Annotated in this window: 51 protein-coding genes and 1 pseudogene (2 of these 52 only partly in view); 38 read left to right on the forward strand and 14 right to left on the reverse strand. The window is 70.2% G+C overall.

Annotation, left to right across the window (positions count from 1 at the left end; all coding sequences use genetic code 11):
• The 3 genes from mutL to IPG72_08340 form a co-directional block, all read left to right on the forward strand.
• Positions 1-497, forward strand: the 3' end of a protein-coding gene (gene mutL, locus IPG72_08330) for a DNA mismatch repair endonuclease MutL (protein MBK6769001.1). It extends 1447 nt beyond the left edge of the window; only the last 497 of its 1944 coding nucleotides appear in the window; its start codon lies off the left edge, out of view; the stop codon is at positions 495-497.
• Positions 498-926: 429 nt separating this feature from the next.
• A complete protein-coding gene (locus IPG72_08335; GenBank protein ID MBK6769002.1) occupies positions 927-1121 on the forward strand; it encodes a Trm112 family protein in 195 nt (64 codons plus the stop codon).
• Between the two features lie 97 nt (positions 1122-1218).
• Positions 1219-2424: an inositol-3-phosphate synthase gene (locus IPG72_08340; GenBank protein MBK6769003.1), complete on the forward strand. Its 1206-nt coding sequence runs from the start codon at positions 1219-1221 to the stop codon at positions 2422-2424.
• 161 nt (positions 2425-2585) lie between these two features.
• Here IPG72_08340 and IPG72_08345 read toward each other — a convergent pair whose 3' ends face one another.
• The 5 genes from IPG72_08345 to msrP all read right to left on the reverse strand — a co-directional run bounded on the left by IPG72_08345 (position 2586) and on the right by msrP (position 7794).
• Positions 2586-3230, reverse strand: a complete 645-nt coding sequence (locus IPG72_08345) for a hypothetical protein (protein ID MBK6769004.1) — start codon at positions 3228-3230, stop codon at positions 2586-2588.
• A gap of 29 nt (positions 3231-3259) precedes the next feature.
• Positions 3260-3844, reverse strand: coding sequence for a matrixin family metalloprotease (locus IPG72_08350; protein MBK6769005.1), 585 nt, complete (start codon positions 3842-3844; stop codon positions 3260-3262).
• Positions 3845-4100: 256 nt separating this feature from the next.
• On the reverse strand, positions 4101-5927 hold the full coding sequence (gene typA, locus IPG72_08355) for a translational GTPase TypA (protein MBK6769006.1): 1827 nt from the start codon (positions 5925-5927) through the stop codon (positions 4101-4103).
• A 95-nt stretch (positions 5928-6022) separates the two neighbouring features.
• A complete protein-coding gene (locus IPG72_08360) occupies positions 6023-6769 on the reverse strand; it encodes a sulfoxide reductase heme-binding subunit YedZ (protein MBK6769007.1) in 747 nt (248 codons plus the stop codon).
• Positions 6769-7794, reverse strand: a complete 1026-nt coding sequence (gene msrP / locus IPG72_08365) for a protein-methionine-sulfoxide reductase catalytic subunit MsrP (GenBank protein ID MBK6769008.1) — start codon at positions 7792-7794, stop codon at positions 6769-6771. The genes IPG72_08360 and msrP overlap by 1 nt, the downstream gene beginning before the upstream one ends.
• A 296-nt stretch (positions 7795-8090) precedes the next feature.
• On the opposite strand from msrP, the gene IPG72_08370 reads away from it, so the two are divergent.
• The 9 genes and pseudogenes from IPG72_08370 to IPG72_08410 all read left to right on the forward strand — a co-directional run bounded on the left by IPG72_08370 (position 8091) and on the right by IPG72_08410 (position 18823).
• The gene (locus IPG72_08370; protein MBK6769009.1) at positions 8091-8996 is read left to right on the forward strand and encodes a glucose 1-dehydrogenase; all 906 of its coding nucleotides are present in this window, start codon (positions 8091-8093) and stop codon (positions 8994-8996) included.
• Between the two features lie 293 nt (positions 8997-9289).
• On the forward strand, positions 9290-10831 hold the full coding sequence (locus IPG72_08375; protein ID MBK6769010.1) for a hypothetical protein: 1542 nt from the start codon (positions 9290-9292) through the stop codon (positions 10829-10831).
• Between the two features lie 156 nt (positions 10832-10987).
• The gene (locus IPG72_08380; GenBank protein MBK6769011.1) at positions 10988-11284 is read left to right on the forward strand and encodes an Asp-tRNA(Asn)/Glu-tRNA(Gln) amidotransferase subunit GatB; all 297 of its coding nucleotides are present in this window, start codon (positions 10988-10990) and stop codon (positions 11282-11284) included.
• 15 nt (positions 11285-11299) lie between these two features.
• Complete coding sequence (gatA, locus tag IPG72_08385) at positions 11300-12850, forward strand: Asp-tRNA(Asn)/Glu-tRNA(Gln) amidotransferase subunit GatA (protein MBK6769012.1); 1551 nt, start codon at positions 11300-11302, stop codon at positions 12848-12850.
• 34 nt (positions 12851-12884) lie between these two features.
• Positions 12885-14068 (forward strand): annotated as a pseudogene (locus tag IPG72_08390) (aminotransferase class I/II-fold pyridoxal phosphate-dependent enzyme).
• A gap of 13 nt (positions 14069-14081) precedes the next feature.
• Entirely contained in the window at positions 14082-15536 is a 1455-nt protein-coding gene (gatB, locus tag IPG72_08395) for an Asp-tRNA(Asn)/Glu-tRNA(Gln) amidotransferase subunit GatB (GenBank protein ID MBK6769013.1), read from the forward strand.
• A gap of 158 nt (positions 15537-15694) precedes the next feature.
• Positions 15695-16939 carry a class I SAM-dependent RNA methyltransferase gene (locus tag IPG72_08400; protein ID MBK6769014.1) on the forward strand — a complete coding sequence of 415 codons (1245 nt, stop codon included), beginning with the start codon at positions 15695-15697 and terminating at the stop codon, positions 16937-16939.
• Between the two features lie 149 nt (positions 16940-17088).
• Positions 17089-17343, forward strand: coding sequence for a hypothetical protein (locus IPG72_08405; protein ID MBK6769015.1), 255 nt, complete (start codon positions 17089-17091; stop codon positions 17341-17343).
• Positions 17344-17467: 124 nt separating this feature from the next.
• Complete coding sequence (locus IPG72_08410; protein MBK6769016.1) at positions 17468-18823, forward strand: S8 family peptidase; 1356 nt, start codon at positions 17468-17470, stop codon at positions 18821-18823.
• A 53-nt stretch (positions 18824-18876) separates the two neighbouring features.
• On the opposite strand, the gene IPG72_08415 is transcribed toward IPG72_08410, so the two are convergent.
• The gene (locus tag IPG72_08415; GenBank protein MBK6769017.1) at positions 18877-19761 is read right to left on the reverse strand and encodes a purine-nucleoside phosphorylase; all 885 of its coding nucleotides are present in this window, start codon (positions 19759-19761) and stop codon (positions 18877-18879) included.
• Complete coding sequence (gene xerD, locus IPG72_08420; protein MBK6769018.1) at positions 19715-20620, reverse strand: site-specific tyrosine recombinase XerD; 906 nt, start codon at positions 20618-20620, stop codon at positions 19715-19717. The genes IPG72_08415 and xerD overlap by 47 nt, the downstream gene beginning before the upstream one ends.
• Positions 20621-20837: 217 nt before the next feature.
• Here xerD and IPG72_08425 point away from each other — a divergent pair, with 217 nt between their 5' ends.
• The 17 genes from IPG72_08425 (at position 20838) to IPG72_08505 (ending at position 36755) form a co-directional block, all read left to right on the forward strand.
• Positions 20838-21617 carry an electron transfer flavoprotein subunit beta/FixA family protein gene (locus IPG72_08425; protein MBK6769019.1) on the forward strand — a complete coding sequence of 260 codons (780 nt, stop codon included), beginning with the start codon at positions 20838-20840 and terminating at the stop codon, positions 21615-21617.
• Positions 21617-22606 carry an electron transfer flavoprotein subunit alpha/FixB family protein gene (locus tag IPG72_08430; protein MBK6769020.1) on the forward strand — a complete coding sequence of 330 codons (990 nt, stop codon included), beginning with the start codon at positions 21617-21619 and terminating at the stop codon, positions 22604-22606. The genes IPG72_08425 and IPG72_08430 overlap by 1 nt, the downstream gene beginning before the upstream one ends.
• Positions 22607-22737: 131 nt before the next feature.
• On the forward strand, positions 22738-23601 hold the full coding sequence (locus tag IPG72_08435; GenBank protein MBK6769021.1) for a hypothetical protein: 864 nt from the start codon (positions 22738-22740) through the stop codon (positions 23599-23601).
• Positions 23484-24152 carry an aminoacyl-tRNA hydrolase gene (locus tag IPG72_08440; protein MBK6769022.1) on the forward strand — a complete coding sequence of 223 codons (669 nt, stop codon included), beginning with the start codon at positions 23484-23486 and terminating at the stop codon, positions 24150-24152. The genes IPG72_08435 and IPG72_08440 overlap by 118 nt, the downstream gene beginning before the upstream one ends.
• A complete protein-coding gene (locus IPG72_08445; GenBank protein MBK6769023.1) occupies positions 24149-25273 on the forward strand; it encodes a glycosyltransferase in 1125 nt (374 codons plus the stop codon). The genes IPG72_08440 and IPG72_08445 overlap by 4 nt, the downstream gene beginning before the upstream one ends.
• 128 nt (positions 25274-25401) lie before the next feature.
• Positions 25402-26379 carry an NAD-dependent epimerase/dehydratase family protein gene (locus IPG72_08450; protein MBK6769024.1) on the forward strand — a complete coding sequence of 326 codons (978 nt, stop codon included), beginning with the start codon at positions 25402-25404 and terminating at the stop codon, positions 26377-26379.
• Positions 26379-27320 carry an NAD-dependent epimerase/dehydratase family protein gene (locus IPG72_08455; GenBank protein ID MBK6769025.1) on the forward strand — a complete coding sequence of 314 codons (942 nt, stop codon included), beginning with the start codon at positions 26379-26381 and terminating at the stop codon, positions 27318-27320. Before IPG72_08450 ends, IPG72_08455 begins: the two co-directional genes overlap by 1 nt.
• 91 nt (positions 27321-27411) lie before the next feature.
• Positions 27412-27720 carry a 50S ribosomal protein L21 gene (gene rplU, locus IPG72_08460; protein ID MBK6769026.1) on the forward strand — a complete coding sequence of 103 codons (309 nt, stop codon included), beginning with the start codon at positions 27412-27414 and terminating at the stop codon, positions 27718-27720.
• 11 nt (positions 27721-27731) lie between these two features.
• Positions 27732-28094 (forward strand): 50S ribosomal protein L27, encoded by a 363-nt coding sequence (rpmA, locus tag IPG72_08465; GenBank protein ID MBK6769027.1) that lies wholly within the window; start codon positions 27732-27734, stop codon positions 28092-28094.
• The gene (gene rpmE, locus IPG72_08470) at positions 28091-28471 is read left to right on the forward strand and encodes a 50S ribosomal protein L31 (GenBank protein MBK6769028.1); all 381 of its coding nucleotides are present in this window, start codon (positions 28091-28093) and stop codon (positions 28469-28471) included. Before rpmA ends, rpmE begins: the two co-directional genes overlap by 4 nt.
• A gap of 205 nt (positions 28472-28676) precedes the next feature.
• On the forward strand, positions 28677-29255 hold the full coding sequence (locus IPG72_08475) for a dCTP deaminase (GenBank protein MBK6769029.1): 579 nt from the start codon (positions 28677-28679) through the stop codon (positions 29253-29255).
• Positions 29256-29265: 10 nt separating this feature from the next.
• Complete coding sequence (locus IPG72_08480) at positions 29266-30084, forward strand: type III pantothenate kinase (protein MBK6769030.1); 819 nt, start codon at positions 29266-29268, stop codon at positions 30082-30084.
• Positions 30085-30180: 96 nt separating this feature from the next.
• Complete coding sequence (locus IPG72_08485) at positions 30181-32205, forward strand: hypothetical protein (GenBank protein MBK6769031.1); 2025 nt, start codon at positions 30181-30183, stop codon at positions 32203-32205.
• Positions 32206-32295: 90 nt separating this feature from the next.
• Positions 32296-32958 carry a hypothetical protein gene (locus IPG72_08490; GenBank protein MBK6769032.1) on the forward strand — a complete coding sequence of 221 codons (663 nt, stop codon included), beginning with the start codon at positions 32296-32298 and terminating at the stop codon, positions 32956-32958.
• A 207-nt stretch (positions 32959-33165) separates the two neighbouring features.
• Positions 33166-33642, forward strand: a complete 477-nt coding sequence (gene greA, locus IPG72_08495; GenBank protein ID MBK6769033.1) for a transcription elongation factor GreA — start codon at positions 33166-33168, stop codon at positions 33640-33642.
• A 191-nt stretch (positions 33643-33833) separates the two neighbouring features.
• Positions 33834-35318 carry a lysine--tRNA ligase gene (gene lysS / locus IPG72_08500; GenBank protein ID MBK6769034.1) on the forward strand — a complete coding sequence of 495 codons (1485 nt, stop codon included), beginning with the start codon at positions 33834-33836 and terminating at the stop codon, positions 35316-35318.
• A gap of 135 nt (positions 35319-35453) precedes the next feature.
• On the forward strand, positions 35454-36755 hold the full coding sequence (locus tag IPG72_08505; GenBank protein ID MBK6769035.1) for a hypothetical protein: 1302 nt from the start codon (positions 35454-35456) through the stop codon (positions 36753-36755).
• A 30-nt stretch (positions 36756-36785) separates the two neighbouring features.
• Here the strand turns inward: IPG72_08505 and lon are convergent, their stop codons facing one another.
• Both lon and IPG72_08515 read right to left on the reverse strand, forming a co-directional pair.
• Positions 36786-39200, reverse strand: coding sequence for an endopeptidase La (gene lon, locus IPG72_08510; protein MBK6769036.1), 2415 nt, complete (start codon positions 39198-39200; stop codon positions 36786-36788).
• A 158-nt stretch (positions 39201-39358) separates the two neighbouring features.
• Positions 39359-39763 carry an Hsp20/alpha crystallin family protein gene (locus IPG72_08515; protein ID MBK6769037.1) on the reverse strand — a complete coding sequence of 135 codons (405 nt, stop codon included), beginning with the start codon at positions 39761-39763 and terminating at the stop codon, positions 39359-39361.
• Between the two features lie 233 nt (positions 39764-39996).
• Here IPG72_08515 and IPG72_08520 point away from each other — a divergent pair, with 233 nt between their 5' ends.
• Complete coding sequence (locus tag IPG72_08520) at positions 39997-40584, forward strand: RNA polymerase sigma factor (protein ID MBK6769038.1); 588 nt, start codon at positions 39997-39999, stop codon at positions 40582-40584.
• Positions 40585-40611: 27 nt separating this feature from the next.
• On the opposite strand, the gene gyrB is transcribed toward IPG72_08520, so the two are convergent.
• From gyrB to IPG72_08535, 3 genes are all read right to left on the reverse strand, one after another.
• Entirely contained in the window at positions 40612-42540 is a 1929-nt protein-coding gene (gene gyrB, locus IPG72_08525; protein MBK6769039.1) for a DNA topoisomerase (ATP-hydrolyzing) subunit B, read from the reverse strand.
• A gap of 123 nt (positions 42541-42663) precedes the next feature.
• A complete protein-coding gene (locus tag IPG72_08530) occupies positions 42664-43740 on the reverse strand; it encodes a peptidoglycan bridge formation glycyltransferase FemA/FemB family protein (protein ID MBK6769040.1) in 1077 nt (358 codons plus the stop codon).
• Positions 43737-44789, reverse strand: a complete 1053-nt coding sequence (locus IPG72_08535) for a peptidoglycan bridge formation glycyltransferase FemA/FemB family protein (protein MBK6769041.1) — start codon at positions 44787-44789, stop codon at positions 43737-43739. The genes IPG72_08530 and IPG72_08535 overlap by 4 nt, the downstream gene beginning before the upstream one ends.
• Before the next feature lie 152 nt (positions 44790-44941).
• Here IPG72_08535 and ndhC point away from each other — a divergent pair, with 152 nt between their 5' ends.
• The 7 genes from ndhC (at position 44942) to IPG72_08570 (ending at position 53355) form a co-directional block, all read left to right on the forward strand.
• Positions 44942-45298: an NADH-quinone oxidoreductase subunit A gene (gene ndhC, locus IPG72_08540; GenBank protein MBK6769042.1), complete on the forward strand. Its 357-nt coding sequence runs from the start codon at positions 44942-44944 to the stop codon at positions 45296-45298.
• Positions 45299-45335: 37 nt separating this feature from the next.
• Positions 45336-46613: an NADH-quinone oxidoreductase subunit NuoH gene (gene nuoH, locus IPG72_08545; protein ID MBK6769043.1), complete on the forward strand. Its 1278-nt coding sequence runs from the start codon at positions 45336-45338 to the stop codon at positions 46611-46613.
• Complete coding sequence (locus IPG72_08550) at positions 46610-47209, forward strand: NADH-quinone oxidoreductase subunit J (GenBank protein ID MBK6769044.1); 600 nt, start codon at positions 46610-46612, stop codon at positions 47207-47209. Before nuoH ends, IPG72_08550 begins: the two co-directional genes overlap by 4 nt.
• Before the next feature lie 32 nt (positions 47210-47241).
• Positions 47242-47565 carry an NADH-quinone oxidoreductase subunit NuoK gene (gene nuoK, locus IPG72_08555; GenBank protein ID MBK6769045.1) on the forward strand — a complete coding sequence of 108 codons (324 nt, stop codon included), beginning with the start codon at positions 47242-47244 and terminating at the stop codon, positions 47563-47565.
• 127 nt (positions 47566-47692) lie between these two features.
• Positions 47693-49984: an NADH-quinone oxidoreductase subunit L gene (locus tag IPG72_08560; protein ID MBK6769046.1), complete on the forward strand. Its 2292-nt coding sequence runs from the start codon at positions 47693-47695 to the stop codon at positions 49982-49984.
• A gap of 87 nt (positions 49985-50071) precedes the next feature.
• A complete protein-coding gene (locus IPG72_08565; protein MBK6769047.1) occupies positions 50072-51712 on the forward strand; it encodes an NADH-quinone oxidoreductase subunit M in 1641 nt (546 codons plus the stop codon).
• A gap of 77 nt (positions 51713-51789) precedes the next feature.
• Complete coding sequence (locus tag IPG72_08570) at positions 51790-53355, forward strand: NADH-quinone oxidoreductase subunit N (GenBank protein MBK6769048.1); 1566 nt, start codon at positions 51790-51792, stop codon at positions 53353-53355.
• 124 nt (positions 53356-53479) lie between these two features.
• Here IPG72_08570 and IPG72_08575 read toward each other — a convergent pair whose 3' ends face one another.
• A complete protein-coding gene (locus tag IPG72_08575; GenBank protein ID MBK6769049.1) occupies positions 53480-54502 on the reverse strand; it encodes a sortase in 1023 nt (340 codons plus the stop codon).
• Positions 54503-54846: 344 nt separating this feature from the next.
• Positions 54847-55698 (reverse strand): hypothetical protein, encoded by an 852-nt coding sequence (locus IPG72_08580; protein ID MBK6769050.1) that lies wholly within the window; start codon positions 55696-55698, stop codon positions 54847-54849.
• 323 nt (positions 55699-56021) lie between these two features.
• Between IPG72_08580 and mfd the strand changes: the two genes are divergently transcribed.
• Positions 56022-57671: the 5' portion of a transcription-repair coupling factor gene (mfd, locus tag IPG72_08585; GenBank protein MBK6769051.1), read on the forward strand. It continues 1884 nt past the right edge of the window; 1650 of the gene's 3534 nt are visible here — the first part of the coding sequence; the start codon lies at positions 56022-56024; the stop codon falls past the right edge of the window.

The following is a 57671-nucleotide window of genomic DNA, read 5'->3' on the forward strand; positions in this document are numbered from 1 at the left end:
ACGCGGCCCACGAGCGGGTGATGTACGAGCGGCTGCTGGCCCGCGCGGCGAGCGGCGGTGTGGCGGCGCAGACGCTGCTCGAACCCCGGATCGTCCGGCTGGATGCGGTGCAGCGGGCGTGGGTGGAGGGCGACGGGCATGCGGACGCGGTGGCGCGGGTGGGCTTGACGCTGACGCTGCACCGGGAGGATGCGGTGGCGGTGCACGCGGTGCCCGAAGTGCTGGCGGGCGAGGATCCGGCCGCGGTCGTGCGCGCCGTGTTGGACGGGGCGACGAGCGACGCATCGATCGTCGCGCTGGGCCTCGAGGCGCGGCTCGTGCTGGCGGTCTGCAAGCGGGCGACGGTGAAGGCGGGCCAGGTGCTGACCGAGATCGAGGCGCGGCAGCTGGTCCACGACCTCGAACGGTGCGCGGCACCGTTCACGTGCCCGCACGGGCGGCCGACGGTGATCGTTTGGTCGTACGGGCGGTTGGAGCAGATGTTCGGGCGGGTGTGAGCGACCGCCGGACGGCTCGGTCCGTGTCGACGCCGACGCGGCCAAGGTGGATTCGGTTCGAACAATTCGAACAAGGTGGATTCTGATCGAAATCTAACCTCGCGTTCCACGGCGCCACCTCTGCGAACGGCCCAACGCTCGGTCTTGGCTCCGCTTGTCGGGGTGCGCTACATTCAGTGGCCGCGGCGCGATCCAACAGACCGCGACAGCACATCTCATCAGTCTTCAAAGGGAGTCACGAACATGCGGCGCTTCTTACGCTTCGTCCTGCGTGTCGGCGCGCTGGTCGGAATTGTGGCGGTCGTCGCCAAAGTGGCCGACAAATTCAAGGGTGCGCCGGAAGGCGTCGGCAGCGAGGGCTTCTCGTTTGCGCCCGACGATCCCGACGCCGATCCGTACGCGATCGACGAGGCGACGCTCGGCGGCGAGGTGAACGCTGAGCTGCTCGCACGCCTCGTCTGCCCGCTGGACAAGGGTCCGCTCGAGCTCGTCGACGGCAAGTGGCTCGTCAACCGGCGGAACGGCTATCGCTACCCGATCACGGACGGCATCCCGGTGATGCTGATCGAGGTCGGCGAACGGTACAAGGACGCGGCGCTCGTCACCGCCGACGCTGCGCGGTAGATCCAGCGTGGCGAACCACACCGGATCGAACGAAACCGAGTCCGACGACGCCGTGCCGGGCGAAGCAGCAACGGGCCAGGCGGTGCCGGCTCCCGCGGTGCGCGGTCAACCCAACGGCAAGGTGCGGGTCGCGATCGTCGGCGTCGGCAACTGCGCCTCGTCGCTTGTCCAAGGCGTCCAGTACTACCGCGACGCCGATCCGGACGCCGGTGTGCCCGGGCTCATGCACGTCGACCTCGGCGGTTATCACGTGCGCGACATCGAGTTCTCGGCGGCCTTCGACATCGACATCGAGAAGGTCGGCCACGACCTGTCGGACGCGATCTGGGCCGGGCCGAACAACACGATGAAGTTCAGCGAAGTTCCGAACCTCGGCGTGCCCGTTCACCGCGGCATGACGCACGACGGCCTCGGTTTCTACCTCAAGCAGAAGATCACGAAGGCGCCCGGCCGGACGAGCCCCGTGGCCGACATCCTGCGCGACACCGGCACGGACGTCGTCATCAACTACTTGCCGGTCGGCAGCGAGATGGCCACGAAGTGGTACGTCGAGCAGGTGCTCGAGGCGGGCTGCGCGTTCGTGAACTGCATCCCGGTCTTCATCGGCCGCGAACCGTACTGGCAGGCGCGCTTCGCGGCCCGCGGGCTGCCGATCATCGGCGACGACATCAAGAGCCAGGTCGGGGCGACGATCGTCCACCGCGTGCTCACGAACCTGTTTCGCGAGCGTGGCGTCGTGCTCGATCGGACGAGCCAGCTGAACGTCGGCGGCAACATGGACTTCTACAACATGCTGGAGCGCGAGCGCCTCGAGTCGAAGAAGATCTCGAAGACGAACGCCGTGACCAGCCAGCTGGCTCAGCCGCTGGCCCCGGACAACGTCTACATCGGCCCGAGCGACTACGTGCCGTGGCTGACGGACCGCAAGTGGGCCTACATCCGCATGGAAGGCACGACGTTCGGGGACGTGCCGTTGAACATCGAACTCAAGCTCGAGGTTTGGGACAGCCCGAACTCGGCCGGCGTCGTCATCGACGCCGTCCGCTTGGCGAAACTCGCGCTCGACCGCGGCATCGCCGGCACGCTCGTTGGCCCGGCCGCGTACCTGATGAAGAGCCCGCCGGCCCAGTACACGGACGAACAAGCACGGGCGATGACGGAGGCGTTCATTGCGAACGGCGAGCCGCCCACCGTCGACGGCCAGCCGGCGCCCGTCTCCCTCGTCGGCGCGCCCGATGCGCCCGTGCAGGGCCACGGCGTCCGCGCGGTGTCGCGGTCGCGGCCGGCGCCGGCGCGTGGCTGAGGCCTGACGGGTTCGAAACGGCGCGGCCCGAACAAGCCGGGAACATCACAGCAGAACGGGCGGGCGCCGATCGGCGCCCGCCCGTTCCCATTCTCGATCGACTTGGCGGCGGGTCCGGTCGATCGACGCGCGACCCACCGGCCCATGACTGTCGCGGCGGCCTACTCGGTCGCCGAGTCCACGGCCCGTGCGTGCTCGACTTGGGCCACGAGGGCGTCGAACGAGGCCACGTCCGACAGCGCGCCGCCGTTGACGGCCGCCTCGCTGACCACGGTCGAACCGGGCGCGCCCATCGGCACGAGAACCGGGCGCATCGTCCCGTCGCGCCACGCCAGCTGCCCGGGGCGGACGAAGGCGATCACGCGCTCGCCCTCGGCAGCCGAGACGGTGTCGGACGCGAGGCTCGTCACGCCCCCGGCGTCCACGCTCGCGGCGAGGGCCGCATCCGAGCCCATGCCGACGATCGTGAGGGTCAGCTTGTCCGTCCCGACGCCGTCCCGATTGGCCAGGGTGCGGTCGACCTGAACGACGACGGTGTGATACGGCACGGCCGTGTCGACGGTCTGCTGGCCGAACGCGTCGGTTTCGACCTTCTCCCAGAACGTTCCGTCGTCCTGGTTCCACCGCGACGGCGTGACCTCGAGGACCGTGCCGGTGACGATGAGCGGTGCTGAGGCGACCTTCGCCGACAACGGCAGATCGCTGTATGAGACGTCGGCCACGGTGTTGCCGCCGGCAAGGCGCATGGCGGCAACAGCCGCGATGCCGACGACGAGCCCGGCGCCAAACAAGATCTTGCTGTTCATACTGGCTCCTTCCTGGTTGGGGCCGAACGTTACGGGTAGAGGGCGTTGAGGGCGTTGCGGTCATCGGCCTCGAGACTGCGCTGGCATGTCGAGCCGACGATGTACGAGGCGCACATGGTGTAGCGATTCGGGCACGAAGAGCAGCCGCCGGATGACGAATGCCCGATGCCCGCGCCGTGGCCGAACTCATGCGCCGACACCGCCCGGGCGTCGATCTGGCTCGAGCCAGGCGTACTGCTGCCGACGTACCAGTTCTCGGCCGAGTCGAACTTGATGTTCGCGCGCGAGATGATCCCGCCGCTGTACCACACCGTCGTCACGGCCAGCGTGCCGCCGCCGCCATCGATGGCGGCGCGCGTGATGTCGTTGTTGCTGTTGTTGTTGGACACCCACGTGAACGGCGACGGCGAGACGTTCGTCCACTGGCTTGCGCCGAACGTCGCAACCGTCTGCCAGCTCGACGACAACGTGTGCTTGTCGTACTGGACGGTGTTCGTGTTCCACTTCGGGCCCATCAGGTTGTACCCGAAGGCCGGCGCGGCCCGGAACCCGGCGCCGGCGATCACGGCGCCGAGCACGGTGCCCAGCGCAAAACGAATGAGAGCTCGCTTCACCACGACCTCCTTGCGATGTGCGGCTGATCCGCCGCCCGATCGTCGCAGCCCACGCTGCAGGGGGGCTCGAAACCCGGGCCATGATAACCGGCCGATTCGCATGGGTCAATGGGTTGTCAGCGATCCGTCAGACACCGGCCGTATCCCAACACCCCGGCACCGAAGTGTCGACGGCGGCCGCCGGGTCGCCCGCCAATGGACATGCCTGGGGTGCCCGGCAGAGTACGGCGGCCGGAGATTCCGCCGTGGCGACGTACTAGGCCTGCTTCCGCGCGTCCTTTTCGATCCGCGCGCGCACGTTGTGGTCCAGCTCCACCTTGCGCAGCCGGATGTTCAGCGGGGTGACCTCGATGAGCTCGTCGTCATCGATGTACTCGAGCGCCATGTCGAGGTTCACCTGTACCGGCGGCGTCAGCAGGACGCCGATCTCGGCGAACGCCTTTCGGTGATTCGTGACGTGCTTGCGCCGACAGACGTTGACCGTGAGATCGGTGGCTTTCGGCCGCATGCCGACGACCATGCCGGCGTAGACCTCGACGCCCGGGCCGACGAACAACGCCCCGCGCTGCTGGGCCAGGTCGAGCGCGTATGACGTCGTGACACCCGGCTCGTGCGCAAGCAGCGAGCCGAAGTCGCGCGCCTCCATGTCGCCCGCCCAGTCCGCGTAACCCGCGAACAGCGTGTGCATAACGCCCGTACCGGACGTGGCCGACAGGAACTTGCTGCGGAAGCCGAGCAGCCCGCGGGTCGGCACGCGCCAGCGCATCGTCGTCGTCGAGCCGTGCGCGTCGCTCTCCAGCGACATCATCTCGGCCCGCCGACGGCCGAGCATGTCGATCACGGCGCCCACGAAGTCGTTCGCGACGTCGATGTAGACGTCTTCGAACGGCTCCTGGCGTTGTCCGTCGACCTCGTGGACGATGACCTGCGGTCGCCCGACGGCGAACTCGTAGCCCTCGCGGCGCATCGTCTCGATCAGGATGCCGAGGTGAAGCTCGCCGCGGCCGCTGACCAGGAATCGGTCGGCGCTGTCCGTCTCCTCGACCCGCAGCGCCACGTTGCGCTCGAGCTCCTTCATGAGCCGGGCGCGGAGGTGGCGACTCGTGACGTACTGCCCTTCGCGGCCCGCCAGCGGGCTGTTGTTGATCGTGAACGCCATCCGCACCGTCGGCGCCTCGACGGCGATCTGCGGCAGCGGGTCCACGTCGAGCGGATCGCACAGCGTCTCGCCGATCGCGACGTCGTCGAGCCCGGACAGGGCCACGATATCGCCGGCTTCGGCGGTCGCGACGGCGACGCGGCCCAGGTTCTCGAACACGAAGAGGTCGCCGATCCGGCCCTTGCGCGGCGCGCTCTCCGGCGTCGCGATCACGATGTCCTGGCTGGGGCGCAGCGTGCCGCGCCGGATCCGGCCGAGTGCGATCCGGCCGCGGTACTCGTCGTACTCGAAGTTCGTGATGAGCAGCTGCAGCGGTGCTTCGATCTCCGCCAGCGGCGCCGGGAGGCGCAGGACGGCATCCAGCAATGCATCCATGTTCGGCACGAGCGCGTCGGGCCGCGGCCCGGCAAGCCCGCGCAGCGCACTGGCGTACACGACCTCGAAATCCGCCTGCTCCTCGCTCGCGCCGAGGTCGATGAAGAGGTCGAACGTGGCGTTCACCGCCCATTCCGGCCGCGCGTACTCGCGGTCGAGCTTGTTCACCACCACGACCGCGCGGTGGCCGAGCTCGAGCGCCTTGCGCAGGACGAAGCGCGTCTGCGGCATCGGCCCCTCGACGGCGTCCACCAGGAGCAGCACGCCGTCCACCATGTTCAGGACCCGCTCGACCTCGCCACCGAAGTCCGCGTGCCCGGGCGTGTCGACGATGTTGATCTTGGTGCCCTGGTATCGAACGGCGGTGTTCTTCGCCAGGATCGTGATCCCGCGCTCGCGCTCGAGATCGTTCGAATCCATGATCCGTGTGCCGAGCGACTGGTTCTCTCGGACCGCGAACGTTTGGCGCAAGAGCGCATCGACCAACGTCGTCTTGCCATGGTCGACGTGGGCGATGATCGCCACGTTGCGCACGTCGTCTCGTCGCATCTGGTCTTCTCCTCAAAACACGAACAGGGCGGCCCATGGCGGGCCGCCCGTCGTTCATCAAGCGGGTAGAGCGGGTCGTAGCTGAGAGCGTGAGTTTACCGGAGGCGCCGCCATCGACCAAGTGTCCGTCCCATCGCTCCTCGCAATGCGGTCCGCACGGCCGGCACGCGGACCGCCAGGAGAAGCGCGACGCCCGCCGCCCAGAAGTACGGTTCGATCGGCGAGCCCTTCTTCGTGGCGGCGCCGATCCAATAGAAATGGACCACCGCGAGCACGGCCGCGACGTACACGAGCCGGTGGAGGCTCGTCCAACGCCGGCCGAGCCGCTTCTGCCAGCCGCGCGTCGACGTCAGGGCCAGCGGCACCAGCAAGGCGAACGCCGACAGGCCGACGACGATGTACGGCTTCTTCGGGAGGCCGTCGTCGAGGATGAACGACAAGCTGAACCCGTAGTCCAGGCCGGCGAAGGCCAGCAAGTGGCCGACGGCGTAGGCGAAGGCCCACAGCCCGAGCGGCCGCCGCAGCGGGATCGCCCACCGGGCGCCGAGCACGCGGTGGGCCGGGGAGCAGCACAGGCTGGCCACGAGCAAAACGAGCGCCGCCTTGCCCAGCGTCCGAACGACGGTGTCCACCGGGTTGAAGCCGAGATCGCCCGTCGCGGCGTGCCAGGCCAGCCAGAGTGCCGTCGCCGCGGCGGCAGCGTGCACGCCGGCGCGCAGGGCGAGCGGTCGGATGGGGCGGCGCCGTGCGGGCCGGACATCGACGGTGGTCGGCGCCGCGATCGGCGTGGACGGCACTGCGCCGGACAAGGCAGCCCCGCGCGGCGCGATCGAGTCCGACATCAGTAGTAGACCTTGAGGTCCATCTCCGCGTACATCGACGCCACCTGGCCGTCGTAGCCGTTGAACGCCAGGGTCCGCCGCCGGGCCAAACCGCCCTCGATCCGCCGCTCGGTCTGCTGCGACCAGCGCGGGTGGTCCACCGCCGGGTTGACGTTGGCGAAGAAGCCGTATTCGTCGGGCGCCGCCGTGTTCCAGAGCGTCGTCGGCTTCTCGGCGACGAGGTCGATCCGGACGATCGACTTGATGCTCTTGAAGCCGTACTTCCACGGCACCACGAGCCGGACCGGTGCGCCGTTCTGCGGCGGCAGGGTGCGCCCGTACACGCCGGTGACGAGGAGGGCGAGGTCGTTCATCGCCTCGTCCAACCGCAGGCCCTCGGTGTACGGCCACGTGAAGCCGACACCGCCCTGCCCCTGCATCTCCGCGGGCCGCAGCACGGACTCGAAGCGGACGAACTTGGCGTCGGACTTGGGCTCAACGGCCGACAGGAGCTTGCGCAGCGGGAATCCGTCCCATGGGACGACGATCGACCACCCTTCGACGCAGCGCAGGCGGTAGATCCGCTCCTCGAGGCCGAACCGGTGCAGGCCGTCGACGTCGAACGTCATCGGCTTGTGCACCAGGCCGCCGACCTGCACCTCCCACGGCGACGTCGTGAAGCCGGCGGCCAGTCGCGCGACTGCTTCCTTCTGGGTCGTGAACTCATAGAAGTTGTTGTAGTGCGTGATCGCGTCATAGCTCGTCACGCCGTCGCCGCGCTCGTCGCTCGTCGGTCGGTTCGGGTCCGGCTCGGGCGTTGCCTCGACAGCGGGCGACAGCGGGCCGGCGAGGGTGCGCACGGGCGGCGGGCCGGCGATGGCGGTGGGTCCCGGTGCCCCGTCCGCCGCGCCGGACGATGGGCGTGACCGCGGACCGCAGCCGGCCACGAGCGCCCCGCCTGCTGCCAGACCGAGCCCGCCGAGCACGCGTCGCCGGCTGAGGTACACTTCTTCAGGCGTGATGTCGCGCCAGCTGAACCGTTCCAACGCTGCTCTCCTTTGAGGCGCATCCGGAGGCGCACCCGTGCATCCACGCGCACCTGCATGATCGACGAGCGCCCATGCGCGGCCGATTTCCGGCGCGGGTCGATGACTGCGGCCGGGCTCGGCCGCCGGCCCGTTGTACTCCCGGTGCCCGTCGATGGAAGCTGCGTCTCCGGCCGAAGGGCGTACGTTACGCGCGGCGGTCCGGCGCGGACCGCCGCGTCGGCAGCCGTCGGGTGAGGCGGGCGACGGTTTCCCGACGGCGGTGAGCCACGGACATCGAACAGGACGATCCAGACATGCCAGACCGTCGAAGCGCCGCCGATCCCGGGTCCGCAGCCGAACCCAACGACCACGGGGCCGCGCCCGATACACTCCCCACGCCCAGTGCTCTCTCCACGCCCAACGCGCTCGCCGACGCGCCACGGTTCGACCTGGCGGGCCGCGTCGCCATCGTCACCGGCGCCAGCCGCGGCATCGGCCGGGCGATCGCCGAGTCGCTGGCCGCCGCCGGTGCAGCGGTCGTCGTCGTCGGACGGCGCGCCGAGTCGCTGGCGCCGGTGGCGGATGGGATCGTCGCGTCCGGCGGCCGGTCGATCGCCGTGGCGGCGAACGCCGGGGCACGGGACGCGTTCGCGGCCGTGGCCGAGGCGGCGGTGGCGGCGTTCGGCGGGATCGACATCCTGGTGAACAACGCCGGGACGTGCCCGCACTACGGCCCGATCGTCACGGCCGACGACGGGGTGTGGGACAAGACGATGGATGTGAACGTGCGCGGGCCGCTGCGGAGCGTGGCCGCGTGCCTGCCGGCCTTCCGGGCGCGCGGCGGCGGCAAGGTGATCCATGTGGCGTCCGTGGCCGGGCTCATGCCGCAGCCGTCCGTCGGCGTCTACTGCGTCTCCAAGGCGGCGCTTCTCATGTTGACCGAGGTGCTTGCGGTCGAGTTGGCGGCCGACAACGTCCAGGTGAACGCCGTGGCGCCCGGCTTCGTCAAGACGCGCTTCAGCCAGGCGATCTGGGACGCGCCGGGCGCCGCCGCCGGCGCGTTGGCCGTCATCCCGCAGCGCCGCTTCGCCGACCCGTCCGAGATCGTCGGTGCGGTCCTCTACCTCGCCAGCCCGCTCTCGAGCTTCACCACGGGCGCGACGCTCGTCGTCGACGGCGGGCAACGGCTGGCGGCGGGACTGCCGCTGGCGGGCGGGTAACGGCGGCGCCTGCCGGCGGGCGCGAATGCTGCAGGGTGTTGACTCGACCGTCCGGGGTGTCGCACCGCCCGCCGAAACATGAAGGGTTGGGGTGGAATCCGTTAATTCCGCTTGATCTTGCGGCAAAGGCCGTGTATGCTGTGCGCCTGTGGACAGGGGGGGCGATCCACGCGCATTCGCGCTTGGTATAGGTATGTCGGTGTCCGGGTGGCGCCGTAACCCATGCGTGTCCTTACGCACGCGATCGTCCCAAACACATGCGGACAATTTCCATCAGGACCAAGGAGACACTCGTGACCCTCACGAAACTGACCCGGTGGTCGCTTTGCGCGACCGTGATGGCTGTCGGCGTTGGCGTAGCGGTGGGTGCCGCTCAGACGCGGACCGCCAGTGCTGACACGACGCAGGGCATGTCGTGCTCGTGGAAGGCCTCCGGCAGCGCCGGCACGGCCGTCTATCACGCGGCGGGCGCCGTCGACAAGAACGGCAAGGCCTACATCCTCGGCGGCCTGAACCAGGACGGCAAGGTCCAGCAGACCGCGCAGGCGATGGACATGTCGGCCACGAACGCGACGACGCTGGCCGGCAGCAAGTCGGACGCGCTGCGCAACATGCCGCAGAAGACCTGGGGCGCCGCGGCGGCGTACCGGCCGTCGAACGATCCGGCCAAGGTCGGCATGATCTACGTCTTCGGCGGCGCCAAGGACGACATCGACTACGATGCGCTCCTCGGCTCCTCGCCGCCGACCAGCCTCGTCATCGACGGCGAGGACCGCATCCTCGAGTACGACATCGACGCCGACAGCTGGCGGACGGTCAGCGGCATGGGCTCGATGGGCAACCGCCTCTTCCCGGCCGCGAGCTACTCGCCCGAGAAGAACGCGATCCTGGTCACGGGCGGCATGAAGAAGTGCGACTTCAAGATCGCGGTCACGGACAAGAAGCAGTGCCAGGCCGATCAGCTCGGCGGCATCTGGCTGACCTTCGATGCGGCCGGCGTGCCGACCGGCGTCGCGCCGGAGAGCGGCGGCCCGAACAAGGTGTACGGCCACACGTCGGTCTACGACGCGGACCACAAGATGATCATCGTCGCCGGCGGCACGTCGTCGGGCAGCACGGCGGATCGCAGCGTGGACGGTCTTGACCTCAGCGTCACGCCGGCCGTGTGGAAGAACCTGCCGAACATGTCGAAGGGCCTCGCCTTCCACAGCGCGGCGTACTCGGCGGCGCTCAAGCACATGGTCGTCCACGGCGGCGCCGGCTCGTCCTTCTTCCGGACGGACGAGTCCTTCAGCTCCACCACGTACGGTCTCGACCTCTCCGGCGCGACGCCGGCGTGGGTCGACCTGAAGGCCGGCAACGCGAGTCCGGCCACGCGCATCGGCGCCGTCATGGGCTACGTGACGAACGCCGGCGGCCTGATGACGGCCGTGATGTCCACGGGACGCAGCCGCCTGACGGGCGCCAGCCAGTCGCCGTCGAAGAGCAACGAGGCGCTGGTGTGCGGCCCGGACGTTGTGCCGACCGCGACCACCCCGTCCGGCACGACCGCGGTTCCGACGACCCCGGGCACGACGCCGACGACGCCGCCGCCGACCGTGACGCTCGCGCCCGGCGCGCAGTGCCCCGGTCTCGAGGCGAAGGCGCCGAGCGCGGCGATCGCCGCGGCCCTGGCGAACGGTGCGGGCGTCGGGGGTTACGGGTTGGCCTGCAACCCGAACGTCCCGATGAACCCGGTGTCGAACCCGCAGCGCAACCGGCTGAGCCTGCGGAACGTGAACGTGCCCTACCACCCCGTCTACAACGGGTTCGTCTGGAAGTGCGGCTGCCCGTAATCACGGGCGCCGTGCGTCCGGCGAGACGCACTCGCTGAGACGTCGGATCTAGGCTGAACAAGGCCCCCGACCGGGAATCCCGGTCGGGGGCCTTGTCGTTGTCGGGCGCCCGTCATCCTTCCGACCCCTCCCCTCGCCGTGATATCATCGCCCCCCATGACCCCAACTGCCCCGCCCCCCCCATCCTTCGACATCGACGCCCTCGCCGCGCTCGCCCGCCTCGACCTGACGCCGTCCGAGCGGGAGCGCTTCCGCGCGCAGCTCGGCGACGTCCTCGCATACGTCGCTCAGCTGGCCGACGCGCCGGTCGGCGACGGCAGCGCGGTCGGGCAAGGTGCCGGCGTACGGCTGCGGGACGACGTCGTCGGGCCGTCGCTGCCGCGCGCGGCGGCACTGGCGAACGCCGCCGACACGCTGGCCGGGTACTTCCGCGTCCCGCCGATGCGCGAGTAGGCGGCGAGCCGCATGATGTCCGGCGGAACCACCGCTTCGACGAACGCCGTCGCCCCGTCCCGCGCAGACGCCGATCCGACGCGCTGGTCGGTCGCCGAAACGGCGGCGCAGTTGCGGTCGGGCACCACGACCTCGCTGGCCGTCACGGACGCCTACCTCGCGCAGATCGCAGCTAGCGATGACGCCATCGGCGCCTACCTGACCGTCACGGCCGACGTCGCGCGCGCCCAGGCGCGCAGCGCGGACGCACGGCGCGCGGCAGGGGAGGACGGTCCGCTGCTCGGCGTGCCGTACGCGCTGAAGGATCTCTTCACGACGGCAGGCGTCCGGACGACGGCCGGGTCGCGGATGCTGGCGGACTACGTCCCGCCTGACGACAGCGCCGTGTACGCGCGGCTGTCTGCCGCCGGCGCCGTCCTGCTCGGCAAGACGAACATGGACGAGTTCGCCATGGGCTCGAGCACCGAGAACTCCGCCTTCCACCCGACGGCCAACCCCTGGGACGTCTCGCGCGTGCCCGGCGGCTCGAGCGGCGGCTCGACGGCGGCAGTGGCGGCCGGCATGGCCGCGTTTGCGATCGGCACGGACACGGGCGGCTCGATCCGCCAGCCGGCTGCGCTGTGCGGCGTCGTCGGCCTCAAGCCCACGTACGGTCGCGTCTCGCGTCGCGGGATGGTGGCGTTCGCCTCGAGCCTCGATCAGGCCGGCCCGATCACGCGCACCGCCAAGGACGCGGCGGCCGTCCTCGGCGCCGTCGCCGGCCTCGATCCGCTCGATGCGACGAGCGGCGACGTGGGAGTGCCGGACTACGGTTCGGCGCTGAACGGCGACGTGACCGGGCTGCGTCTCGGCATCCTGGACGAATACTTCGCGGCGGGGCTCGACCCCGAAGTGCGCGCGGCCGTCGAGGCGGCGATCGACGTTCTCGTCGCCGCCGGCGCGGTGCGCGTCCGCGTCCAGCTGCCGAGTGTCCGGTACGCCGTGGCCACCTACTACCTGATCGCCACGGCCGAGTGCTCGGCGAACCTGGCACGCTACGACGGGTTTCGCTACGGCGCGTCGATCGGCACGGGCGGCGTCTGGGAGCGCCTCGCCGCGGCGCGCGGCGCCGGGTTCGGGGAGGAGGTCAAGCGGCGGATCATCCTGGGCACGAACGCGCTGTCGACGGGCTACTTCGATGCCTATTACGCCCAGGCCACCCGCGTCCGGGGCCTGATCCGCACCGAGTTCGAGCGCGCGCTCGATGCCTGCGACGTCATCGTCGGGCCGACCGTTCCCGCACCGGCGTTCCGGCGCGGCGAGAAGATGGACGACCCGCTGGCCATGTACCTAAACGACATCTACACGATCGCGCTCAACCTGGCCGGCCTGCCGGGCGCATCCGTGCCGTGCGGCTTCGTGGCCGGGCTGCCGGTCGGCCTCCAGATCATGGGTCGGGCCTTCGACGAGGCCTCGATCCTGCGCACCGCGGACGCGTACGAAGCCCGGACGGCGTGGTCGACGCGCGCTCCGGCCGTGCCCGCCGACGCCGCCAGCATCCGCCCGCCGCGCGCGCTCGACCCGTGACGCGTCCGACCTCCGCCCGCCCAGGAGAGCCGCGATGACCGCCGATCCGCGCACCGATGCGCTTCGAACGACGACGCGCGGGAACGCCGTGCCGCCGAGCGGCATCCGCCGCTTTTTCGACATCGCGGCGACGATGCCCGAGGTGATCTCGCTGGGCATCGGCGAGCCGGACTTCGTCACGCCCGAGCCGATCCTGCGCGCCGGGATTGCATCGCTCGAGGCCGGGCACACCGGCTACACCTCCAACAGCGGTCTGATCGAACTGCGCGTGGCGTTGGCCGCCCATCTCGAGCGGCGCTACGGCGTGCGGTACGACCCCGAGACCGAGGTTCTGATCACCGTCGGCGGCAGCGAGGCGCTCCACCTCGTCGCCGAGGCGCTCGTCGAGCCGGGGACGAGGTCCTCGTCCCGGAACCGTGCTTCGTGGCGTACCCGGCCGTCGTGACGTTCGCCGGAGGAACGCCCGTGCCGGTCGTCACGCGCTTCGCGAACGACTTCCAGCTGGACGTCGCGGACCTTCGCGCCCGGATCACGCCGCGGACGCGGGGGCTGCTCATCGGCTACCCCAGCAACCCGACGGGGGCGGTGATGGACCGGCCGCAGCTCGAGGCCGTGGCCGACTTCGCTGCCGAGCGCAATCTGTACGTGATCTCGGACGAGATCTACGACCAGCTGGTGTACGGCCAGGAGCACACGTGCTTTGCCGCGCTGCCGGGCATGCGCGAGCGCACCGTGCTCCTCGGCGGCTTCTCGAAGAGCTACGCGATGACGGGCTGGCGGATCGGCTACGCCTGCGGACCGGCGCCGCTGGTGGCGGCGCTGCGCAAGATCCACCAGTACATCATCATGTCGGCCCCGACCGCCGCGCAGTACGCCGCGCTGGCCGCCCTGACCGATCCGGCCGCCGCTGCCGCCGTGCGGTCGATGGCCGAGGCGTACAACACCCGCCGCCGCCTCGTCGTGGACGGGTTCAACCGGATCGGGCTGCCGACGTTCGAGCCGCGCGGCGCGTTCTACGCCTTTCCCGACGTCCGCCCTACCGGTCTGAGCAGCGACACGTTCTGCGAGCGGCTGCTGTACGAGCACAAGGTGGCCATGGTGCCGGGTGAAGCATTCGGCGAGGCCGGTCGCGGGTTCGCGCGCTGCAGCTACGCCACGTCGATCGAGCGGCTGACCGAGGCGCTCGCGCGCATCGGCGCGTTCGTCGCGTCGCTCTGACGGGCGGCGCGGCATGGAAGGCTTCGAGGTTGTGGTCGGGATCGAGACGCACGTCCAGATCCTGACGAAGAGCAAGATGTTCTGCGGCTGCGGCGCCGATTTCGCGGGTGCCGAGCCGAACACGCTTGTATGCCCGGTCTGCCTCGGCCTGCCGGGCGCCCTGCCGACCCCAAACGCCGCCGCCATCGCGGCAGCCGTGACGACGGGGCTCGCGCTTGGCGGCGAGATTCGACCGCGCACATGGTTCGAGCGCAAGAACTATCACTACCCGGACCTGGCGAAGGGCTATCAGATCAGCCAGTACGAGGCGCCCCTGTGCACGGGCGGCGGCCTCGAGGTCGTCGGGGCGGACGGCGTGCGCCGCACGGTCGGACTCGAGCGGCTGCACCTCGAGGAGGACACGGCCAAGCTGATCCACGCGCCTTCGGAGACGCTGCTGGACTTCAACCGGTCGGGCGTGCCGCTCATGGAGATCGTGTCACAGCCGGACATGCGCTCCGGCGACGAAGCGCGCGCCTATTTGGAGGCGCTGCGACAGCTCCTGCGCTGGCTCGGCGTTTCGACGGGCAACATGGAGGACGGTGCGCTGCGTGCGGACGTGAACATCTCCGTCCGCCGCGTGGGCGAGAGCCGCCTTGGGACGAAGATCGAGATCAAGAATTTGAACAGCTTCGCCGCCGCCAAGGGGGCGATCGAGCACGAGGCCGAACGGTTGGCCGGCATGGCCGAGCGCGGCGAAGCGATCATCCAGAGCACGCGCGGCTGGGACGAGCGGACGCGAACGACGTTCGCCCAGCGCACGAAAGAGGCAGCCGACGACTACCGCTACTTCCCGGAACCCGACCTGCCGCCGCTCGTCCTCGACGCGGGCTGGATCGAGGCGCGGCGCGCCGCGCTGCCCGCGCTGCCGGCCGCTCGCCGTGCCGACCTTGTGGACCGGTGGCACGTGACGGACGACGAGGCGCGCGTTCTCACGCGCGACCGGGCGACCGCCGACTACGCCGTCGCCGCGCTGGACGCCGCCGGGCCCGGCGAATCGCGCGCCGTCGCCGGCTGGATCACCGGGCCGCTCTTTGCGCTCGCGAACGCCGAGCCGGCGCTGGGTGATGGCTGGACGGCCAAAGTCGCCCCGGACGCCCTGTCCGAGCTCGCGGCGCTGGTGGCCGGAGGCACGCTGACGCGCAGCGTCGCACGCGACGTGCTGGCGGAGATGTGGTCGACCGGTCGGCGCGCCGCCGATATCGCCGCGGACGGCGCGCGGACGCAGATCAGCGGCAGCGATGCGCTTGGCGCGATCGTCGAGGATGTGCTGGCGGCGCACCCCAAGCCGGTCGCGGACTGGCTCGGCGGCAAGGAATCGGCCAGTGCGTTCCTCCTCGGCCAGGTGATGCGGGCGACGGGTGGCCAGGCAAACGCGGCCGTGGCCAAGGACGTGCTGGACAAGGCGCTGGCGCGCCGCCGGGCGTGACCGAGCGCCCGAAGCGGCCGGACCGGTCAGTGCGGTCGGGACAGCCGGCGCGGTCGGACGGGTCGCGGTCGCCGGCGCGGCGACGAGGGCGCGACGCACCGGCGGCCGGGGCTCAGGGACCGGACGCCGACGGGGCGGTCGACGTCAGGATCGACGGGATGGCGCATGGCGGCGAAGGCATCGGCCGGGCGGACGACGGACGGGCAACGTTCGTGGCCGGCGGGCTGCCGGGCGAGACCATCGAGGTCGTCGTGACGGAAGCGCGACCACGTTTCCAGCGGGGCTATGCGGCGCGGACGGTCGGTGCCGCGAGCCCGGAGCGTGTGGCGGCGACGTGCGCGCACTTCGGGACGTGGCCGGCGCGGGGCGCGACACCCGGCACGTGGTGCGGCGGGTGCCAGTGGCAGCATCTGGCGTACGATGCCCAACTCCGGCACAAGCGCTCGATCCTGATGGACGCGCTCGAGCGGATCGGCGGCGTTCGAGCGCCGGCGGTGGCGGCGACGATCGGCCTGCCGACGCCGTGGGGTTACCGCAACAAGCTTCGAACGCGGCTGGTCGGCGGGCGGCCGGGCCTCGTCAGCGTGGACGGTCGGACGCTTGTGCGCGTCACCACGTGCCCCATCGCCGTGCCCGATCTCTTTGCGCATGTCGCCGCCTTCGAGGCCGACCTCCCCGACGGCACCGAGGTCACGTTCCGCATCGGTGAGCGAACCGGCGACGCGCTGATCGTCATCCACGATCGCGACGGCGTCGTCGGCGAGATCGAGGTCGAGAGCGAGGCATCGATCGTCATCGTAGGGCCTGCGGGCGAAGAGTCGATTGCGGCCGGACGGTCGTTTTATGTCGAGCAGTTGCGGGGTGAGGCGATCGGCGTGCCGGCGACGGCGTTCTTCCAGGTGAACACCGTCATGGCGGAGCACCTGGCCGAGTCCGTCCAAGCAGCCCTCGGCCCCCGAAGCGGCCGCGTCGTCGATGCCTACTGCGGCATCGGCACGCTGACCGGGGCCATCGCCGAGGTGAGCGACTCGGTTGTGGCGGTCGACATCGACGGAGCCGCGGTCGCGGCGGCCGTCGCGAACACGGCCGGCCTGGCGAACGTCACGCTCATCGAGGGCGACGTGGCCGAGGCGCTCGAGGAGATCGGACCCGGCATCGACGCGCTGGTCGTCGATCCACCGCGCGGGGGCCTGGATGCCGCTGCCGGGGCCGTCGTCGCCCGGTTGCTGCCGGCCCGGATCGTGTACGTCAGCTGTGAGCCGACGACGCTCGCCCGCGACGTCCGGTCGCTCGGCGCGATCGGCTATGCCCATCGGTCGACGCAGCCGCTGGACATGTTTCCGCAGACGTACCATTCGGAGAGCGTCACGGTGCTGGAGCGCGGCGCCCCGGGGCTGGCCTGAGGGGCGCCGTTCGGCTACCCTTGCGGTATTCCGTCAGCGCACCGTTCGAACTCCGGCCGGCGCCATCGTTGGCGCGTGACACGGTCCGGTGGTCGCGAAGCGGTCGGTCGCCGTTCGTCCGGCGGGAACCGAACTCGGAAGGAAACGCCATGCGCCCCCGCATCGATCCGGAGCTGCTCAAGCTGAGCGTCAGCGATCCGGCCGCCGTCGTCGAAGCGATCGTCACCGCCGAGAGCACGCTCGAGGCGTTGCTCGAACGGCTGCCGGCGTCGCTCGTCGTGCAGTACACCTATCGCTTGATCCCGGGCGTGGCCGTGACCGGCCCGGTCGGCGATCTCGAGAGCCTGTCCCTGCTTTCGGTCGTGCGCTCGATCGAGCCCGTGCGCGAAGTGCAGCACTGCTGAGCGCCGCCCGGCCACCGGCTCCGCGCCCCCGCATCGGCGGCGTGCCCGCGGCACGATGTCGTCCGATCGTGCCCGCCCTGCGTCCGCGCACCGCCCCACCCTTCCCCGCCTTGGAGACCGTTGCATGAACCCGACCAAGCTGCACAAGTCGTTGTCCGTCACGATGTCCGGCGACGTGCGGCCGGACGAGCAGCTGGCGGTCATCCTGAAGTACAAGCCAAGCTTCGTCGCCCGCGGCGAGGTCGGCGCGCTGTCGGACATCGCACCGTCGCAGTCCTTCCACCTCGTATCGGCGCAAGCGACGGACGCGACACCGTCGATGATCGCCGCGCTGACGGACGATCCGGCGGTCGAGATGATCTGGCCCGACCTCCCGGTCCACACCTGGGCGGACACCCGCGTGCCGCTCATCGGCGTGCCGCGGGTCGTTGACGCCGGTTTCGGCGGGCAAGGCGTGCGGATCGGGATCGTGGATACCGGGATCGACCGCGACCATCCGGACTTCGAAGGGCGGATCGCGGCGTGGCGTGACCTGATCGACGAGAACGCCGACGCCGCACACGACCCGAACGGGCACGGCACGCACGTCGCCGGCATCGCTGCCGGCAGCGGCGCGGCAGGTGGCGGGCGCTACAAGGGCGTGGCGCCGCAGGCGATGCTCGTCATCGCGCGCGCGCTCGACGCCGAGGGCGGCGGACGTACGAGCACCGTCATGGCGGGCATCGAGTGGGCCATCGACAACGGCGCGCAGGTCGTGAACATCAGCCTCGGCGGGCCGCCCTACCCGGCGGACGGCACGGACGCGCTGTCCGTGCTGTGCAACGCGGCCGTCGAAGCCGGCATCGTCGTCTGCGTCGCGGCCGGCAACATGGGCCCGGCCGGCCACACGATCGGCGCACCGAGCGCCGCGCGGCGGGTGATCACCGTCGGCGCCTCCGAGGCGACGGCCGGCGACCCCACCGACCGCGTCGCGGGCTTCTCTTCCCGCGGCCCGACCGGCGACGGAAGCGCCAAGCCTGAGCTGATCTTCCCGGGCGTCGGCATCGTCAGCGCCCGCGCCGCCGGAACGGGCCTCGGTCGACCCGTCGACGCGCACTACACGGCGCTCCGCGGGACGAGCCAGGCGACGCCGTTCGCCACCGGCGCCGTCGCCCTTCTGCTTTCGGCGAATCCGCGCCTGAAACCGGACGAGGTCCGGGAACGGCTCGTGCGCGGCGCGGAACGGCTGCCGGGCGTCGACGTCCTGGCGCAGGGCGCCGGGCGGGGGAACGCCTACAACGCCTTCGTCAACGCGCAGGGACGCCAGCTCGGCGCTGGCGCCGGCGCCGGCACCGGCGCAGGCGCGGGGGCGGGGTCGGGGGCGGGGAGCGGGGGGGAAGGCGGCGGCCCGGCCGTTCCGACGCCGCCAAGTTCGCCCGCGGATTCCACCGCACGGTCAGGCTGCCTGCCGGCGTCGCTCGGCGCGTTCAAGGGACGCTGAGCGCGTCGACGGAGCCCACACGCCGTACCGTCGTCCGCGCCGCTCGGCCCGCGTTACGGCCCCGCGATCGACCGAACCAGCTCCGCCACCGCTCCGACCAGCCGTTCCGCCACCACCCGACCGGTCTCGAGCACCTCGGTGTGCAGGTCGTGCCCTGCGACCTCATGCGGTTCATGGATCGGGACGAGGTTCGTGATCACGGACAGCCCGACGACCCGCATGCCGGCATGCCGCGCGACGACGACTTCCGGGCACGTGCTCATCCCGACGGCATCGGCGCCGATGCCGTGCAGGTATCTCGCTTCGGCCGGCGTTTCGAAGCTCGGGCCGGCGACCATCGCGTAGACACCGTCGCGGACCGCCAGCCCAGCGTCCGCGAGGCACCGCCGCGCGACCGGTCGCAGATCGGGCGCGTACGCGTGGAGCATGGATGGAAACCGCGGGCCGACGGCATCGTCGTTCGGCCCGACGAGCGGGTTGAAGCCGGCCATGCCGGGCAGGAACAGGTGGTCGCGGATCACCATCACGTCACCTGGCGCGAAGTCCGGGTTCAACCCGCCGGCCGCGTTCGTGACGACCAGCGTCCGTGCACCGAGGGCGTGCATGAGCCGGACGCCGAACGTCGTATCGTGGGCGGAGCGGCCCTCGTACAGGTGCGTCCGACCGCGCGCAACCGCCACGACGACGCCACCCAGCCGGCCGACGACGAACTCGCCGGCGTGGCCGAGGACGGTGGACGCCGGCCAGCCCGGGATCGCGGCATACGGCAGGCGGACGCCGTCGACGAGATCGGCACCGAGGCCGGAGAGGCCGCTGCCGGCCACGATTGCGACCTCGGGGCGAAGCTCCGTCGCGGCGCGGACCACGGCCAGCGCCGCGACGCACCCCCGATCAGGCACGCGGGTGCGCCTGATCGTACGCCGCGCGCAAGCGCTCATTGGAGACGTGGGTGTAGATCTGCGTCGTCGAGACGTTGGAGTGGCCGAGCAGCTTCTGCACCTCGCGCACGTTCGCGCCGCCGTCGAGCAGGTGGGTGGCGAAGCTGTGCCGCAGCGTGTGCGGCGTGACGTCGATCCGGATGCCGATCGCCTTCACGTACTCTTTGATGATCAGCCAGAGGCCCTGCCGCGTCAGCCGCGTGCCGCGCGGGTTGAGGAACAGCGCCTTCTCGTCGCCGCGCTTCAGATATGCGATCCGGCCGTGCTGCAGATAGTCCGCCAGCACGGCCGCGGCGCGGTGATAGAGGGGCACGACGCGCTCCTTGGCGCCCTTGCCGAAGCACCGCACGGTCTCGCCGGCCAGGTCGATGTCGCCGACATCCAGCGCCACGAGCTCGCTCACACGCATGCCGGTCGCGTAGAGGAGCTCGAGCAGCGCGGCGTCACGCATCGCTTTCGGGCCCGAGTTGGCGAGCGGCGCGTCGAGGAGGCGGTCGACGTCCGCACGCCCGAGCGTGCGCGGCAGGCGCTTGTCGACGCTCGGCGCCTCGAGCGCGGCCGTCGGGTCTTCGCGGACGACGCCCTCGGCGGTGAGGAAGCGGAACAGGCTCTTGGCCGCCGCCACCTTGCGCGCCACCGTCGCCGACGAGTAACCCCGTTCTTTGAGGTGCAGGACATGGTCGACGATCCGGTCGCGGCCGACGTCGGCCCAACGCGTCGGCGCCGGCCCGAGCAGGCTCGGCTCGGCCAGGAACGCAATGAATTGGGTCAGGTCGTTGCGGTACGCCGTCAACGTGTGGGCCGAATAGCGGCGCTCGACCTCGAGATAGCGGAGGAAGTCATCGACGTGTTGCCGCATGCTGAACCATCCGTGTTGCCCGCCCGCGGCCCCTCGCCGTCGGCCGGTGACTTACCATAACCGGGCGATCAGGATACACGCCCGCCCACGTTACGTCAAGAGCCTGGCCGGCCGGTTCGGGGCATTTGCCGCCCCGCTGCCCGATGCGTTACCCTTCGCCGCCGCCCCGACGGCGGCATCCGAACATGCAAGGTTCGACCCACTCCTGGAGTCGTTCGTGGATATCGTGGTGTTGATCAAGCAGGTACCCGACACGGCCACCCGGATTCAGGACCGCGTCAAGGACGGGCGCGTGGACCTGGACGGCGTGACATGGGTCACCAGTCCATACGACGAGTATGCCGTCGAGGAGGCGCTTCGATTGAGGGAGCGCCATGGCGGCACCGTCACGCTGTTGACCCTCGGCCCGGATCGGGCGCACGGTGCGCTGAAGGACATGCTGGCCCTCGGTGCGGACGAGGCGCAGGCGGTGTGGGATCCGGCGTTCGAGTCGCTCGGCACGCATGCCCGCGCCGAGGTACTGGCCGCCGCGCTCCGCAAGCTGCCGCACGACCTCGTGCTGGCCGGCTGGAAGGGCGTCGACGGCGACGAGGGCCTCGTGCCGATCTACGTGGCGGCGGCGCTCGACTGCCCGCACCTGTCGTTCGTGGTCGGGGTCGAAGTCGAGGGGAGGACGATCACGGTGCGCCGTGAGATCGAAGGCGGCAAGGAGCACATGACGGCCGAGCTGCCAGCCCTCCTGACGGCGCAGAAAGGCCTGAACGAGGTCCGCTACGCCACGCTCAAAGGGATCATGCGCGTGAAGTCCAAGTCCATTCCGGTCTGGACGGCCGCCGACCTCGGCATCGATCCGGCCACGCTGCCGGCGCCCGCCGTGGAGGTCACGTCCATCGAGCGGCCGGCCGAGCGCGGCGGTGGTCGAATCCTCGACGGCAGTCCGGCCGACGCCAGCCGTGCGCTGGCCCGGATCCTTCACGAAGAAGAGAAGGTGATCTGATGGCCGACGTCTGGATTCTCGCCGAAGTACAGCAGTCCGCCGACTCGGCGCCGGTCGGCCTCCGCCGCGTCACGCACGAGCTCGTCACCGCCGCGCGCGGCGTGGCCGGCGGCGGCCGCGTCTGCGCGGTGCTGGCCGGACACGGCGTGGCGCACCTGGCCGGTGCGATCGGCGCCGACACGGTCTTCGTCATGGACGATCCTGCGCTGGCCGCCTACTCGCCCGACGGCTGGGCGAAGGCGATCGCGGCCGTCGCCGCCGAGCGCAAGCCCGGCGTCATCCTGGGCGCCAGCACCGCCCGCGGCCGCGATCTGACGCCGCGAATCGCGGCCATCCTTGGCGCCGGGCTGGCGAGCGACTGCATCGAGGTCGGCACGGACGGCACCGCGCTGACGGCGCTGCGCCCGATGTATGCGGGCAAGGCGCTGGCCCGCGTGCGCGTGTCGTCGCAGCCGGCGATGGCGACGCTCCGGCCGAACAGCTATGCCCCCGCCGGCGATTCCGGCGCGTCAGGCGGCGGCCCGGCGATCGAAGCCGTACCGGTCGGCGACGCGTCGGGCAAGGCCGTCGTCACGCGCGTCGAGCTGACGGCGTCGACCCGGCCGGACGTGTCGGAAGCCGACATCATCGTCTCCGGTGGGCGCGGGATGGGCGGACCCGAGCACTTCGCCCTGCTCGAGGCGCTGGCCGACGCACTTGGCGCGGCCGTCGGCGCCAGCCGGGCGGTCGTGGACGCTGGGTGGCGGCCGCACTCGGATCAGGTCGGTCAGACCGGCAAGACGGTCTCGCCGTCGCTGTACATCGCGTGCGGCATCTCCGGCGCGGTGCAGCACCTAGCCGGCATGAAGACGAGCAAGCTGATCATCGCGTTCAACAAGGACGCCGAGGCCCCGATCTTCTCGGTCGCGGACTACGGCATCGTCGGCGACGTGTTCGAGATCGTCCCGGCCTTCACCGAGGCCGTCCGCGCGCTCCACGCGGCCCGCTAGCGGCGGTCGGCGCGATGCGCGCGTGGACACGTCCAACGTCGGCGACCGGCGCGGATGGACCTTCCCGGCACCGCCGACGGCGCCGCACCGCGTTCGGCGCAGCCTGTGCGGCCGTCGCGGGCCTCTGCGCCGTGGCGTCGCGCGCCCCGGGCGCCCACGCCGCGGCCGAGTGCGGCGCCACGGCGATCACGTGGCCGCGGCCGGGCCAGGCCGTGACCGGGCGCGCGAGCGTATACGGCAGTGCGGCGATCGACGCCTTTCAGTTCTACAAGGTCGAGTTCGCGAGCGCCCGCGCGCCTGAGACGTGGTCCGCCACGAGTGACGTCGTCCGGACGCCGGCACGGCACGCACGGCTTGACCGGTGGTCGACGGACGGAGTGGCGGACGGCGCCTATCGACTGAAGCTGACCGTCGTCGACACCACCGCCCAGGAACGGTGTCGGGCGATCATCGACAACGTCGTCGTGGCCAACGCCGGCCGCTCGAGCGGCGCGAGCGCAGATGCCGCGATCGGTGCGACGGGCGCCTCGGCCGACGCTCGGACGGGCCACGGCGCCCGCGATCCGAACGCGCCGTGGCCGACGGCCGCCGCGCGGCGGGCGATGCTGCAGACGACGGCGATCGCCACCGCGGCGGTCGGCGCGGACGGGGTGATCTCGGACGACAGCGACGACAGCGACGACAGCGACGACAGCGACGACAGCGACGACAGGTGCCGACACCTTGCCGGCGAGCGGAGACGCGGAGCCGACGCCAAATGCCGAGCCGTCGCCGGTCGCAGCGCTCGGCCGGCGTTTCGGTGCACCGTTCGCGCTCGGCTTCCTCGTGGTTGCAGCGCTGATGGCCACGCTCGGCCGCCGCGCGTTCCGGTCCCCGGATGGCGCCGGCGGGGCCCATCGTTGACCCCGTGGACTGGCTGTGCCGGCGACTGCGCTCGTTCGGACGTCACACCCGAACAGCCGCCGGAACCGAAGGCGCTGCCGTGGACTGGCTGATCGTCGGGCTCGGCAACCCGGGCGGGCGGTATGCCGGCACGCGACACAACATCGGCCGCGACGCCGTCGAGGCGCTGGCGGCGCAGGCCGGGGTGCCGCTCGATCAGCTCAAGCACCAGGCTCGCTTCGGACTGGGCCGGCTGGGCGCCGCGCGCGTCTGCCTCGTCCTGCCGATGACGTACATGAACCTCTCGGGGCAGGCCGTGGCGCCGATCGCCCGGTTCTACCAGGTGCCGCCGGCGCGCGTGCTGGCGGTGTACGACGACATGGACCTGCCGCTCGGCCGGCAGCGGCTGCGCGCCGAAGGGGGACACGGCGGGCACAACGGCATGCGGAGCCTCATCGAGCGCCTCGGCACGGACGCTTTTCCGAGGCTGCGGCTCGGCGTTGGGCGCCCGCCGGCCGGGTGGGACGCGGCCGACCACGTCCTCGCCCGCTTCAGCCCCGATGAGGCGGCGGCCGCCGCGGCGCTGATCGATGATGCGGTGGCGACGATGAAGGACATCGTCGACCGGGGCGTCGCCGCCGCGATGAACCAGGCGAACGCGTGACCGACCGACGGCGCATCCTCCACGTCTACAAGGACTACCCGCCCGTCTTCGGCGGCATCGAGCACCACGTGCGCGACCTGGCCGAGGCGCAGTCGGCCGGCGGCGACGACGTCACCGTCCTCGTGACGGCAACGCGCGGTCCGACGACCATCACGGTCGAGCACGGCGTACGCGTGATCCGGGCGCGGCGCCAGACGACGGCGGCGTCCACGCCGCTTTCGGTGGCGCTCGTTCGCGCGCTCGCGGCGGCGCGGCCGGACGTCACGCACCTCCACAGCCCGTACCCGCTCGGCGAGGCCGCCTGGCTGGCCTTCGGGCGCCCGCCGATGGTGCTGAGCTACCACGCCGACATCGTCCGCCAGCGCCGGCTGCTGCGCTTGTGGCAGCCGTGGCAGCGCCGCGTGCTCGCCGGCGCCGGCCGGATCCTCGCGGCGAGCCCGGCGGTGGCCGAGGGGTCGCCGACGTTGGCCGCGGTCCGACAGAAGGTGGCGCTCGTTCCATACGGCATCGACGCCGACCGGTTCGTGCTCTCCCCCGCGGCGGTCGAAGCGGCCCGGCGCCGCCTCCGGCCGGCGGCAGCGCGGGGCGTCGTCGCGTTTGTCGGCCGGCTGCGGTACTACAAGGGCCTCCACGTCCTCGTCGCCGCGCTCGAGCGCATGCCGGACGTGCACGTGGTGATCGTGGGCACCGGACCGGAGGGCGAGTCGCTGCGTGCGGCCGCTGCAGCCGGCGGCGTGGCCGACCGGATCCACTGGCTGGGCGACGTGCCGGACGACGAGTTGCCGGCGGTCCTCGCCGCCGCCGACGTCTACTGCCTGCCGGCGACGGCCAAAAGCGAGGCGTTCGGCATCGCGATGCTCGAGGCGATGGCGGCCGGCCTGCCGATCGTCTCGACCGAACTCGGCACCGGCACGTCGTGGGTGAACCAGGCGGACGTCACGGGCCGTGTCGTGCCGCCCGGTGACGCCGCGGCACTGGCCGCGGCGATCGTGGGGCTCATGGACGCTGCCGGGACACGCGCTGCCCTCGGCGCGGCCGCCCGGCAGCGGGCGGTCGGCACGTTTTCGCGGCCGGCGATGGTCGCGGCCGTGCGCGCGGCGTACGTGGCCGCTGCGGGCTGAAGAGGACGGATGGAACCGGCCCGGCAGGAAGCGCTGCCCACGATGCCCGATCGCCGACCGCCCTCTTGTACAATGACGGTCTTGTCCGGCGCCCGGCAGTGGGCGCGGCGTAGGTCGCACACCCCCTTATGAACGTCCTCGTCACCGGCGGCGCCGGCTTCATCGGATCCCATCTCGTCGACCGGCTGCTGGCCGACGGCCACAACGTCACGGTCATCGACAACTGCGTCACGGGCCGTCCCGAAAACGTGGCACAGCATGCCGACCGGCCCGGCTTCACGTTTCTGCGCGGCAGCGTGCTCAACGAGACACTCGTCGCTGCCGTCTGCCGCGAGGTCGATCTGGTGTTCCACCTGGCGGCGGCGGTCGGCGTCACGCACATCGTCAAGGATCCGCTCTGGGCGATCGTGACGAACACGCGAGGCACCGAGATCGTGCTCAAGCGCGCGTTCGAGAACCGGGTGCGCGTCGTGTTCGCGTCGAGCTCCGAGATCTACGGGCAGAGCGATGCCGTGCCGTTCGACGAGGACGGCCCGCGCGTGCTCGGACCGACGACGATCCACCGCTGGGCGTACTCGACGTCCAAGGCGCTCGACGAGCACCTCTGCTGGGCGTATGCCGACAAAGGCCTCGCCGTGTCGGCCGTCCGCTACTTCAACATCTTCGGCCCGCGGATGGACCCGGCCGGATACGGCAGCGTGATCGCCCGGTTCGTCACGCAGGCGCTGGCCGGCGAGCCGCTGACGGTGCACGGCGACGGCCACCAGAGCCGGTGCTTCACGTACGTGAGCGAAGCCGTCGCGGCGACGATCCTGGCTGGCACGCACGACGGGGCGCTGCACGAGGCGTTCAACATCGGCCATCCCCAAGAGCACACGATCGAACACTTGGCCGAACGCGTCATTGCGCTCACCGGCTCGCCGTCGACCGTCTCGCGCGTTCCGTACGCCGACGTGTACGGACCGTCGTTCGCCGACACGCGCCGCCGCGTGCCCGACGTGACGAAGGCGGCCGAGCGCCTCGGCTTCCGCGCGCACGTCACGTTGGACGAAGGCCTGGCGGCGGTCATCGCCGAGCGTGCCGTCGCCGCCGAGCGGGCGCGCTGATGCGCATGCTCATCTCGGGCGTGGCCGGCATGATCGGCACGCCGCTCGCGAACCGGCTCGTCGCCGACGGGCACACGGTGCTCGGCATCGACGACATGAGCGGCGGGCACGACCTGAGTTCGCTCGACAACCGGGTGCGGTTCTCGCGCGCCGACGTGCGGGACGTACCCAAGCTGTGGAGCCTGTTGGCGGACGTCGACGTCGTCCTCCACCTTGCGGCGCGGGTCAGCGTCACGGAGTCGATCCTCTATCCGGTCGAGTACAACAACGTGAACACCGGCGGCACGGTCAGCCTCATGGCCGCCGCAAGGGATGCCGGCGTGCGGCGGGTCGTCTTCGGCTCGTCGGGCACGGTGTACGGTCCGCAGGCGGCCCAGCCGGTGGGAGAAGCTGCGGCGGCCCGTCCGGTGAACCCTTACGCGGTCAGCAAGTTCGCCGCGGAGCACTACGTCCGCGCGATCGGGGAGCTCTACCGGATCGAGACCGTCACGCTGCGGCTGTTCAACGTGTACGGGACGTGGCGCCAGCACCGCCCCAATCACCCGGCGGTGATCCCGCACTTCGTCCATGAAGTCCTCTCGGGCGCCAGCATCGTCCTCTACGGTGACCCGCCCGGCGGCCAGACACGCGACTTCGTCCACGTCGACGACGTCGTCGAAGCGCTCGTGAAGTCAGCCGTGGCAGGTGGGATCTCCGGCGCCGTGCTGAACATCGGCAGCGGCGTCGAAACCGCCGTGGCCGATCTTGTGCCGCTGATCGAGGTGGCGGCGGGGCGGGAGGCGCGCGTGCTGACGTCCACGGAACAGGCCGGCGGCATCGACCGCCTCTGGGCCGACGTCCGGGCGGCGCGGGACATCCTCGGCTGGTCGCCCAAAGTCGACCTGACCACCGGGCTCGCTCGGCTCGCCGCGGAGATGCGGACGCACGTCCTGCGAAGTTGACGCTTTTTCAGTGCGGCGTATGATTGACCTTTGCCCAATTCCAGACGAATTGTCAGACCCGGACGGCGGGTCGAGATGAGGACGTGTGTCCATGTACGCGATCGTGCAGCACGGCGGACATCAGTACCGCGTTGAACCCGGCAGGACCATCGAGATCGAGCGGATCGATGCGGCGGCCGGTGACACCGTTACCTTCGATCAGGTGCTCTTCGTCGGCGGCGAGTCGACCAAGGTCGGCGCCCCGACGGTGGCCGGCGCCACCGTCCGCGCGACGGTCGTCGGCGAGATGAAGGGCGAAAAGATCCTCGTTCAGAAGTACAAGCCCAAGAGCCGCTACAAGATCCGCACCGGCCATCGCCAGCGCTACACGCAGCTCAAGGTCGACGGGATCACCGCCTAGGAGGCGCAAGGATGGCACACAAAAAGGGTGGCGGGTCCAGCAAGAACCTGCGCGACTCCGGGCCGCAGTACCGTGGTGTGAAGCGCTATGACGGTCACGCGGTCCTGGCCGGCAACATTCTGGTGCGGCAGTGCGGCACCAGGCTCTACCCGGGCACGAACGTCGGCATGGGCCGCGACTTCACGCTGTTCGCGCTCGAGCACGGCTTCGTGAAGTTCGAGAAGCGCCCGCGCGGCCGGACGGCGGTCAGCGTGTACGCCACACATCCCAACCGGCCGGGCGCCACCGTGTCCGGCAACCCGACGGCGCCCGCCAGCCCCGTCGCGTCCGCCAAACGCGGTGCCGACCCGCTGAACGGCGGAGAACGAGCATGAAAGCCGACATTCACCCGCAGTGGTTCCCGGAAGCGCAGTTCGTCTGTCGTTCGTGCAGCATGGTCTATGTTGTCGGCGCCACCGTGGCCACGCTCAACACCGAGATCTGCGCCAACTGCCACCCGTTCTTCACGGGTGAGCAACGCATCGTCGACACCGCCGGACAGGTCGAGCGCTTCATGCGCCGCCTCGAGGTCGGTCAGACACAGCGGCTGCAGCAGGTCAAGCGCGTCGAGGCCGAAGCCGCACGAGAAGCGGCCGAGCGGGATGCCAAGCGCCGCCGCCGTGGTCTGACGCCGATCGTCATCGCTGCTGAGGCCGAGCCTGAAGCCGCGGCTGAGACTGAGCCTGAGGCTGAGCCCGAGGCGCAGGGCTAATACTCCACCACTGTGGATTCTAGGGGTTCCCTACTCTGGTGGCCGCCACGAGCATGTTCAGTGGTGGAGGACTAGTTCACGTTCTCTCAGTTCCTTGCGCCCCGGGTCGGGTTCTTCCTGGCTCGGGGCGCTTTGTGTGCCACCCAGCCGGCCCCGCCCCTTGGGTGCCGGATCCGCCGATCGGCGGTGCGCGAAGGAGCGGACCATGGTCCTGAGCGACGGTGAAATCATCGAGCGCGTGCGCGATGGCGGGATGATCGAACCGTTCTTCGACCACCTCGTCAGCCAGGGCGTCGTATCGTATGGACTGTCGAGCTACGGCTACGACTTCCGCGTCGCCGACGAGTTCAAGGTGTTCTCAAACGTGAACTACACCGCCGTCGACCCCAAGGCGTTCAGCCCCGACGCGTTCGTCGACATCGTGACGCCCGACGTCTGCATCATCCCGCCGAACTCGTTCGCCCTGGCGCGGACCGTCGAGTACTTCCGGATCCCGCGCGACATCATCACGGTTTGTCTCGGCAAGAGCACGTACGCCCGCTGCGGCATCATCTTGAACGTGACCCCCTTCGAGCCCGGCTGGGAAGGCCATGCCACGCTCGAGATCTCGAACACGACGCCGTTGCCGGCCAAGATCTACGCCAACGAGGGCATCGGCCAAGTCCTCTTCCTCCGCGGCAGCCGCGAGTGCCTGACGAGCTACAAGGACCGCAAGGGCAAGTACGATCGGCAGCACGGGATCGTGTTGCCACGCATCCTCGGCGGCGACGGCGCGCCGCGCTGACGCCGCCGTCGTGTCATCGGAGGCATCCGCCGGCGGCGTGATGACGATCGACGTCAGCAACCTGCTGACGAGCATCGTCATCTGGCACGGCGACACACCGACCCATCACTTCCAGGCCGGGACGGATCCGCGGCGGACCGTCGACGAGTGCGCGCTGCTGATCGAGCGCTGGCTGCGCTCGGTCGGCGTCACGCCGGGTGCGCTCGACGGTGCCGCGATCGCGTGCGTCGTGCCCGTGCTCGGCGGGATCACCGCCGAGGCGTGCGAGCGCGTGCTCGGCCGTCAACCGCTCGTCATCGGGCCCGGCATGCGCACCGGTGTTGCGATTCGAACGGACGACCCGCGCGAGGTCGGCGCCGACCGGATCGCCAACGCCGTCGCCGCGCGGGAACGGTTCGGCGCGCCGGTCATCATCGTCGATTTCGCCACGGCGCTGTCGATCGATGTCGTGAACGCCGAAGGGCACTACGTCGGGGCGATCATCGCGCCCGGTATCGAGGTGGCGGCCGAGGCGCTCGAACGACGGACGGCACAGCTCGGCCGGATCCCGCTCGCCGCGCCACCGCACGTCATCGGCGACAGCACGTCGCATGGCCTGCAGTCCGGTCTCGTGCTCGGCCACGCGGCGATGGTGGACGGTTTGGTGGCCCGCGTGCAGGCCGAGTGGGGCCCGGCCGCGGTCGTGGCCACAGGCGAGTCCGGCGCCGCGCCGGAGATCGTCCGGCTCTGCGCCTCGATCGACCACTTCGACCCGTTGTTGACGCTCGACGGGCTTTCGCGCCTGTTTCGCGGCTGGATCGAACGTCCGCCTCAGGTGCGACGTTCGTGAGGGTAGTGCCCCGGCGCCGCTGATGCTCGATCCCGCCGTCCCCGCTGCGCGGCGGTCCCAACATGTTTCCCACCCCACTGTGCCAGGAGGTGTTCGATGCGCCCCACGCCCCGCCATGCCCATGCGCTCCGCGCGCCGTTGCTCGTCGCCGGGCTCATGTGCGGCCTCGGCCTTGCCGCGCTCGGCATGGGTGCACGCACCGCCGTGGCCCAACGGCCCGTGCCGCTCGACTTCGGTCCGTACCTGAACCGCTACGGCACGCGCCATGTCGTCCGCATCCCGGCCGGCGGGCCGGGCGCGAGCGCCGTGATCGAGGTCACGAACGCCGGCTGGATCCCGACGGACGCCGCCGTCGTCGTCATCGCCGCCGGCGGCCGCGCGGATTGCGGCACGGCGCCGCCGCGTCCGGTCACCGTCCGGTGCCTCCCGGCGATCGCGCCGAAGACCTCCGTCCGCGTCGAGATCCCGGCCGGCGAGTCGTCGAACGTGTTCGTGTACAGCGTCGTACCGGGTCAGACGGCCGGGTGCGGCGCGCTGGACGACGTGGGCGGCGGCGGGACGCTCCTGTCCGCGTGGGAGGCCGCCAGCTGGCGAGCGGCGCCCGGCGAGCCGCTGGCGGTCGGCGGCATCGCAACGAGCGGCGCCGACTCGCTCGGGCTGTCCGCTGCAGCCACCACCGGCCTCGGCGAGCTCTTCCGCAGCCAGCCGGGCGGCGCGGCCGGCGGGCGCCGACCAACCATCCTGCCGCAGGCGCTCGCCTACGCGCCGACGACGGGCGCGCAGACGACGCTCACGAACGTCGACATGAACTGCGCCCGGGTCGATGCCCGCTCGGCTGGCAATGTGACTGTGCCGGTGTGCGGGCCGTTGCGCCAGACGACGATCGAGATCGCGCCGTTCGCCGCCGCGCCGGTCGGGCCGCTGAACGGGCAGCAAGGGCAACGCGCCGTCTGGGCGGCGGCCGTGGAGGAGACCGTACTCGGCGCCAGCTGGCACGAGGGCGAGGGGTGGGCGAGCTACGACGCCGTCGGGCCGCGCGAGCTGGACGTACACGGCGGCAAGCTCGCCTTCCCGCTCGCGATGGCCGGCCTGACGAACGAGCGCTCCGTGCTCTGGGTGTCGAACCTGCACCCGACCGCCACGGCGCAGATCGACATCAACATGTGGGACTCGAACGGCAACATCCTTCGCTTCCACGGCGACGCGGAGGGCATCTGCCCGGGCGGATCGAAGGCGTACGACATCGCCGCGCTCGCCGGCGAGATCCCGCCGTTCGGCGGGGCCGACGCGCCGCCCGAGCGCCAAGGACCGCGGTTCCTTGCGCTTCGCGTCGACAGCAAGAGCGCGTCGCTGCCGACCGCCCCGCCGATCGCCGGCGTCGTGATCTTGCACGGGGATGAGGGAACGGAGGCCGTGCCGGGACTCGGACTGCCGCTCATCCTGTCCCGGGTCTCCGGCCGCCAACTCCAGGCCACCGGCGCCGGCGGCGAGCGGCCGCGAGGCGAGGCACGCAGCGTCACGGTGCTCTCCGGCGTGATGAACCAATACGGTCCCGACCGCCGGACGACAACGATCGCCGTCACGCTGATCGGCGAGACCCGCGTGGAAAACGCGGCATCGGCCGACATCTATGACGCCGAGGGAAAGCTGCTGATCGCCAACGTCGGCGTCCGCGCCAGCTCGACGACCGGCTTCCTCGACCTCTCCAAGCCGATGCGGCTGCCGGGCGCCGGCATGGCGACGCCGCCGGCCCAGCCGTTCCGGCTGCCGGTTGGTTTCATCGGCACGGTCGTGCTCCGGAGCCAACAGGGGCGCGGCGCCACGTTCGGCGCCGTGGCGATCACGCGCGCGATGCTGCCGAACGGCCGTCCGGCACCGGCGCCCGCAGCGGGTGAAGCGTTCACGGTGTCGATGGGCAGCATCGTCCCTCTCTTCGTCGACCCGACGGCACCGACGCGCACACCGTTCCCAACGACCCGACCGACCGTGGCGGCGACCGCCACCGCACCGGGTGAGCCAACCGCCCCGCCAACCGCCCCGCCGACCGTCGAGCCGACGTCGACGCCGCAGGGAGACGCCGTTTCGACGCTCTGGCTGCCCCGCGTGTTGAACGAACCGTAGCCGCCGCCGCACGGCGCCCGCACCGGCGATGCATGCCCGAACGTGGGGCGCACATTGGCGGTGCGGGCGCCGTTCCATTAGACTCCCGCCGTGACCGCCATCGTGGAGTTCTTCGATCCCGCCCGCCCAGGCTGCTGGCAGCGCTTCAAGCGCGGCGTGCTCGGCTGCCTCGGGTTGTGCGCATGCAGCGCCGTCGTCGCGGCCGCACTGGCTGCCCGTCAGCCGATGGGGCGGTACATGCTGGGCGCGACGCTCATGTCGATGGGCGCCTACCGGCCGGCGCTGGCGGTCGCGTCGTCACTGGTGGACGACCATCCGGACGTCAACTCGGCGTTCTACTTGCTGAAGGCGGCAGCGCTGCGGCACACGGGCGACGTCGACGGCCACAACCGGGTGCTGGACGAGGCGGTGCTCCACTTCCCGCGCGCGTTCGCCGCCAACGACGATCGGTGCCTGTACGGCGCTCTTTTCGCGGACGCCCGCGCCGCGCTGCCGTACTGCGACCAGGCCGTCGCGCTCGTCCCCCCCGAGAAGGCGGCCAACGCCCGCGCGCACCGCGGCCTCGCCCGCGCACTGGCCGGCGACACGGCGGGTGCGATCGACGACCTGGACGCGGCGGTCGGCACGTGGCGGAGCACCGGCATGACGGATGACCAGTTCGCGCGGCCGTACGCCGAGTTCCTCGAAGGGCTGCGCGCCGGCCGCGACGTGTTCGATGCGGAGACGCTTGCCCGCGAGCGGGCGCGCTACTGAACGCCGGGTTCGTCGATTCGAAGGGCTCGTTTCGGCCGCACGGCGGCGACACGTTTGGCGGAGCGTGGCCATGGGTGTATGATCGCCCGTCAGCCGGGGTGCTGATACCACTGGACCGCGATCTAGATCGCGGTCCCGATTTTTTAGTCCGGGCCTGAGCGAGCGGTCCCCCCAGCCCGCCAGGCGCCGCAGAGGAGTCTGCTCAGCATGATCCACGAACCGCAATACATCACGCCTGAGGGCCACGCCCGCCTTGTCGAGGAGCTGCGCCATCTCAAAGAGGTGCGGCGCAGCGAGGTCGCAGAGATGATCCGCGAGGCCAAGGAGGCCGGCGACATCAGCGAGAACGCCGGCTACGACGAGGCCAAGGAGAAGCAGGCCTTCGTCGAGGGCCGCATCAACGAGCTCGAGGACCTGCTCAAGCACGCCTCGATCATCGAAGGCAAGGGCGGCAAGGACGTCATCAGCATCGGCAGCACGCTCGTCGTCGAGGAAGTGGACGGCGATGGGGCGCGCGAGAAGTTCCGGCTCGTCGGCTCGGCGGAGGCGGACCCGACGAAAGGGCTGATCAGCAACATCTCGCCGCTCGGCAAGGCGCTCCTCGGCAAGAAGGTCGGCGACCGCGCGAAGATCACGACGCCGGACGGCGGATCGTTGACGTTCGCGGTCCTCCAAGTGTCGTAAGCCTCCGCAGGCAACGTGCGAACGAGCATTGCGGGGGCGGCCGGTAACGGTCGCCCCCTTTTTTCGACACGTGCGGTTTCCCGTTCCACATCCTCATCCCGACCCTTCCTCGCCCACAGGAGCGCACGATGGCGCAGAACGACGATCCGCCGCCCGCAAGCGCCGAACCCGACGTCGACGCGCTCGGCGGCATGGCGCAGCTGGTGGCGGCCCGGCTCGAACGCCTGAACGCGATTCGGGCGGCCGGCATCGACCCTTACCCACCGCGCGTCAAGCGAACGCACATGAGCGCGGACGCCATCGCCGCGTTCGGCTTGATCGAGGCGGCGGGCGGTGACGAGGGGCCGGCGGGCGTGATGTTGTGCGGGCGTCTCGTCGGGGCGCTGCGGCGGATGGGCGGCTCGATGTTCGTCCACCTCCAAGACCAGAGCGGCACCGTTCAGCTGCACCTGCGTCGCGACCACATGGGCGAGGTGGACTTCGGCGCGGCGATCGACCGGCTCGACCCGGGTGACTTCGTGCAGGCGGACGGGACGATGTTCCGCACGCGCGCCGGCGAGGTGAGCCTGGCGGTCGACCGCGTGACGATGCTGGCCAAGAGCTTGCGCCCGCTGCCCGAGAAGTGGCGCGGCCTGACGGACGTCGAGACCCGGCTGCGCCAGCGCTACCTGGACATGTTGTCCAACGAGTCCGTGCGCCAGCGCTTCATCCAGCGCTCGCTGATCGTACGCGCGATGCGCACGTTCCTCGACGGCCGCGGCTTCCTCGAGGTCGAAACGCCTACGCTTCAGCCGATTTACGGCGGCGGCGCTGCCCGGCCGTTCGAGACGCACTACCACGCCCTCGGTCAAACGATGTACCTCCGAATTGCGGATGAGCTCTACCTCAAGCGCTGTCTCGTCGGCGGACTCGAGCGCGTCTACGAGATCTGCAAGGACTTCCGCAACGAGGGGATCGACCGTACGCACATGCCCGAGTTCACGATGATGGAGTGCTACTGGGCGTACGCCGACTACAACGACGTCATGGCGCTGGTCGAAGACATGGTCGCCGAGATCGCGCTCGCGGCGAACGGGACGACGCGCGTCACGCTGCCGGACGGCGGACCCGAGATCGAGCTCGCCCCGCCTTGGCGCCGCTGGACGGTCCGGGACGCCGTGCACGACACGACGGGCATCGACATCGCCGCCGCCGACACGCTGCCTGCGCTGCGGGCTGCGATCGAGGAGCGGGGGCTGCACGTCGCGCCCCAGCCGACGTGGGCCAAGACCGTCGACGAGCTCGTGGGCGACTACGTCGAGCCGCAGTGCGTCCAGCCGACGTTCCTCATGGACCACCCGGTGGCGCTGAGCCCGCTGGCCAAGCGCAAGCCGGACGACCCGCGCTGGGCCGAGCGGTTCGAGCCGATCGTCGCGGGCTTCGAGCTCGGCAACAGTTTTTCGGAGCTGAACGATCCGATCGAGCAGCGCGAGCGCTTCGAGGAGATGGCCCGCCAGAAGGCGGCCGGCGACGACGAGCAGCCGCCGATCGACGACGACTTCATCGAGGCACTCGCCCACGGCATGCCCCCGACCGGCGGCCTCGGCATCGGCGTCGACCGGCTCGTCATGGTCCTGACCGGGACATTGAACATCCGCGAGGTCGTGTTGTTCCCGGCGATGCGCTCGGACGGGTAGGGGTTCCAGACCCTGGATGGCACCGAAGCGCGCGCCGACGTGTCCAATCGGGCGGGGACACCGCTCGGGTGAGGACCGTGTTCCCAGTCCGGAGGTCGATTCCCAGTCCTGAGGTCGAAGGAGTAGATTCCACGCATGCCCTTGTTCACGCGCGAGACGGTCCGCTCACGATCCGCCGCATGCCTGCTCTTCACGATCGCCGCGCTCGTCCTCCTCGGCGGCCCGATCGTCGGCGGCCGGGCCATCCACGCGCAGGTGCCGACGCCGACGCCGCTCACCGGCCCGCAGATGCCCGTGCCGCCGCGGGGCCGAACGGTGGTTGCGTCGCTCCCGGCGTGCACGACGGACGGCCGCATCACGGTCGCACCCGAACGCGTCGTGGTCGGGGGCACCATCACGGCCACGATCGCGGTCGGCATGACGTGCCCCGAGGAACTGCGGGCGCGGTCGGCGGTCATCGTCGTCGGCGGGATCGACGCCGAGTGGCGCGCGGATGTCCAGGCGGCGCTTTTCGTCCTCGTGGATGCGTTGGGCGATGCCGGACGGTCGCGCGTGGCGCTGCTGTACGGCACGAATCCGGCCGGTGCGCCGCACTTCGCAGCGCTGCCCGACGAGCGGGACGCCGTCGTGGCGGCCATCGCCGCCCATGCCGCGCAGCCGGCGGGCACGGGGGCCGCATGGGCGGACCGAATCGAGGCGGCCGCCGCGGCGCTCGCCACGACTGGCCCGACGCAACGTCCGATGCTCGTCGTCATCGATGGCGCGCGCCCGGGCGGTGATGTCGGACCCGGGCTGGCCGTGCTGCGGCGGACGCTCCTCGGCTTGCCCGACCGGCTCGGCCTCGGGCTCCTGATCGACGTGTCGCCGGATGCGTGGCTGCGCGGCATCGGCCAAGGCGGCGCGGTGCCGGACACCGTCGCGCTCTACGTCAGGCCGAGTGCGCTCGACGGACTGAGCGGCGTGATCATGGACATCGTGGTGGCACTGCAGGCGCCGATCGGCGATTGGGTCCTTGACTTCGGCTTGCCTTCGAACTTCGTCATCGAGCGCACGCGCATCGCTGTCGCGCCACTTTGGCAGCCGAGTGATGCCTTTCCGTGGCAGGGCCGTGCAGCGTCGCACGCGCTGGCGGCCACGGGCGAGGTCGTGTTCCGAGCCGTCCGCCCCGGCGAGGTCCGGCTTGGCGCCAGCCTCACAGGCATCCGCGGCCGCGCCCAACTCACACGCGCCGCACTTGCGCCGTCGGCGGCGATCTGCGTCTTCCCGCCCGGCCTCGAAGCGGCGTGCGGTCGGCTGCCCCCCGACGACCGCGGCACGGCGACCCCGGTTCCGGCGCTGCCGCGGCCGCCGCCCACGCCGTTCCGTGGCCCGCAGCCCGCGACGCCCACGGCCCGCCCGGCGTCGCACGTCCTCTACCTGCCCGTGGCGAGGCGATAGCCACCGCCGCGCCGTCCCGACCACGACCGGTCAGGCCGGCAGGACCTCGAGCGCCTGCGCCCAGACCTCGTCGATCGTGTCCGCATAGATGAACGTCAGCTCGGCGGCCGCGTCTGCGGGCACGTCGTCGACGTCCGTGCGGTTGCGCTGTGGGAGGATGACGGTCTTGATCCCGGCGCGGTGGGCGGCCAGCACCTTTTCCTTGATCCCGCCGACCGGCAGGACCTTGCCGCGCAGCGTGATCTCGCCGGTCATCGCGACATCGCTCCGGACCGGGCGGCCGGTGAGGAGAGACGCCAGCGCCGTGGCCATCGTCACGCCGGCGCTCGGGCCGTCCTTGGGCGTTGCGCCGGCCGGCACGTGAACGTGGATGTCGTGGCTGGCGAAGAAGTCGTCCGAGAGGCCGAGTGATGCGCCGTGGGCGCGAACGTAGCTGAGCGCGGCCTGAGCGCTCTCCTTCATCACGTCGCCCAGCTGGCCGGTGAGCGTGAATCCCTTGGCCCCTGGCGCGGCGCTGGCCTCGATGAACAGGACGTCGCCGCCGAACGGGGTGTAGGCCAAGCCCGTGGCCACCCCCGCGACGCTCGTCCGCTCGGCCACTTCGTTGAAGTACCGCGGCGGCCGCAGGTAGCCGACAAGATCCCCTTCGTCGACGACCGTCGACATCGCCTTCACGGCCACGGCCGCTCCGTCGCCCCCCGCCGCCTTCGTCCCGGTGGTTCCCGTCCCGTCGCCCCCGCTCGCCCCCGCCGCCACCCGCACCGCCACCTTGCGCGCCACCTTGCCGATCTCCCGCTCAAGGTTGCGCACCCCGGCTTCGCGCGTGTAGTGGCGGATCAGCTGGCGCAGCGCGGCGTCCGTGAATGCCAGCTCGTCCGGCCGGAGGCCCGCCTCCGTCAGCTGGCGCGGCACAAGGTAATCGCGGGCGATATGGACTTTGTCGGTCTCGGTGTAGCCCGCAAGGTCGATGATCTCGAGCCGATCCCGCAGCGGGCCGGAGATCTGTGAAAGCTCATTGGCCGTGGCGATGAACAAGACGTCGGAGAGGTCGAACGGGACGTCGAGATAGAGGTCGCGGAACTCACCGTTCTGGGCCGGGTCGAGCACCTCCAGCAGCGCGCTCTCCGGATCGCCGCGGAAGCTCGCTCCGACCTTGTCGATCTCGTCCAGAATGAAGACCGGATTCCGCGATCCGGCACGCTTGATCCCTTGGACGATCCGGCCCGGCATCGCGCCGACATACGTCCGCCGGTGCCCACGGATCTCGGCCTCGTCCCGCATGCCGCCGAGGCTCATCCGCACGAACTGGCGGCCGAGCGCGCGCGCGATCGAGCGGCCCAGGCTCGTCTTGCCGACGCCGGGCGGGCCGACGAGGCACAGGATCGCACCGGCGACGTCGTCCGCCACGATCGGCGCCACGGCTTCGCCGATCGGCACGTCGGCATCGCCGGCCGCGTCGCGGGCGGTCTGGGCCGCGCGCTCCGTGCGCAGCTTCTGGACGGCCAGGACCTCGAGGATCCGCTGCTTCACGTCCTCGAGGTCGTAATGGTCCTCGTCGAGCACGGTGCGGGCATGGCCGATGTCGAGGTTGTCCGGCGTCGTGGCCTGCCATGGGAGGCTGACCATCCAGTCGAGATACGTCCGGATGACGCCGTACTCGGCGGCGGCCTCCGGCAGGCTCTCCAGGCGCGCGAGCTCGCGCAGCGCCTCCTTCTCGGCTTCGGCAGGCATGCCGCTCTCGACGATCTTGGCCTTCAGCCCCTCGAGCTCCGCCTCGCCCTCCTCCTCGCCAAGCTCCTTCTTGATCGCCCGCAGTTGCTGGCGCAGGAAGAACTCGCGCTGCATCTTCTCCATCTCGCCGCGCGCTTCGGACTGGATCTTCCGGCCGAGCTCGAGCACTTCGAGCTCGCGGCCCAGGATCGCCATGAGGGCGCGAAGGCGTTCCTGGACGGTTTCCATCGCCAGGATCTTCTGCGCGTCCGGCGCGTCCATCCGCGTGTTGGAGGCGATGAAGTACGACAGGGCGCGCGCGTCGTCGATCCGTTCCAACGCCTCGCCCAGCTCCTCGGGCAGCTGCGGCACGAGCTCGATCAGGCGCTGGAACATCTCGACCGCGCTGCGGCGCAACGCCTCGGCGGCAACGCTCTCGTCCGGAGGATCCGGGATCAGCGTGACCTTCGCCTTCAGATACGGTTCGGTGGCCACCCACTCGTCGATCCGGAAGCGCTCAAGGCCCTGCACGAACAGGCCGACGTTGCCCTCCGACCCCTTGACCATGCGGTGCACGTGCGCCGCCGTGCCGACGACGTGCAGTCCGTCCGGACCCGGTTCGGGCACGTCCGGGTCGGTCATGAGGACGAGGCCAACGATCCGCTCGCCGACCGACACGTCCTCGGCCAAGCGGACGGACCTGGCCTGACCGACGGCCACCGGCTGGAAGGCCATCGGGAACACGACGACGTTGCGAAGGGGCAGGATCGGCAGGACATCCGGCACCTTTGGTGCGGCATCGTCCTCGTCGTCCGAGGACGCCTTGCCCACTGCCACCTTGCCCACCGAAACTTTGGTCTTGGGTACGAGCGACGCCAAGCGCAACCCGCCCTTCAGCGCGAGTCGTCGCGCCGGCGCGGCACGAAGATCTCGATCATGCCGTCGGAATAGTCGATCTCGAGATCGTCGGCTTCGACGGCCCAGGGCAGCGCGATCTCGCTCCGGAAGTGGCCGGATGCGATCTCCACTTGGTGGCACGCCAAGATGCTGCGCGGCGGCCGCTCCCGCCGCTGGCCGTCCACGACGATACGATCGTCCGCCAGTCGCACGCGATAGTCGCCCTCGCGCAGACCGGCAACGTCCATGCGGACCACAACGCCGCCCTCGACCTCGTACAGATTCGCCGACGGCTGCCACCGGTACGGCACGCTGGCCCGCCCCTCGCCGGGTCCGAAGCTGCGCCAGTAGCGCTGGCTGGGCGCATGCGCCAGGAAGAAGTCGGCGAGTGGTTTCGTCATCACTGTCCTCCAGCGGCCGCAACCCCAAGCGGTGTTGCGCGCCAAGGCGACGCCGTGTGCAGACGGCGTCGCGATCCGGCCGGCATCCTGCGCCGGCCCCGTTAACAACACGATAGAGTTTACCAGCTTTCGCCAGCCGGTGCCACATGCGCTTCCATGGATGCGCACCGCAGCGAGTCCCCGATCGTCCACCATATTGACGGCCGCTGCCGGCCGCCCTAGACTGACCTGCTGTGTCGAGTGAACGTCAGGACAGAGTGCACGGCGGCCGGAGCGAGACGGACCTCATCGCGGCTGCGCGGCTCGACGCGTCCGCGTTCGGCGAGGTCTACCACCGCAACGCCCAGCGGATCTACGCCTACGTCTACCGGCGCGTCGGCAACCCGATGGCGGCCGAAGACCTGACGGCGCGCACGTTCCTGCAGGCGTTCGCCGGCTTCGGCTCGTACGTCGACCGCGGCGTGCCGCTGACGGCGTGGCTGTACCGCATCGCGCACAACGTCTGCGCGAACTGGCTGCGCGACGAGCCGCCGGATGCGCTGAGCTTGGCCAAGGTGGACGTGCCGGACCCGACGGACTGGGCCGGCGACGCGTTCGCGCAGCACCTAATGGCCGTCCAGCGCGTTCGGGACGCCGTCAAGCGGCTGTCGGACGAACGGCGGCGGCTCGTGCAGCTGAAGTTCTACGAGGGCCTGTCCAACGCCGAGATCGCCGATCGGCTGGACCGGACGGAGAGCGCGATCAAGAGCTTGGTCCATCGGACGATGGCCGAGTTGAAGCGGCTGTTGGACGGGGGGTTGCACGTCGGCGAGGGCGCGTAGGGCGCGGGACTGCCCAGTAACAGCGTACTAGATATCCAGGTTCCGCACGGCCGATGCGTGCGTCAGGATGAACCGCCGCCGCGGCGAGACCTCGCTGCCCATCAGCATCTCGAACGTCAGGTCCGCGGCCGCCGCATCGTCGATCGAAACGCGCAGCAGCTGGCGGTTCACCGGATCCATCGTCGTTTCCCAGAGCTGGCTGGCGTTCATCTCGCCCAGGCCCTTGTAGCGCTGAATCGACACGTTCGTCCGCTCGGCTGCGGCGGCGATGAGCGCTTCCTTCTGACCTTCGCTGTAGGCGTACGTCTTCGTCTTGCCGGCCTTCACCAAATAGAGCGGCGGCTGAGCGACGTGCAGGTGGCCCGCTTCGATGAGCTGAGGCATGTAGCGGTAGAAGAACGTGAGCAGCAGCGTGCGAATGTGGCTGCCGTCGACGTCGGCGTCGGTCATGATGATCACGCGCCCGTAGCGCAGGTGCGATAGGTCCACGTCGTCGCCGATGCCGATGCCGAGCGCTTGGACGAGCGCCCGGATCTCGTTGTTGTGAAGGATCTTGTCCAGGCGCGCCTTCTCGACGTTCAGGATCTTGCCCCGCAGCGGCAGGATCGCCTGGAACTGCCGGTCCCGCCCCTGCTTGGCCGTGCCGCCGGCGCTGTCGCCCTCGACGATGTAGACCTCGGCGTTTTCCGGCTTGCGCGTCACGCAGTCGGCCAGCTTGCCGGGCAGCGCCGAACTCTCGAGCGCGCTCTTGCGGATCACGAGGTCACGCGCCTGCCGAGCGGCCGACCGGGCGCGGGCCGCGGTCAGGCACTTCTCGACGATGACCCGGCCCTCGCGCGGGTTCTCGGACAACCAGCCCGCGAACGCGTCGCCGACCGCGTTCTCGACGTGCTGCCGGACGTCGGCGTTCAGGAGCTTGACCTTCGTCTGGCTCTCGAACTGCGGATCCGGCACCTTGACGCTGATGATCGCCGTGATCCCTTCGCGCGTGTCGTCGCCCGAGAAGCTGGCGTCGGCATCCTTGATCAGGCCGGCCTTGCGGGCATAGTCGTTGATCACGCGCGTGAGCGCGGCGCGGAAGCCCGTGAGGTGCACGCCGCCATCGGGCGTGACGATCGTGTTCGCGAACGAGTACGTGTTCTCCACGAACGCGTCCGTGTACTGCCACGCCACCTCTACCTGGGTGCCTTCGACCTCGCGCTCGACGTGGACCGCCGGATGGAGCGTGACGCGTTCGCGGTTCAGGTACTGGACGAAGCTGCGCACCCCGCCCTCGAAGCAGAACGTCGTTTCGAGGGCCGGCGACTGCCGCTCGTCGCGCAGCCGCACCGTCAGGCCGCGGGTCAGGAACGCCATCTCGCGCAGGCGATGCCGCAGCGCGTCGTAGCGGACGTCGGCGTCCTCGAAGATCGTCGGATCGGCCGCGTACGTGATCCGCGTGCCGCGCTCGTCGGCGGCGGTCAGCGGGCGGACGCGCTCGATATCGCCGATCGGGATGCCGCGCTCGAAGCGCTGACGCCAGAGATGGCCGTCGCGGTAAACGTCGGCCTCGAGGTAGGCGGACAGCGCGTTGACGGCCGATACGCCGACGCCGTGCAGGCCGCCCGAGACCTTGTAGCCGCCGCCGCCGAACTTGCCGCCGGCGTGAAGCTTCGTCATGACGGTCTCGAGCGTGCTGCGGCCGGTGGCCGGATGCGTCTCGACCGGGATCCCACGGCCGTTGTCCCGCACGCTGATCGCACCATCCGCCAGCACGGAAACCTCGATGTGGTCGCACTCGCCGGCCATCGCCTCGTCGACGGCGTTGTCGACGACCTCGAAGACCATGTGGTGCAGCGCTTTGAGGTCCGTGCCGCCGACGTACATGCCGGGGCGGCGGCGGACGGCCTCGAGGCCCTCGAGGACTTGAATGGATGCGGCGGTGTAGTCCGAGGTGAGCGTCGTGGAATCGGTCATGCGTTCCTCATCCCAGAGAGCGCCGGCGCGCGGCCGAAGCATGAATCGACGGTGTCGACGACAGATCGACAACGCCAAGAGTTTACCATAACCAAACCTGGCGGGCAAGCCGCGGGGTGCCGTTCAGCGAAGTCGCAGCCAGCCCCGCCGCGCCCGACCCGCCGCCCGCAGCGCCAGGCCAACCGCGGGCCGCGCACTGTAGTCCCACGCGCCAAGCTGGGGCGCCAGCACGGCGCCGAAGCCCTCCTTGAAACGCGCGACTCCTGCCAAGGGATCGCTCTCGTCCGACGGGTCCGTCGGGCCGCCCCACCAGTCGAACACCCGGCACCCTTGCTCGGCCGCCCATACCTGGCAGGCGTGCATCACCGCGTGCGGCGCCATGTCCTCGCGCCCTTCGTCGGCCGACGCGCCGTACAGGTACCACGCGGTGCGGCCGAAGCGCACCGGGATCGCGCCAGCCAGCGCCCGCCCGTCGCGCTCGGCCAAGACGACGACGGCGCGGCCGGAACGCAGAAACGCTCGCCATGCGTCGCGATAGTAGTCGCCCGAGCGGATCGCAAACCCCTGCCGCCTGGCCGTGGCGGCGTACAGCGCCAAGAACGTCTCGATGTCATCCTCGCCGCCGAGGCGCACCCGAACACCGCGTCGCTCGGCCAGACGAACGTTGTAGCGCGTCTTCGGTCGATAGGCCGCCGCCAGCGCAGCGTCGATCGTTGCGTACGTCGCGCCGTCCGCCGCCGGCAGCGGCGAGCGCATCGTGTTCGGGAACTGGATCTGATCGTCCGACCGCCGCCAGCCACGGCTGCGCCAGAGGTCGGAGATGTCCGACCGATCGAGCCCAATGTCCGGATCGATCTTGAGCACCGCCAGCCCGCGGCGACGCGCCAACGCTTCGAGATCTCCGAGGACGATCGACCACGCCTCGCGTTCCGTTCGGCCCGCACCGGTAACGAACGGCCCCTTGGTGGCGTACCCGACGCGCAGCGGCGACCGACCAACCCGGCGTTCGAGCACCTGTGCCGCCGCCCACTCGGCGCCGGGACCGCCCCATGTGAACCGTGTGGCCGACCATCCCCACCGCGCCTTCAGCTCCCCCCAGGCCCAACTCTGCAGCACGTGCGGCGACGGAACACCCGCGGCATCCGCGTCGAGGCGCGCGAGCAGGGCGTCCCATGCGATCGCGTCGTCGATCGCCCTCACTCGCCGCCCCGGGCCATGGCCGCGGCGATCCAGCCCGCCGCGCGATAGCGCACCGGCGCATATACGTCGTCCCACGTGCCGACGGCGCGCCAGACCGTGCCGCCGAAGCCGCGCTTGAAGCGCCAGACCCCCCACAGCCCCCCCGTCGCCGGCGGCACCGCGTCCGGATCGGCGCCCGCGGCCCATGCCCGCCCGATCTCGTCCGGAACGCCCCAGAAGTCGTAGCGGACCAGACCGGCGGCGCATGCGTCCGTGATCGCCGCCCACTGCACGGCGTGGCCGGGCATCCGTTGTCGGTCGTCATCGCCCGATGCGCCGTACAGATACGTCGCGGTCGTGCCGTGGTGGACGATGAGCGCCGCCGCCAGCGTGCGGCCCGACGCACGGGCCACCCACAACCGGGCGGCGGGGCCGAACGCCGCCGCGACGTCGGCGTGGTAGCCGCGGGCCCGCTCACCGATGCCGTGCCGCCGCGCGGTGGCGTGAAGCAGGTCCTCGAACGTTTCGAAATCGCCGGCCGCGGCCGCCTCGACCGTGACGCCGTGGCGCTCGGCGAGGCCGATGTTGTAGCGCCACTTCGGCTTCATCGCCGCGAGCAGCGCGGCGGGGCCGAGCGTGAGATCGAGCAAGAGCGTGCTCGGCGGCTGGATCGGGACGGCTTCGACGAGGCCGGCCGCCTCGAGCTTGCCGCGCGCAGCGGGCGAGTCCGCCCAATGCGGCTCGAGGCGCAGGACGACGACGCGGCGGCGATAGCGTTCACGGAGCGCGGCCAGGAGCACCGGCCACGCCGGGTCGGCGGCAGAGGCGACGGGTCCCCGCGGGACGTAGGCGATGTGTCCGCCGAGGCGTGGCCGCAGAAGCGCCTGTGCGCCGGCGACGGGCGCTCCGTCGCGGCCGATGACGACGGTTCGCTCGACCGTCCACCCTTGGGCGGAGCGGACGCGCGCCCAGGCGCTTCCCTGCAGGAAGTGGCCGGACGGATGGGCTGCGACGAACGCATCCCACGGCCCGTCGTCGATTTCGAGGCGCGTCTCCGGGCGGCCGATCATGCCTGCCAGGGTATCACAGGCGACCGCCTTCGGGGCCGGAACGGGCCGGCACCGGGGGTCGGCGAGAATCGTTGCATCACCTCCGCATGTGGTTTATGATCCCGCGCTGCCGGCCCGGCGACCGGTCGGCGCAGCACGAGGAGGAGGGGGCTGTGGGGGAAAACTGGGCCTTTGTGGCCATCCTGACCGTCATCGCCCTGACGATCCCGATCCTCGGCATCCTCGCCGCAATGGTGTTGGCCCCGAGGCGTCCGGGGGTGATCAAGAACTCCACGTACGAGTGCGGCCTCGAGACCGTCGGCGACGCATGGGTGCAGTTCAAGGTCCAGTACTACCTGTACGCGCTGATCTTCGTGCTCTTCGACGTCGAGACCGTCTTTCTTTACCCTTGGGCCGTCGCGTATCAGTCGCTGCCCCTGTTGGCGCTCTTCGAGATGATCATCTTCCTGCTCATCCTCGGCATCGGCCTCGTGTACGCCTGGCGCAAGGGTGCGCTGGAGTGGATCTAGGTCGCGCACCGTTCTTCCCGCCTCACGGAGCACCGCCATGCTGCATGCGCTGCCCCTAGCCGAATCGCTGGCTGAGACGACGACGTCGCTCAGCGGCTGGCTCACCGGCCTGTTCTCCGGCACCGCGCCGGGTCCGGGCGAGTCGTCGTCGGCCGCCGGCATCATCGTGGCCTCGATCCTGAAAGCCACCGTGATCGTCCTGATCGTTCAGATCGGGATGCTCTACGCCACGTGGGGCGAGCGCAAGATCATCGGCCGCATGCAGGACCGGCTCGGGCCGAATCGTGTGGGCCTGTTCGGGTTGGCACAGCCCTTCGCCGACATGATCAAGATGCTCACGAAGGAAGACATCACGCCAACCGCCGCCCACAAGTGGGTGTACAACCTTGGGGCGATCCTCGTCGTGCCGCCTGCGATCATCGGGTTCGCCGTCGTCGCGCTCGACCGCAACCTCATCGCCGCCGACCTGTCGATCGGTGCGCTCTTCTTCTTCGCCATCGGCTCGACGGCCGTGATGCCGATCTTCATGGCCGGCTGGGGATCGCGCAACAAGTACGCCCTGTTGGGAGCGATGCGCGCCGTGGCGCAGGTCGTCTCCTATGAGATCCCGCAGGTGCTGTCGATCGTCGGCGTGCTGCTTCTGGCGGGCACACTGTCGATGAACGGCCTGATTCACAGCCAGGGCCCCATCGGCGATGCCTTCCCCGGCGTCTGGTTCATTCTCCTGCAGCCGATCGCCTTCGTCATCTTCCTGCTGGCCACGACCGCCGAGATCGAGCGGACACCGTTCGACATCCCGGAGGCGGAGAGCGAGATCATCGCCGGCTACCACACCGAGTACGCGGGCATCAAGTTCGGCCTGTTCTACCTTGCCCTCTACTTCGTCACGATCTCCGCTTCGGCGGTCGGCGCAATCCTGTTCCTCGGCGGCTGGCAGCCTCCGTTCGGATTCCTGGCCGGCATTCCCGGCTGGATCTGGATGACCGGCAAGACGCTGGCGCTCGTGTTCGTCTTCATGTGGCTGCGCGGCACGCTGCCGCGCCTGCGCGTCGACCAGCTCATGGCGTTCGCGTGGAAGGTGCTCGTGCCGATCAGCCTGATCAACCTCATGGTGACCGGCCTGCTGGCCAAGCTCGTCGCCGGCTGGGCGCCATGGAAGGTGCTCGGCGCGTTCACGGTCGCCAACATCGTCATGGTCGCTCTGCTGATCTGGCTCGTCGCAGGGTGGCGCCGCTTCAATGCGGCCCGGCAGATCACGTTCGAGCGCCCGGCCGTCAAGGCCGTCGGCGCTGCGCTGCGCAGGGGTGCCGCATGATGGAGATGCTCGCCTTCGGCCTCGTGGCCGGCGTGGCGGTCGGCGGCGCAATCGGTGTCGTTGCGGCGCGCAACGTGTTCGTTTCCGCCCTTTGGCTCGTCCTCTCGTTCATCGGGGTGGCCGGGATCTACGCCATCCTCGGCGCGGACTTCCTGGCCGCGACCCAGGTGCTCATCTATGTCGGCGCGATCAGCGTGCTGATTCTCTTTGCGGTCATGCTGACGCACCACGTCATGGGCGACGAGCGGGCGAACAATCGACAGGCGTTCCTGGCATTCATCGTCAGCAGCTCGGTCGTCGCCGCGCTCGGCGTGCTGGCCTATCGCACGGACTGGCCCGTCCGCCCGGCCGACGCCGGCGGCTCGGTGGTCACGGCGATGCGCGGCGACGTGGCCGGCGGCGGCGCAGCATCCGCAGCGGCGCTGACCGGGGCAAGCACCACGCTTACGTCGACGATCGACGTCGCGCTGAACCAGGACTCGAACGTCGTTCGGCTCGGACAGGCGCTGATGACCGAGCACCTGCTGTCCTTCGAGATCATCTCGCTGGTGTTGCTCGTGGCGCTGATCGGCGCCATCGTCATCGCGCGCGATTAGCGCGGGCGCGAGGAGGGGGCATGGAGGCGTCGATCCCGCTGTGGTGGTACCTTCTGGTGGCCGCTACGCTGTTCGGCACGGGTTTGTTCGGAGCGCTGTCGCGGCGGAATGCGGTCGGCGTCCTGATGGGCATCGAGCTCATGTTGAACGGTGCCAACGTCAATGCCGTCGCTTTCTGGCGCTACATTGCCGTCCCGTCCGGCGCCGGATTGAACGGCATGGACGGGCAGGTGTTCGCGATCATGGTCATCGCCTTGGCCGCGGCCGAGGCGGCGGTCGGCTTGGCGCTCATCATCTCGATCTACCGCAACCGCCAGTCGGTGCTCGTCGAGGACTTCAACACGATGCGGGGCTGACCCTTTCGACCCCGCCGGGATTTCGGGGCGCTCGTTCGCAGCGCATGTCATGGATGAGAAGACCAAGCCCGATCGACCCGTTCGATCGTCTCGATGGTTCATGTGCACAGACGCGTGAGAGGAACGGATGTTGGATCTCGCCGCGCTCGCCGCAAATGCATGGCTCGTGCCGTTGTTCACGGCGCTTGCGTTCGTCATCATCCTCGTTCAGATCTGGACGGGGCGTGGCGGGCGCAGCTCGGCCTACACGGCGATTGCCGGTGTGGCGGCGAGTGGCGCGTACAGCGTGTTCCTGTTCCTCGCCAGCCTCAGCGGAAGCGCCGAGGAGCTAAGCCACTCGCCGGCGATGAGCCGGACGCTCGATTGGCTGCCGCTCGGCGACGGATATCTCCGCTTCGGCATCCTCGTCGATCCGCTCGGCGCGGCGACGGCCGCGATGGTCGGCATCGCCTGCCTCATGATCTTCATCTACTCGTCGTCCTACATGGGCGCGGAGTTCGAACGCTACACGGATCCGACGACCGGTGAAGTCGACCGGGCGCTGGGCCGGGCGCGCTACGCCCGCTTCTTCGCCTACGTCTCATTGTTCGCCACCGGCATGTTCGGCTTCGTCCTGGCCAGCAACTTGGTGCAGGCGCTCCTTTTTTGGGAGATCATGGGCCTGTGCTCGTTCCTCCTGATCGGCTTCTGGAACTTCAAGCCGTCGGCGGCTGAAGCGGCCAAGAAGGCGTTCATGACGACCCGGATCGGCGACATGGGCCTGTTCGTCGGGATCATGATGCTCTTCGCGTTCCTCGGCACGACCGACTACACCGCCCTGATGCGCCCGGAGAGCCTGGCGCGACTGCAGGGCATCGGCCCGATCGACGGTTGGCTCAGCGGCATGCTCGGCTACGAGGTCTACGTGCCGCTCGGCGGCGTCTCGGTGGCGGCGCTCGTCGCTCTTTGCCTGTTCGGCGGCTCGATCGGCAAGAGCGCGCAGTTCCCGCTGCACGTCTGGCTGCCCGACGCCATGGAGGGTCCCACGCCGGTCTCGGCGATGATCCATGCCGCGACGATGGTCTCGGCCGGTGTCTTCCTCATCGCCCGCCTGTACCCGGTCTTCGCGTCGGCGAATGTCGATCACCCGGATCAGATCAGCGGTGCGATGTACGCCGTCGCGGCCATCGGCGCACTGACAGCCCTCCTCGCGGCCACGATCGGGATGGCGCAGTACGACATCAAGCGCGTGCTCGCCTTCTCGACGATCAGCCAGCTTGGCTACATGGTCATGGCGCTCGGAATCGGCGCCTACGTGGCGGCGGTGTTCCACCTGTTGACCCACGCCTTCTTCAAGGCGCTCCTCTTCCTCGGCAGCGGTTCGGTCATCCACGGCGTCGAACACGGGATGCACGAGGGGCACGGCCACGGCGGGGGTCATGCCGCCGACGCAGACCACCACGATCGGCAATCGGGCATCCCCGGAGTGGCGGCGGCTGACGCGCACGATCCGCAGGACATGCGCAACATGGGCGGATTGGCTAAGCGGATGCCGCTCACGTACGTCACGTTCCTGGCCGGCACGCTCGCGCTCACCGGCGTGCCGGTGTTCAGCGGCTTCTGGAGCAAGGATGAGATCCTGTCCGACGCGTTCCACAAGATGGGCGACGGTCACATGATCGCGCTCGTCGTCTGGGTGCTCGGGACGGCGGCGGCCTTCGTCACGGCGTTCTACATGGCCCGGCAGGTCTTCATGGTCTTTGCAGGCCCGCCCTCGACGGACGCCGCCGCTCACGCCCCCGAGAGCGCGCCGGCGATGGTCTACCCGCTCGTGGTCCTGTCCGTATTCGCGATCTTCCTCGGCCTCGTCGGCGTTCCGGCCAGCTTCCCGATCATCGGGCCGCTGCTCGGCGGCAACCCGTTCCACCACTACATGGGCTACCTGCTCTCGGGCGGCGCGTTCGAGACGCACGCCTTCAACGCCCTGCCGGCACTCGCCTCGGTCGGCGCGGCGGCCACCGGGTGGGGCCTCGGCTACGCGCTGTACGGTCGCCAGCCGGCTGCGGCGCGATCGCGTGACCCGCTGGCTTCGGTGATCGGCGCGCCCTTGTTCCGGCTCCTGAACCGCAAGTACTACATCGACGAAATCTACGACGCGACGATCATCAAGGGCTCGGTGGCCTTCGCCAAGCTCAACGCGTGGTTCGACCGCCGGGCCGTGGACGGCGCCGTCAACGGCGCCAGCTGGCTCGGCAGCCGCGGGGCGACGGTGAACGGCTGGATCGACAGCCGGATCGTCGACGGCACGGTCACCCTCGTGGCGATGGTCAGCGGCGAGTTGTCCCGCTGGATGCGTTGGCTGCAGACCGGCCGCGTTCAACAGTACCTGCTGCTCGCCTTCGTCGGCGTGCTGATCTTTCTGGCCATGAACGTGCTGTAGGTCGTCGCGCCCGCCCCGATTCACCCAGTTCCGCCGCGCGGCCCAGCATCCGAGGAGGACCCGTCGCTCATGTCGCTCGCAAGCAACATCCTGACGCTCATCACGTTCCTCCCGCTCGTCGGCATGGCCATCGTCATGCTGCTGCGGGACGACCGCCCGATCAAGCAGATGGCGATCTATTGGAGCCTGCTGCCATTGGCGCTGTCCGCGTACCTTTGGTATGCCTACGACACGTCGGCGGCCGGATTCCAGTTCGAGCAATTCGCGCCATGGATCGGCCTCGGCGCGAACTACGGCATCAACTACCACGTCGGCGTCGACGGGTTCAGCGTGCCGCTCATCTTCCTCACGTGCCTGTTGACAACCATCAGCCTGTGGTACAGCGCCGGGGTGATCGAGACCCGCGTCAAAGAGTACTTCGCGCTCTTCATGCTCCTTCAAGTGGGCATGCTCGGCGTGTTCGTTTCGCTCGACCTGTTCATGTTCTATGTCTTCTTCGAGATCGGCCTTGTTCCGATGTACTTCCTCATCGGGATCTGGGGTGGTCCCCGGCGGGAATACGCGGCCATCAAGTTCTTCCTGTACACGCTCGCCGGCAGCGTCCTGATGCTCCTCGCGCTGATCAGCGTCGTCTTCAATACGCAGAGCTTCAGTCTCGTCCGCGGCGACATGATCTCGCAGTTCGTCAGCCCTGCGGCGCCGATTCCGTTCCTCTCCAATCCGACCGGCACCGCGGCCATGCTCGCCTTCCTCGGCTTCCTGGTGGCGATGCTCATCAAGATGCCGAGCTTCCCGTTCCACACCTGGCTGCCTGACGCCCACGTCGAGGCGCCGACGGCGGGTTCGGTCATCCTGGCCGGCGTCCTGTTGAAGCTCGGCACGTTCGGCCTCGTCCGGGTCGTCATGCCGTTGTTCCCCGGCGCGTTCCGCAGCCTGGCCATTCCGATCGGATTCCTCGCCTTCACGTCGATCGTGTACGGCGCGATGGTGGCGATGGCCCAGTGGGACTTCAAGAAGTTGATCGCGTACTCGTCCGTCAACCACATGGGCTATGTGCTGCTTGGCTTGACGGCGTCCGTGGTGGCAGTCTCCTCCGCCAAGGACGGCGATGCGCAGACCGCGGCCAACATCCTGCAGGCCCGGCAGGCCGGGATCGACGGCGCCGTGCTCCAGATGTACGCCCACGGCATCATCACCGGCGCGCTGTTCCTCCTCGTCGGCATGATCTACGACACGCGCACCCACGAGCGCGACTTCCGCAAGCTCGGTGGCGGCCTTTGGCGCACGGTGCCGCGCTACGGCACGTTCCTCATCGTCGCCGCCTTCGCCAGCCTCGGCCTGCCGAGCCTTGCCGGCTTCGTGGCCGAGTTCCTCGTCTTCAACGGCGCGTTCGGCGTGGCGCTCAACGGCAACCTGCCGTTCTTGATTCTGACCGGTCTCTCGGTGCTGGGCATCGTCTTCACGGCGGCCTTCATCCTGTGGAAGGTTATCCAGATGCTCCTCCTCGGCCCGCAGAACGAGAAGTGGATCGGCACGCCGGACTTGAAGCGGAACGAGATGCTCATGCTCCTGCCGCTCATCGTCTACATGATCCTGTACGGCGTATATCCGAGGTGGATCCTAGACACGATCCACCCGACGACCGCAAGCCTCGTCACGACGATGGACACCGTGCTCAACGCGCCCGTGGCCGCCGATGCACCGGCCGCCGAGCCGGCGGCGCCGTAACGGGCCTGGCCTTGCCCCTTGGCCGGTTCGTCCACGCCCATTCCGGTGCACAGTAGCCCGCCGCCCTGGAGCCCGACGTGTCCAACCTGAGCGCATCCCTCGTCCAGTTCAGCCCGGAGTTGATCCTCGTGATCGGCGCCGCCGTGCTGTTGACCGTCGACCTCGTCTCCAACGGCCGCGAAGCCGGGCAGAACGCGATCGGCCTCGGCACGATCCTGCTCGCGCTCGTCGCGACGTTCTGGCTCTGGCCGGGCGGACTGTTCACCGCCGACGGCGGTCTCTTCGCGACGTACGTCGATGGCGCGCTCGTGCGGCCCGGCGCGTTCGTGAGCGACGGGTTCACGCACTTCTTTCGCATGATCAGTCTGGTTTCGACGGGCCTCGTGTGGGTGTCGGGCGTGACGTTCATGCGTGGCCGAACGGCGTTCAGAGGCGAGTTCGGCGCGTTCCTGCTGTTTTGTGCCACGGCAATGAACCTCATGGCCGGCGCCAACGACCTCATCCTGGTGCTGGTGGCCATCGAGTTCCTTTCGATTACGAGCTACGTGCTCACCGGCTTCCTGCGTGAGAACGCGCGCTCGAACGAGGCCGGCCTGAAGTACTTCCTCTACGGCTCGATCACGAGCGCCGCGATGATCTTCGGGTTGACGTATCTCTTCGGTGCCACCGGGACGACGTCGCTGCCGCTGATCGCCGACGCCGTCCGATCACCGGACAATTTGCTGATCAAGGACCTGTCGGGCGTCATCATCCCGGCGCTGCTGCTCGTCCTGGCCGGTCTCGGGTTCAAGATCGCGCTCGTGCCGTTCCACCAGTGGGCGCCCGACGCCTACGAGGGCGCACCGACGCCGGTCACGAGCTTCCTGTCCGTCGGCCCGAAGGCCGCGGGCATGGCCGTCCTGCTGCGCATGTTCTTCAGCGCGTTCGACGCGCCGCTGCTCACGCCGCATTGGATCGGCCTGATCGGCCTGCTCGCCGGCGCCACGATGATCCTCGGCAACCTGGCGGCGCTCGGCCAGACGGACATCAAGCGTCTGATGGCGTACTCGTCCATCGCTCAGGCCGGCTACATGCTTGTCGGCGTCGCGTCGTTCGGCGCAACGACGATGGGCAGTCTGACCGCCCTCGGCACCGTGGTGCTCTACATCCTGGCTTACATCTTCACGAACATTGGACTGTTTGCGTGCATCATCGCCGTTGACCATGCCACCGGCGACAGTCGCGTGGATGCCTACGACGGCCTCATGCGCCGCGCCCCGCTGCTGGCGGTGGCGATGGTCATCTTCTTCCTGTCCCTGGTCGGTGTGCCGCCGCTCGCCGGATTCATCGGCAAGTTCGCCGTCTTCAGCGCCGCCGTCACCACGAACCACACAACGCTGGCGGTGCTCGGCGTGCTGACCGGGGTGATCGCCGCGGTGTACTACTTCCGGGTCGTGCGGGCGATGTTCTTTCGCCCGGCGCCGGACGGCGCCGCCCCGATCCGGATCTCACCGTCCGCGTCATTCGTCATCTGGGCTTGCCTGGCGATGACGATCCTGATCGGCGTGCTGCCCGGCACGTTCGTCCGCGTCGCCCGGGATGCGGCGGCCGCGGTGCACGCCCCCAGCGCCGAGGGTGCGACGGTCGACGCCGGACACGAGTAGACGGTAGACGATCACGGGTCACGGGTCACGAGTAGACGGAACCCGTAGACAAGAACGAGTCGACGGACAGCAGACGGATCGGTCGCGGAGTGTACCCGTCAGCGCGGATCGGTCGAACCGTCGGTCAATCGCGAACGGTCCCCGACGCGGCATAGACCGTCAGCTCGGGCACCAGTTCGGTGAAGACCACCAGCCGCTTGTTGTACGTGCCGTTGCCGTAGTCCCACACACCCTGACACGTGATCAGGTTGAGGTTGGGCGCAAGCGACTCGCCGAAGATCGTGTCGATCACGTCGTCCTTGGCATCGTAGTCGTACTCCGCCAGCTCCTGGACGATGAACGTGTAGCGGTCGCCGCCCTCATACGTGATGATCGCCTCGTCGCCCGGTGACAGCCGGTTCAGCATCCAGAACACCGCCGGCCCGCCCGTGCTCGTATCGAAGTGGCCCGCGATCACCGAGTTGCCGGTCGCACCCGGCATGGGGCCGCCCTCGTACCACGCGACGTTCATCCAGTCCTGCGGCACGTCCATCGCCCGCTCGGCCGTCAGGCCGACGTGCTCGATGACGGCATCCACGCCGATTGCCGGGATCTCGAGCCGCACCGGAACGCCGGCCGCGGCGATCACATCCTCCGTCGGCGTCGGTGGAACCGTTGCCGACGGCCACGGGGTGATCGATGGAACGGGCGTCGCCGAAGGCTCGGGTGTGGCCGACGGGCGCACGAACGCCGGGGGCACCCACGCGCTGCCGGCGTCCTTCGCCCGACGCCACCACGGCGTTTCCGGTGCCAGCGGTCGTGCCGCGTCGCCCGCCGCCTCGTGGATGCGGTCGCCTTCGCCCGCGTCGCCCGGCTCGCTGGCGTCGACGGACACGCCGCCCCACGCCGGCAATTCCACGAACGCCTCGTCATCGGCACGACGCGGATCGTCGCGTTCAACATCGGCCGCCGGGACGACCGCCGTGTCCGAGCCGTGGCGCTGTTCGCCCGCGATCGACACCTTGGCCGCCACCGTGTGTTCGGATTCAGCTTTGACCCTGTTCGGGTGCCCGGAACGGGATCCCGAGCCGGCGGCGCCGGTCAGCGTACAGCCGGCGGTCAGCAGAGGCACGGCGAGCACACAAGCCCACCAGCGATTCGGGTGCATCGACGATCGTCCTTGGGGGGTCCGGTTACGACTGCGTTAATTTAGCGCCTTGGCGCGCCCGCGTCAAGCCCCCGGACACAACTTCCGCGCAACAACACGCAGTATAGGACGAACCGTCCCGGCAGACGGTGACGCGCAGACACGCCGCACGCCAGCGCAAGTCACGCTGGCGCACGGCTTCGGCGACCGGAACGGGCCGCTGGTACCCCGCCACTGCAGCATCTCCGGCCTCCGGACTCTGGCGGGCACCCCCGGCATGTCCAGTGGCGGGCTACCAGTACTCGGTCACGGCAGAGTCATGCCTACCTCTGTCGGCCATCCGAAGCGTGTCCAGCGACAGCGTACTAACGCACTGCGGGGGCGGCAGGCGTGCGGGATGCCCCTCCGGCTCCAAGGGGCCCGATCGCCACAGGGGTCGTCGTCACGGTCGAGGCGAAGCCGGGGTCAACCGGCACGCGGAACACGGGCGGTGTCGGCAGTCCTTCCGTCGCCACCGGCGTGAGGTCGGCTTGGCCGATCGCGGCCAGCGTGACCCATGGGTCGAGCCTGCGCGACGAGAGCGCATCGACGAGGTGCAGCACGCGCGTGGGCAACAGCGCCACCGTGACCATCGTCACGCTCGGCTCGCGCGCGCCGGGTGCGCGGCGGACCTCGCCCGTCGTCAGGTCGGGCACGGCAGCGGCTTCGACCACTGCCTGCCCCGCGGCGCTGACCTGAACGACAAGCGCGGCGCGTTCGATCAGCTCGGTGAATCTGCGGTTGTGGTTGTCCCGTCCGGTGCCGTAGATGTTGATCCGGTGGCCGGGGCGCACCCGTCCCCCGACGAGACGGTCGATGCCGGCGGCGAACGACACGATCTCGAGGCGCAGGTCGCGGATGAACCGAACGTCGGTGGCTGGCAGTGCCCTGCCCGTCGTGATCACGTCGCCCGGCGCCAGCGGGGCGGTGGTCATCAGGCCGGCCGCTCCTTCGATCGGGTAGGCCCCGTTGCTGCGCGCGTCGACCTCGCGCATCGGTTGGCCGGCGGCCAGCATGTCCATCGTGAGCAGCGTGTACGGTGCGACCGCCCGATTGGCGACCGCGACGACGATGGTGGCGACGGGTGGTGCCGGCCGGTTGAGGCGGGCAACCCACAGCAGTGCGCCAACGGCGAAGAACGCGACGGCGACGCGGCCGACCCAGACTCGGACGTTCATCCCTGCCTCCTTGTAGAGCGGCTGCCACGTGTCGGCGGCCATCGGGTGACCCACCGCCGCAGAGCACACCGCGTGCCAGGGCCGCAGCGGGCGACCGCCGGCCGCCCCCCGTTTGGGCACCTCGCCGGTCCGGCAAACGGTCCGCTGCCGCGCTGCCATCCATCGCCGAATGTCGTTTCGTCAGCGATCGAAGGTCGATCTGTCAGCGATTGTGATGCCAACCCGAGCGTGCTAGGCTTGAATGCTTGCCCTGCGGCGTCGCCGCTCCTGTTGGGTGCCATCCCGTCATGCGTGATTACTCTCTGCGCGGTCTCCTGGATCCGGTGTCCCGGCACCCCGTGGTGTCGGACGCGCTGGCGCGTGTGCTGCGTGCCGAGCCGGGCGCGGTCATCGGCCCGCTCGGCCTCCCGGAAGCCGCCCAGCCGGCCGCCGTCGCGGCGATCGCAGCGGCAACCTCGGTGCCGATCGTCTGGATCGTGCCGCAGGTCGATGAAGCGCGCGCGCTGGCCGATTCGCTCAGCGCGTATCTCGACGATCCGACGAGACTTCATCTGTTTGCCGCCCCTGACCCGCTGCCGTTCGAGCGGATCGCGTGGGATCCGTCCGTGCGCGAGCTCCGGATGGCCACCCTGGCGGCCTTGTTCGTCCAACGCACGGCGCCCGGCTCGAACCCCGGTCCTCCGCCGGTCATCATCGCGCCGCTGCGCGCCGTCCTCACGCCGACGCTGCCGCCGGCCGAATTCGACCGCGACGCGCACGTCGTCGCCCGCGGCGACCGGATGCCCGTCACGCAGCTCGTGCGCCATCTCCATCGCCTCGGCTACGACCACGCCACCCGAGTGACGGCGCCGGGCGAGATGGCGCACCGGGGCGGCATCGTGGACGTCTGGCCGCCGTCGGCCGGCGCGCCGGTGCGCCTCGAGTGGTTCGGCGACGATCTCGACGCGCTGCGGCTGTTCAGTCCCGCCACGCAGCGCTCGCACGGCACCGTCGAGCGCCTCGTGATTCCGCCGGCCACCGAGGCGCTGCCCGGCAACGGGCCGCGGGCCGCGGCCGCGCTGGCGGACGTCGACCTCGGCCGGCTGCAACCGCTGGCCGAATCGGACCTCAAGCGCCAGATCGAGCAGCTGGCGAACGGCGAGCGCTTTCGCGGCCTCGAGCTCTTCACATCCTTGCTGCACACACCGGCGACGCTGCTCGACCACTTGCCGCCCGACGCGCTGATCGTGCTGGACGGCATCGAGGCGCTCGAGCCGGCGGCGGTCGACTTGGCGGCGCAGGCCGAAACCGTGCGCGCCGAGCAGCTGGCCGCCGGCGAGATCCCGGGACGCTGGCCGCTGCGGCCGCTCGTGGACTGGACCGAGCTCGAAGCTGCGATCGGCCGGCACCGGCGTCTGATCGTCAACGGGATGGCGCGTTCGACGACGCAGACGGATCGCCCGTCCCATGGCTTCAGCGCGCCGCCGCGGTTCGGCGGACGTGTCGACGAGGCGGTGAGCGACGTGCTGCGCCGGCTCGACGCGGGCGACGCGATCGTCGTCGTCAGCCGGCAGGCGCCGCGGATCGCGGAGCTGATCACAACGGCGGGCATCAGCGCCGCGCCCCTGACCGACCTCGTGGCCGCGCCCGGCCCGGGCGGGCTGGCGGTCGTGCACGGCGCGCTCGGCAGCGGCTGGGAGCTGGTCGGCGCCGACGGCGGTCGTCTCGTCGTTCTGACGGACGGCGAGATCTTCGGCTGGCGCATGCCGCATCGCCGCCGCAGCCGGCGCGCCAACGAAGAAGCGAGCCGAGCCGACGAGTTTGCCGAGTTCCAGGTGGGCGATCACGTCGTGCACGTCGAACACGGGATCGGTGTGTTCCGCGGGCTCGTGCGGATGCAGGTCGGGCAAGCCGAGCGGGACTACCTTCACCTGGAGTATGCGGCCGGCGACACGCTGTTCGTGCCCACGCATCAGGCAGACCGCGTGGCGCGT

Source organism: Candidatus Avedoeria danica (genome assembly GCA_016703025.1).
Lineage (GTDB): Bacteria > Chloroflexota > Anaerolineae > Epilineales > Epilineaceae > Avedoeria > Avedoeria danica.

Excerpts from the sequence above, each read along its gene's own strand:
- IPG72_08345 (MBK6769004.1), bottom strand. The coding sequence starts at position 3,230 with ATGAACAGCAAGATCTTGTTTGGCGCCGGGCTCGTCGTCGGCATCGCG.
- typA (MBK6769006.1), bottom strand. The coding sequence starts at position 5,927 with ATGCGACGAGACGACGTGCGCAACGTGGCGATCATCGCCCACGTCGAC.
- IPG72_08360 (MBK6769007.1), bottom strand. The coding sequence starts at position 6,769 with ATGTCGGACTCGATCGCGCCGCGCGGGGCTGCCTTGTCCGGCGCAGTG.
- IPG72_08370 (MBK6769009.1), top strand. The coding sequence starts at position 8,091 with ATGCCAGACCGTCGAAGCGCCGCCGATCCCGGGTCCGCAGCCGAACCC.
- IPG72_08380 (MBK6769011.1), top strand. The coding sequence starts at position 10,988 with ATGACCCCAACTGCCCCGCCCCCCCCATCCTTCGACATCGACGCCCTC.
- gatA (MBK6769012.1), top strand. The coding sequence starts at position 11,300 with ATGTCCGGCGGAACCACCGCTTCGACGAACGCCGTCGCCCCGTCCCGC.
- gatB (MBK6769013.1), top strand. The coding sequence starts at position 14,082 with ATGGAAGGCTTCGAGGTTGTGGTCGGGATCGAGACGCACGTCCAGATC.
- IPG72_08400 (MBK6769014.1), top strand. The coding sequence starts at position 15,695 with ATGGCGCATGGCGGCGAAGGCATCGGCCGGGCGGACGACGGACGGGCA.
- IPG72_08405 (MBK6769015.1), top strand. The coding sequence starts at position 17,089 with ATGCGCCCCCGCATCGATCCGGAGCTGCTCAAGCTGAGCGTCAGCGAT.
- IPG72_08410 (MBK6769016.1), top strand. The coding sequence starts at position 17,468 with ATGAACCCGACCAAGCTGCACAAGTCGTTGTCCGTCACGATGTCCGGC.
- IPG72_08415 (MBK6769017.1), bottom strand. The coding sequence starts at position 19,761 with ATGAGCGCTTGCGCGCGGCGTACGATCAGGCGCACCCGCGTGCCTGAT.
- xerD (MBK6769018.1), bottom strand. The coding sequence starts at position 20,620 with ATGCGGCAACACGTCGATGACTTCCTCCGCTATCTCGAGGTCGAGCGC.
- IPG72_08430 (MBK6769020.1), top strand. The coding sequence starts at position 21,617 with ATGGCCGACGTCTGGATTCTCGCCGAAGTACAGCAGTCCGCCGACTCG.
- IPG72_08440 (MBK6769022.1), top strand. The coding sequence starts at position 23,484 with ATGGCGCCGGCGGGGCCCATCGTTGACCCCGTGGACTGGCTGTGCCGG.
- IPG72_08450 (MBK6769024.1), top strand. The coding sequence starts at position 25,402 with ATGAACGTCCTCGTCACCGGCGGCGCCGGCTTCATCGGATCCCATCTC.
- IPG72_08455 (MBK6769025.1), top strand. The coding sequence starts at position 26,379 with ATGCGCATGCTCATCTCGGGCGTGGCCGGCATGATCGGCACGCCGCTC.
- rplU (MBK6769026.1), top strand. The coding sequence starts at position 27,412 with ATGTACGCGATCGTGCAGCACGGCGGACATCAGTACCGCGTTGAACCC.
- rpmA (MBK6769027.1), top strand. The coding sequence starts at position 27,732 with ATGGCACACAAAAAGGGTGGCGGGTCCAGCAAGAACCTGCGCGACTCC.
- rpmE (MBK6769028.1), top strand. The coding sequence starts at position 28,091 with ATGAAAGCCGACATTCACCCGCAGTGGTTCCCGGAAGCGCAGTTCGTC.
- IPG72_08475 (MBK6769029.1), top strand. The coding sequence starts at position 28,677 with ATGGTCCTGAGCGACGGTGAAATCATCGAGCGCGTGCGCGATGGCGGG.
- IPG72_08485 (MBK6769031.1), top strand. The coding sequence starts at position 30,181 with ATGCGCCCCACGCCCCGCCATGCCCATGCGCTCCGCGCGCCGTTGCTC.
- greA (MBK6769033.1), top strand. The coding sequence starts at position 33,166 with ATGATCCACGAACCGCAATACATCACGCCTGAGGGCCACGCCCGCCTT.
- lysS (MBK6769034.1), top strand. The coding sequence starts at position 33,834 with ATGGCGCAGCTGGTGGCGGCCCGGCTCGAACGCCTGAACGCGATTCGG.
- IPG72_08505 (MBK6769035.1), top strand. The coding sequence starts at position 35,454 with ATGCCCTTGTTCACGCGCGAGACGGTCCGCTCACGATCCGCCGCATGC.
- lon (MBK6769036.1), bottom strand. The coding sequence starts at position 39,200 with ATGGCCTTCCAGCCGGTGGCCGTCGGTCAGGCCAGGTCCGTCCGCTTG.
- IPG72_08515 (MBK6769037.1), bottom strand. The coding sequence starts at position 39,763 with ATGACGAAACCACTCGCCGACTTCTTCCTGGCGCATGCGCCCAGCCAG.
- gyrB (MBK6769039.1), bottom strand. The coding sequence starts at position 42,540 with ATGACCGATTCCACGACGCTCACCTCGGACTACACCGCCGCATCCATT.
- IPG72_08535 (MBK6769041.1), bottom strand. The coding sequence starts at position 44,789 with ATGATCGGCCGCCCGGAGACGCGCCTCGAAATCGACGACGGGCCGTGG.
- nuoH (MBK6769043.1), top strand. The coding sequence starts at position 45,336 with ATGCTGCATGCGCTGCCCCTAGCCGAATCGCTGGCTGAGACGACGACG.
- IPG72_08550 (MBK6769044.1), top strand. The coding sequence starts at position 46,610 with ATGATGGAGATGCTCGCCTTCGGCCTCGTGGCCGGCGTGGCGGTCGGC.
- IPG72_08560 (MBK6769046.1), top strand. The coding sequence starts at position 47,693 with ATGTTGGATCTCGCCGCGCTCGCCGCAAATGCATGGCTCGTGCCGTTG.
- IPG72_08575 (MBK6769049.1), bottom strand. The coding sequence starts at position 54,502 with ATGCACCCGAATCGCTGGTGGGCTTGTGTGCTCGCCGTGCCTCTGCTG.
- IPG72_08580 (MBK6769050.1), bottom strand. The coding sequence starts at position 55,698 with ATGAACGTCCGAGTCTGGGTCGGCCGCGTCGCCGTCGCGTTCTTCGCC.